General features: G+C 47.7%; 49 protein-coding genes and 2 riboswitches (1 of these 51 running past the window's edge). Of the genes, 31 read left to right on the top strand and 18 right to left on the bottom strand.

All coding sequences use genetic code 11. The annotated features are described in order from the left end of the window. On the top strand, positions 1 to 718 hold a 718-nt coding region (gene alr, locus HCZ42_RS13990), incomplete at its 5' end, for an alanine racemase (protein WP_167421272.1). Between the two features lie 83 nt (positions 719 to 801). On the opposite strand, the gene HCZ42_RS13985 is transcribed toward alr, so the two are convergent. Further along, positions 802 to 1,320: a YgjV family protein gene (locus HCZ42_RS13985; protein ID WP_167421271.1), complete on the bottom strand. Its 519-nt coding sequence runs from the start codon at positions 1,318 to 1,320 to the stop codon at positions 802 to 804. A gap of 164 nt (positions 1,321 to 1,484) precedes the next feature. Further along, positions 1,485 to 1,907 (bottom strand): secondary thiamine-phosphate synthase enzyme YjbQ, encoded by a 423-nt coding sequence (locus HCZ42_RS13980; protein WP_167421270.1) that lies wholly within the window; start codon positions 1,905 to 1,907, stop codon positions 1,485 to 1,487. Positions 1,908 to 2,208: 301 nt separating this feature from the next. Here HCZ42_RS13980 and pgi point away from each other — a divergent pair, with 301 nt between their 5' ends. Beyond that, on the top strand, positions 2,209 to 3,861 hold the full coding sequence (gene pgi, locus HCZ42_RS13975; RefSeq protein WP_167421269.1) for a glucose-6-phosphate isomerase: 1,653 nt from the start codon (positions 2,209 to 2,211) through the stop codon (positions 3,859 to 3,861). Between the two features lie 72 nt (positions 3,862 to 3,933). Here pgi and HCZ42_RS13970 read toward each other — a convergent pair whose 3' ends face one another. The 7 genes from HCZ42_RS13970 to HCZ42_RS13940 all read right to left on the bottom strand — a co-directional run bounded on the left by HCZ42_RS13970 (position 3,934) and on the right by HCZ42_RS13940 (position 9,291). Continuing rightward, on the bottom strand, positions 3,934 to 4,830 hold the full coding sequence (locus tag HCZ42_RS13970) for a TIGR03899 family protein (RefSeq protein ID WP_053411123.1): 897 nt from the start codon (positions 4,828 to 4,830) through the stop codon (positions 3,934 to 3,936). A gap of 293 nt (positions 4,831 to 5,123) precedes the next feature. Next, a complete protein-coding gene (locus HCZ42_RS13965) occupies positions 5,124 to 5,618 on the bottom strand; it encodes a DUF3299 domain-containing protein (protein WP_167421274.1) in 495 nt (164 codons plus the stop codon). Positions 5,619 to 5,624: 6 nt separating this feature from the next. After that, positions 5,625 to 6,884: an ABC transporter permease gene (locus HCZ42_RS13960; RefSeq protein WP_167421268.1), complete on the bottom strand. Its 1,260-nt coding sequence runs from the start codon at positions 6,882 to 6,884 to the stop codon at positions 5,625 to 5,627. Then, positions 6,881 to 7,588 carry an ABC transporter ATP-binding protein gene (locus tag HCZ42_RS13955; protein ID WP_167421267.1) on the bottom strand — a complete coding sequence of 236 codons (708 nt, stop codon included), beginning with the start codon at positions 7,586 to 7,588 and terminating at the stop codon, positions 6,881 to 6,883. Before HCZ42_RS13955 ends, HCZ42_RS13960 begins: the two co-directional genes overlap by 4 nt. Positions 7,589 to 7,643: 55 nt before the next feature. After that, positions 7,644 to 8,303, bottom strand: coding sequence for a zinc uptake protein ZrgA (gene zrgA / locus HCZ42_RS13950; RefSeq protein WP_167421266.1), 660 nt, complete (start codon positions 8,301 to 8,303; stop codon positions 7,644 to 7,646). A gap of 64 nt (positions 8,304 to 8,367) precedes the next feature. Continuing rightward, positions 8,368 to 8,667 (bottom strand): DUF2607 family protein, encoded by a 300-nt coding sequence (locus tag HCZ42_RS13945; protein WP_167421265.1) that lies wholly within the window; start codon positions 8,665 to 8,667, stop codon positions 8,368 to 8,370. Between the two features lie 72 nt (positions 8,668 to 8,739). After that, positions 8,740 to 9,291: a YtfJ family protein gene (locus tag HCZ42_RS13940; RefSeq protein ID WP_167421264.1), complete on the bottom strand. Its 552-nt coding sequence runs from the start codon at positions 9,289 to 9,291 to the stop codon at positions 8,740 to 8,742. 203 nt (positions 9,292 to 9,494) lie between these two features. On the opposite strand from HCZ42_RS13940, the gene HCZ42_RS13935 reads away from it, so the two are divergent. Then, positions 9,495 to 9,695, top strand: a complete 201-nt coding sequence (locus HCZ42_RS13935; RefSeq protein ID WP_167421263.1) for a DUF1107 family protein — start codon at positions 9,495 to 9,497, stop codon at positions 9,693 to 9,695. A gap of 87 nt (positions 9,696 to 9,782) precedes the next feature. Here HCZ42_RS13935 and msrA read toward each other — a convergent pair whose 3' ends face one another. Further along, positions 9,783 to 10,412: a peptide-methionine (S)-S-oxide reductase MsrA gene (gene msrA, locus HCZ42_RS13930; RefSeq protein WP_167421262.1), complete on the bottom strand. Its 630-nt coding sequence runs from the start codon at positions 10,410 to 10,412 to the stop codon at positions 9,783 to 9,785. A 117-nt stretch (positions 10,413 to 10,529) separates the two neighbouring features. Here msrA and tamA point away from each other — a divergent pair, with 117 nt between their 5' ends. Genes tamA through HCZ42_RS13915 form a run of 3 tightly spaced genes read left to right on the top strand, consistent with a single transcriptional unit; the run spans position 10,530 to position 16,387 of the window. Then, positions 10,530 to 12,242 (top strand): autotransporter assembly complex protein TamA, encoded by a 1,713-nt coding sequence (gene tamA, locus HCZ42_RS13925; RefSeq protein ID WP_167421261.1) that lies wholly within the window; start codon positions 10,530 to 10,532, stop codon positions 12,240 to 12,242. Next, complete coding sequence (tamB, locus tag HCZ42_RS13920; protein WP_167421260.1) at positions 12,239 to 15,997, top strand: autotransporter assembly complex protein TamB; 3,759 nt, start codon at positions 12,239 to 12,241, stop codon at positions 15,995 to 15,997. Before tamA ends, tamB begins: the two co-directional genes overlap by 4 nt. Before the next feature lie 42 nt (positions 15,998 to 16,039). After that, positions 16,040 to 16,387, top strand: coding sequence for a gamma-glutamylcyclotransferase family protein (locus tag HCZ42_RS13915; RefSeq protein WP_167421259.1), 348 nt, complete (start codon positions 16,040 to 16,042; stop codon positions 16,385 to 16,387). Positions 16,388 to 16,448: 61 nt separating this feature from the next. Here HCZ42_RS13915 and ppa read toward each other — a convergent pair whose 3' ends face one another. Together ppa and fbp are read right to left on the bottom strand one after the other, a co-directional pair. After that, positions 16,449 to 16,976, bottom strand: coding sequence for an inorganic diphosphatase (ppa, locus tag HCZ42_RS13910; protein ID WP_167421258.1), 528 nt, complete (start codon positions 16,974 to 16,976; stop codon positions 16,449 to 16,451). 185 nt (positions 16,977 to 17,161) lie between these two features. Further along, positions 17,162 to 18,178: a class 1 fructose-bisphosphatase gene (gene fbp / locus HCZ42_RS13905; protein WP_167421257.1), complete on the bottom strand. Its 1,017-nt coding sequence runs from the start codon at positions 18,176 to 18,178 to the stop codon at positions 17,162 to 17,164. Between the two features lie 311 nt (positions 18,179 to 18,489). On the opposite strand from fbp, the gene mpl reads away from it, so the two are divergent. From mpl to thiQ, 5 genes are all read left to right on the top strand, one after another. After that, complete coding sequence (gene mpl, locus HCZ42_RS13900; protein WP_167421256.1) at positions 18,490 to 19,842, top strand: UDP-N-acetylmuramate:L-alanyl-gamma-D-glutamyl-meso-diaminopimelate ligase; 1,353 nt, start codon at positions 18,490 to 18,492, stop codon at positions 19,840 to 19,842. Positions 19,843 to 19,856: 14 nt separating this feature from the next. Next, a complete protein-coding gene (locus HCZ42_RS13895) occupies positions 19,857 to 20,480 on the top strand; it encodes a flavin prenyltransferase UbiX (RefSeq protein WP_167421255.1) in 624 nt (207 codons plus the stop codon). A gap of 49 nt (positions 20,481 to 20,529) precedes the next feature. Further along, positions 20,530 to 20,651, top strand: a riboswitch (TPP riboswitch). Positions 20,652 to 20,703: 52 nt separating this feature from the next. Next, positions 20,704 to 21,711 (top strand): thiamine ABC transporter substrate binding subunit, encoded by a 1,008-nt coding sequence (thiB, locus tag HCZ42_RS13890; protein WP_167421254.1) that lies wholly within the window; start codon positions 20,704 to 20,706, stop codon positions 21,709 to 21,711. A 9-nt stretch (positions 21,712 to 21,720) separates the two neighbouring features. Then, positions 21,721 to 23,325, top strand: coding sequence for a thiamine/thiamine pyrophosphate ABC transporter permease ThiP (gene thiP, locus HCZ42_RS13885; RefSeq protein WP_167421253.1), 1,605 nt, complete (start codon positions 21,721 to 21,723; stop codon positions 23,323 to 23,325). Next, positions 23,309 to 24,022, top strand: coding sequence for a thiamine ABC transporter ATP-binding protein (gene thiQ, locus HCZ42_RS13880; RefSeq protein WP_167421252.1), 714 nt, complete (start codon positions 23,309 to 23,311; stop codon positions 24,020 to 24,022). Before thiP ends, thiQ begins: the two co-directional genes overlap by 17 nt. A gap of 68 nt (positions 24,023 to 24,090) precedes the next feature. Here the strand turns inward: thiQ and yjgA are convergent, their stop codons facing one another. Continuing rightward, positions 24,091 to 24,618: a ribosome biogenesis factor YjgA gene (gene yjgA / locus HCZ42_RS13875; protein ID WP_167421251.1), complete on the bottom strand. Its 528-nt coding sequence runs from the start codon at positions 24,616 to 24,618 to the stop codon at positions 24,091 to 24,093. Positions 24,619 to 24,728: 110 nt separating this feature from the next. Here yjgA and pmbA point away from each other — a divergent pair, with 110 nt between their 5' ends. Further along, the gene (gene pmbA, locus HCZ42_RS13870; protein WP_167421250.1) at positions 24,729 to 26,072 is read left to right on the top strand and encodes a metalloprotease PmbA; all 1,344 of its coding nucleotides are present in this window, start codon (positions 24,729 to 24,731) and stop codon (positions 26,070 to 26,072) included. 76 nt (positions 26,073 to 26,148) lie between these two features. Here the strand turns inward: pmbA and lysC are convergent, their stop codons facing one another. Further along, a complete protein-coding gene (gene lysC / locus HCZ42_RS13865) occupies positions 26,149 to 27,501 on the bottom strand; it encodes a lysine-sensitive aspartokinase 3 (protein WP_167421249.1) in 1,353 nt (450 codons plus the stop codon). 163 nt (positions 27,502 to 27,664) lie between these two features. Then, positions 27,665 to 27,842, bottom strand: a riboswitch (Lysine riboswitch). A gap of 265 nt (positions 27,843 to 28,107) precedes the next feature. On the opposite strand from lysC, the gene HCZ42_RS13860 reads away from it, so the two are divergent. Then, positions 28,108 to 29,229, top strand: a complete 1,122-nt coding sequence (locus HCZ42_RS13860; RefSeq protein WP_167421248.1) for a pyridoxal-phosphate-dependent aminotransferase family protein — start codon at positions 28,108 to 28,110, stop codon at positions 29,227 to 29,229. A gap of 71 nt (positions 29,230 to 29,300) precedes the next feature. Here the strand turns inward: HCZ42_RS13860 and HCZ42_RS13855 are convergent, their stop codons facing one another. The 4 genes from HCZ42_RS13855 to HCZ42_RS13840 form a co-directional block, all read right to left on the bottom strand. Next, positions 29,301 to 31,070 carry a PglL family O-oligosaccharyltransferase gene (locus tag HCZ42_RS13855; RefSeq protein WP_167421247.1) on the bottom strand — a complete coding sequence of 590 codons (1,770 nt, stop codon included), beginning with the start codon at positions 31,068 to 31,070 and terminating at the stop codon, positions 29,301 to 29,303. Between the two features lie 67 nt (positions 31,071 to 31,137). Beyond that, positions 31,138 to 33,960 (bottom strand): excinuclease ABC subunit UvrA, encoded by a 2,823-nt coding sequence (gene uvrA / locus HCZ42_RS13850; RefSeq protein WP_167421246.1) that lies wholly within the window; start codon positions 33,958 to 33,960, stop codon positions 31,138 to 31,140. Between the two features lie 135 nt (positions 33,961 to 34,095). Next, positions 34,096 to 34,968 carry a UTP--glucose-1-phosphate uridylyltransferase GalU gene (galU, locus tag HCZ42_RS13845; RefSeq protein ID WP_053410629.1) on the bottom strand — a complete coding sequence of 291 codons (873 nt, stop codon included), beginning with the start codon at positions 34,966 to 34,968 and terminating at the stop codon, positions 34,096 to 34,098. A gap of 119 nt (positions 34,969 to 35,087) precedes the next feature. After that, on the bottom strand, positions 35,088 to 35,732 hold the full coding sequence (locus HCZ42_RS13840; RefSeq protein ID WP_167421245.1) for a LuxR C-terminal-related transcriptional regulator: 645 nt from the start codon (positions 35,730 to 35,732) through the stop codon (positions 35,088 to 35,090). Positions 35,733 to 36,010: 278 nt separating this feature from the next. Here HCZ42_RS13840 and HCZ42_RS13835 point away from each other — a divergent pair, with 278 nt between their 5' ends. The 18 genes from HCZ42_RS13835 to HCZ42_RS13750 form a co-directional block, all read left to right on the top strand. Next, positions 36,011 to 36,556, top strand: coding sequence for a single-stranded DNA-binding protein (locus HCZ42_RS13835; protein WP_167421244.1), 546 nt, complete (start codon positions 36,011 to 36,013; stop codon positions 36,554 to 36,556). 173 nt (positions 36,557 to 36,729) lie between these two features. Then, positions 36,730 to 38,736, top strand: a complete 2,007-nt coding sequence (csrD, locus tag HCZ42_RS13830; protein ID WP_167421243.1) for an RNase E specificity factor CsrD — start codon at positions 36,730 to 36,732, stop codon at positions 38,734 to 38,736. 7 nt (positions 38,737 to 38,743) lie between these two features. Then, on the top strand, positions 38,744 to 40,189 hold the full coding sequence (locus HCZ42_RS13825) for an MSHA biogenesis protein MshI (RefSeq protein WP_167421242.1): 1,446 nt from the start codon (positions 38,744 to 38,746) through the stop codon (positions 40,187 to 40,189). Beyond that, a complete protein-coding gene (gene gspM, locus HCZ42_RS13820) occupies positions 40,189 to 40,836 on the top strand; it encodes a type II secretion system protein GspM (RefSeq protein ID WP_167421241.1) in 648 nt (215 codons plus the stop codon). Before HCZ42_RS13825 ends, gspM begins: the two co-directional genes overlap by 1 nt. Then, positions 40,829 to 41,152, top strand: coding sequence for an MSHA biogenesis protein MshK (locus tag HCZ42_RS13815; RefSeq protein ID WP_167421240.1), 324 nt, complete (start codon positions 40,829 to 40,831; stop codon positions 41,150 to 41,152). The genes gspM and HCZ42_RS13815 overlap by 8 nt, the downstream gene beginning before the upstream one ends. A 13-nt stretch (positions 41,153 to 41,165) precedes the next feature. After that, entirely contained in the window at positions 41,166 to 42,818 is a 1,653-nt protein-coding gene (mshL, locus tag HCZ42_RS13810; protein ID WP_167421239.1) for a pilus (MSHA type) biogenesis protein MshL, read from the top strand. Between the two features lie 7 nt (positions 42,819 to 42,825). After that, complete coding sequence (locus HCZ42_RS13805) at positions 42,826 to 43,665, top strand: ExeA family protein (protein ID WP_167421238.1); 840 nt, start codon at positions 42,826 to 42,828, stop codon at positions 43,663 to 43,665. Positions 43,666 to 43,668: 3 nt separating this feature from the next. After that, entirely contained in the window at positions 43,669 to 44,721 is a 1,053-nt protein-coding gene (locus tag HCZ42_RS13800; RefSeq protein ID WP_167421237.1) for a tetratricopeptide repeat protein, read from the top strand. Continuing rightward, a complete protein-coding gene (locus tag HCZ42_RS13795; protein WP_167421236.1) occupies positions 44,711 to 46,435 on the top strand; it encodes a GspE/PulE family protein in 1,725 nt (574 codons plus the stop codon). Before HCZ42_RS13800 ends, HCZ42_RS13795 begins: the two co-directional genes overlap by 11 nt. 8 nt (positions 46,436 to 46,443) lie before the next feature. Beyond that, positions 46,444 to 47,664 (top strand): type II secretion system F family protein, encoded by a 1,221-nt coding sequence (locus HCZ42_RS13790; protein ID WP_167421235.1) that lies wholly within the window; start codon positions 46,444 to 46,446, stop codon positions 47,662 to 47,664. Continuing rightward, positions 47,648 to 48,127, top strand: coding sequence for an MSHA biogenesis protein MshF (locus tag HCZ42_RS13785; RefSeq protein WP_175579500.1), 480 nt, complete (start codon positions 47,648 to 47,650; stop codon positions 48,125 to 48,127). The genes HCZ42_RS13790 and HCZ42_RS13785 overlap by 17 nt, the downstream gene beginning before the upstream one ends. A 78-nt stretch (positions 48,128 to 48,205) precedes the next feature. Then, positions 48,206 to 48,781: a prepilin-type N-terminal cleavage/methylation domain-containing protein gene (locus HCZ42_RS13780; RefSeq protein ID WP_167421234.1), complete on the top strand. Its 576-nt coding sequence runs from the start codon at positions 48,206 to 48,208 to the stop codon at positions 48,779 to 48,781. A gap of 31 nt (positions 48,782 to 48,812) precedes the next feature. Beyond that, complete coding sequence (locus HCZ42_RS13775) at positions 48,813 to 49,274, top strand: type II secretion system protein (protein WP_167421233.1); 462 nt, start codon at positions 48,813 to 48,815, stop codon at positions 49,272 to 49,274. Positions 49,275 to 49,433: 159 nt separating this feature from the next. Further along, positions 49,434 to 49,910 carry a type II secretion system protein gene (locus tag HCZ42_RS13770; RefSeq protein ID WP_167421232.1) on the top strand — a complete coding sequence of 159 codons (477 nt, stop codon included), beginning with the start codon at positions 49,434 to 49,436 and terminating at the stop codon, positions 49,908 to 49,910. Further along, the gene (locus HCZ42_RS13765) at positions 49,907 to 50,428 is read left to right on the top strand and encodes a type IV pilus modification PilV family protein (protein ID WP_167421231.1); all 522 of its coding nucleotides are present in this window, start codon (positions 49,907 to 49,909) and stop codon (positions 50,426 to 50,428) included. The genes HCZ42_RS13770 and HCZ42_RS13765 overlap by 4 nt, the downstream gene beginning before the upstream one ends. Further along, positions 50,428 to 51,153: a PilW family protein gene (locus HCZ42_RS13760; protein ID WP_167421230.1), complete on the top strand. Its 726-nt coding sequence runs from the start codon at positions 50,428 to 50,430 to the stop codon at positions 51,151 to 51,153. The genes HCZ42_RS13765 and HCZ42_RS13760 overlap by 1 nt, the downstream gene beginning before the upstream one ends. Next, positions 51,143 to 51,574, top strand: a complete 432-nt coding sequence (locus tag HCZ42_RS13755; protein ID WP_167421229.1) for an MSHA biogenesis protein MshP — start codon at positions 51,143 to 51,145, stop codon at positions 51,572 to 51,574. The genes HCZ42_RS13760 and HCZ42_RS13755 overlap by 11 nt, the downstream gene beginning before the upstream one ends. A 2-nt stretch (positions 51,575 to 51,576) precedes the next feature. Next, positions 51,577 to 53,314 carry the 5' portion of a DUF6701 domain-containing protein gene (locus HCZ42_RS13750; protein ID WP_167421228.1) on the top strand. Its footprint extends 1,667 nt past the window's final position, so only the first 1,738 of its 3,405 coding nucleotides appear in the window; it begins with the start codon at positions 51,577 to 51,579; the stop codon falls past the right edge of the window.

Below are 53,314 nucleotides of genomic sequence, written 5' to 3'. Positions count from 1 at the left end.
GCTTAAGCTCGACAGTGGCATGCACCGCCTGGGTGTAAGCCCTGAACAATATGACGAGTTTGTTCAACGTTTAGACGCCTGCCCTAACGTCGCGAAACCACTACGTTTTATGAGCCACTTTGGTTACGCTGATGAGCTGGAAAAACCCAATACCAATCAGCAAACTGAACTGTTCCTCGAAGTGACCAAAAACTGCCAAGGCGAACGCTCACTCGCGGCTTCGTCAGGGATTTTGGCATGGCCAGATAGCCATTTAGACTGGGTACGCTCAGGCATCATCATGTACGGCATCTCTCCAATCGGCGATAAGCCGGCACATAAATTTGGTTTTAAACCTCTGATGACACTAAAAGCTCCGATCATCGCTGTGCGCGAGGTTAAAAAAGGTGAAAGTGTCGGCTACAGTGGCATTTGGACGGCGGAACGAGACACGAAAGTTGGCGTGATTGCTATTGGCTACGGTGACGGATACCCGAGAACCGCACCATTCGGCACACCGGTACTGGTGAATGGCCGCCGCGTACCGCTCTCTGGTCGTGTATCTATGGATATGCTGACGGTCGACTTAGGCCCTGATGCGAGCGATAACGTTGCTGACGACGCCATCTTATGGGGTGCCGACTTACCGGCGGAAGAAATTGCCGCGCATGTTGGCACAATCGCTTATGAGTTGGTGACGAATCTTACTTCCAGAGTCATCGTTGAATATCGGGAGTGAATCCAAGGCGGTCAGTCCACTCTTGTCTCTTGAGTCACTCTACAGAACTCACCACCACTTTGGGGTGGATCCTTAATCTAAAACTAGATTGAGCTCTGATTCACTAGCTGACGCTCATCGACTTTGAGTCGATAGATTGTCATGGAGTTGGTGGCGATCATTGCTATCTCTAACAGGCTTCCACCTATAGAGCCAACCCAGAGGTTGTTGGCCAACCATAAACAGGCACCGACTAGCAGAAAGTAGCGCATCATTACACCACGTAAATTGAACAGCGCGTAAGTGCCTATACTGCTGGCAATAATGGGCAGTAAGCCATAAATACTTTCAAGTGCCGTTAGGCCCATTAAGGTGGTTAGCCCAATCAAAGGCCACGTAAACAGCCGTGCATTAGCGTGCAAGGATATGAGTGAACGGCCTACGCCAATGGAGGCGCTAATGCAGGCAGTAGCCGCTCCCATCAAGGCGAAATGGAGAGCATGATTGCAGTTAAGCAACAACATCATCCACTTTAAGCGACGATCATCTTTTTGATAAACTGTAGCCAACCCCAGAAACAAACTAATAAAGCCAAATGCCTGAGCAATGATGTCTCGATCCATTCAATCTCTCACCCTGTTCTTTCATTATGGTGAGAGAATAACATTATTGAAATGGTGTTTTAATTATATTTTGTGTTTTTCATCCACATAACGTCAGAGAGAATTCAGAGCAGACGAAGCGGGCATTGTTAAGTTGCTTTTGGTCAACGAAACAAAACGCTTTATCAGGACTCCCCTTGGAGTGTGACAACAATTCTACGACTGCCACCGTGGTCTCGGTGCTCTCCTAAATAAATACCTTGCCAAGTGCCTAGTGCTAGTCGTCCCTGACTGATAGGAATCGACACACTGCAACCAAGCAATGATGCTTTGATATGAGCTGGCATATCATCATCGCCCTCGTAAGTATGCTGGTAATATGGCGCGCGCTCAGGAACAAATTTGTTAAAGTGCGCTTCCATATCCGTGCGTACGGTTGGGTCTGCGTTCTCATTGATGGTCAAACTGGCAGACGTATGTTGGATAAATAACTGTAATATTCCGACGGAATAACGCTGTATTTCTGGAATTTGTTGTTCAATTTCGTCGGTAATCAAGTGAAAGCCACGTTTCCTCGCCTTTAATTGAATCGTCTTTTGAGACCACATAGTCACTCCACAATAAGTTGATAACGTTCGATTTTGCTATAAGGGATGAAGCATAACCGATGTTGATGGTATTATTTTACTCGCCGTCGCAGAGTTTGTTCATGTTTCAACCGGGGAACGTGACCTAACTCAATGTGAGGGAGAATACCCTAGGCGATAATGCGGCTTGAAAAAAAATTACAAAATGCTTGTTTTGTGGCAATTTGCCCAAACATCTACTTATATTCTGCTTAATCGGGGATTCCACAGTTTTCGCTAGACTGTAAGGAATGAAACCTACTGTAACATCGGGATAAAGACCATGTTGAAAAATATCAATCCAACGCAAACACAAGCTTGGAAAGCGCTGACGGCGCACTTTGAATCTGCACAAGATATGGATCTGAAAGATCTGTTCGCTCAAGACGCGGCTCGTTTTGACAAGTTTTCTGCGCGCTTTGGTAGCGACATTCTGGTTGATTACTCAAAGAACTTAATCAACGAAGAAACCTTGCAGCACCTATTTGCACTAGCAAATGAAACTGAGCTGAAAGCGGCGATTGAAGCGATGTTCAGTGGTGACGCGATTAACCAGACTGAAGGCCGTGCGGTGCTACACACTGCGCTACGTAATCGTAGCAACAAAGCCGTAAACGTGAACGGCGAAGACGTCATGCCAGCGGTTAACGCGGTACTAGAGAAAATTAAATCATTTACTGATCGTGTGATCGGTGGTGAATGGAAAGGCTACACAGGCAAGGCAATTACTGATGTTGTGAACATTGGTATCGGTGGTTCTGACCTTGGCCCTTACATGGTGACAGAAGCATTAGCACCATACAAAAATCACCTCAATCTGCATTTCGTATCAAACGTTGATGGTACGCACATCGTTGAAACACTAAAGAAAGTTGACCCTGAAACGACTCTGTTCCTGATCGCGTCTAAGACTTTCACCACTCAAGAAACCATGACTAACGCGCACACTGCACGTGACTGGTTCCTAGCGTCTGCAATCGATGAAGCGCACGTGGCAAAACACTTTGCGGCGCTATCGACGAATGCAAGCGCAGTTGCTGAGTTCGGTATCGATACTGACAACATGTTTGAGTTCTGGGACTGGGTTGGCGGTCGTTACTCTCTTTGGTCTGCGATTGGTCTATCAATTGCACTCGGTGTTGGCTACGACAACTTTATTGAACTGCTTGAAGGTGCACACGAGATGGATAACCATTTCGCTAGCACTGAACTAGAAAATAACATTCCAGTTATCCTGGCGTTAATTGGTATCTGGTATAACAACTTCCACGGCGCAGAGTCAGAAGCTATCCTACCTTACGACCAGTACATGCACCGTTTTGCAGCGTACTTCCAGCAAGGTAATATGGAATCAAACGGTAAGTACGTTGACCGTGACGGCAACGCAGTGACTTACCAAACTGGCCCGATCATCTGGGGTGAACCTGGCACAAACGGTCAGCACGCATTTTACCAGTTGATCCACCAAGGCACTAAACTGATCCCATGTGATTTCATCGCGCCAGCAATCAGCCACAACCCAGCCGGTGACCACCACCAGAAACTGATGTCGAACTTCTTTGCGCAAACAGAAGCGTTGGCGTTTGGTAAAGACGAAGCGACAGTAAAAGCAGAGTTGGCTCAGGCAGGTAAGAACGCAGAAGAAGTAGCGGCAATCGCGCCATTCAAAGTGTTTGAAGGCAACCGCCCAACCAACTCAATCCTAGTGAAGCAAATTACCCCACGCACTTTGGGTAACTTGATCGCGATGTACGAGCACAAGATTTTTGTTCAAGGCGTTATCTGGAACATCTTCAGCTTTGACCAGTGGGGTGTTGAGCTAGGTAAACAACTGGCGAACCAAATCCTACCAGAGCTTGCGGATGCGTCTGAAATCAGCTCTCACGACAGCTCAACTAACGGTCTAATCAACGCGTTTAAAGCGTATCAAGCGTAAGTTTAACGTGGTTTAGATAAGCAAGCGCCAGCCTCAAGGCTGGCGTTTTTGTATCTATCCATTGGCCGCTAATTAGACCGTGTGATGAATATTACTCTGCACATCGGTTTGCGTCGTGAACTTCTGCCCCAACAATGCCACTAACTGGTCGTAATACTGCATATTCGGCTTATTACCCAGAAGCTTACACAGTTCATTTCCCGTTGGGCTAAAGCGATAGTAAAGCAATCTGACGCCGCGACTATGGGCTTGCAGCGAGAGCTGCTTACCTTGATAGGTGAGTGGTAATGGGGATTCTAGCTCGATCTCACCCGATTCCAATTCGGTGTTGTACATCAGGCCAAGTTCAAACAACACCAGCAGGCTAGAGTAGGGCAGTTGGTAGTTGCCAACATTGATATTGCTGGTGACATTGCGTTTGCCAAAGCTGAAAATACCACCGTGAGAGCGGTAGCCAATCAACAGTTTACGGCTGCTGTCGCCACCAAAACTGCAGGCAAGAGAAGCGGCACGTTGTAGTGTTTGCGCTTCTTTTGGCGTCATATCTTGTAAGATGTTTAACGCCTTCATTGACGTGGAGCCAGGGTTGGTGACTTCGCGTTTCAGTACCTGAGCCCAAAGGCGCTGCATCGCGGGATTGTGGACTTCTTGTGCCATATCGAAAAAGCGATACAACCAGTCTGGGTCAGGCTCACCAGCGGTTTCGTCTTTACACGATTGGTGCGCCAACTTAAGGATCTGCTCTAAGTTCTTCTGACGCTTTTCTCGGCGCTTTCTCTCTCGCACCAAAGCGCGTTCAAGTGCAGGTTTTTCGGGTGATTCACTGCTTAATAGCGCGTCAAGGCCATGAATTTCGGCGATGCTAAGGATACGGCTAGAGCTGTCTTTGATGTAGTGCTTTTTCTTTTCATTTCGAGCTTGCGGCTCGGGTTCATGGTCGATGATGACGGGTTTGTTGCTCTCAGACATTCTATTTCCTTAGACATCATAAAGTTATTACTAATGTACTCTTTCGGTGCAGATCGCGCCACACCCAGAGTGTGAGGCGCATGTCAAAAAATAGTGCTACCACACATGCTAACAAATTGTTAAAATCATGAGTGCAATAATTGAGAGGGCTTATGAAGTATATCAATGAGAATAAACTGAAAAAGCACCTGTCAATCGCCTTATTGTTGTTGGTTTACCTCGGTGTACTAGGGTATTTATCCAGATATTTTTCTTAAACTAGGCGATTAACAGGTTACGCTTTTGTTAATCTTTTAATAGTCGTCGTATTCGGTGATAGCCGTGCCTTCGATCACGTAGCCTGTTTCGGCCAATTCATGTGAAATGGTTTCAGTTTTAAGCGTACCTATCACATAAATCACATCCCATAGCTCTTGCACTGGTGCACCTTTAGGAAACTTCACGTAAATGATCTGATTGGGTGGTGGTGGTGGTACATGTATACAGGCGCCAAAGTACGGTACGAGTAGAAACTCGGTCACCATATTCTCATCACCTTCTAACGGAATCACAAAGCCCGGCACCTTAACCGTACTGCCGTTCAGCTCTTGTCTGACGCTGCCAAGCTTGGACTGTTGCATTACGTCACCCGAGTGGTCAATCGCTGGCATGCCTTGTTTATCAAACATGTTTCTTTCGCTCTCAGGGATCAGGTCGATCCAGTCGAGTTGCAGTACATCTTGGTTGTTTGCATAACTGGGGATGCTAGCACTCAGCAATACCACCACAAGTAAAAGTAGTTTTTTCATCATAGATTAAATCCGAATCGTCATGCCGTCGCTGAGAGATTGTTTATAAGCTCTCAAGGCGGGTATAAATCCAATCACGGTTCCGGCGAGCTGCACTAAGGCCAGTAGCGAGAGTTCATAATTGGATAGGGTTATTACCGAAAGGTTAATGCCATAAGTTTGCTGAATAAATGGTGCAGCAACGAAGAGTAACAAATAGAGCGAAAACGTACCGAGTAGGATACCGATAAACGTCAGGCTACTCGCTTCTAAGATCAGCAATGAGAAGACGTGTCGAGGTCGCGCTCCCATCGCGCGTAGGATCGCCATTTCTCTGCGGCGTTCTTGCAAACTGGTCAATAGGCTAGAGAGCATGCCAAGCAATCCGGCAATCACCACAAACGCCGAGACTGCCATCAGAGCTTGCTCCGCCACCGACATCATGCCCCATAATTCGTGTAGCGCAACACCGGGTAAAATCGCACTCAGCGGCTCTTTGGTGTAGGTGTTAATCTGACGCTGCAACGCAAAGGTTTGAATTTTTGACTTTAAACCCAGCATCATCGCGGTGATCTGCTTGGGTTGAAAGTCTCTACTCTGCAACTGCTGCGCGCCTGGCGTATTACCAAGGTTTGCCCCCGATTCCCAGCCGACGTGGATCGCTTCAATCGCTTCTAGCGAAACGTGTACCGTTTTATCAACCGGAGTGCCGGTTGGTGCGAGGATACCCACCACTTTGAACGGCAGATTATCGTGGCGGCTGAACCCAACATCGCTGATACCGTGAGCGATGATGATTTCGCTGCCAATCTGATAACCAAGTTTCTTCGCTACATCAGCACCGATCACGGTTTCAAATAACTGCTGAAACTCATGTCCCTTGGTAAATGCAAGGTTTTGTTTTTGACCGTAGCGGTAATACTCAAAGTAGCTGTGGTTGGTGCCCATGACACGAAAACCTTTATGCGAGTCGCCGAGTGAAATCGGAATTGCCCATTTTACTGAGCGGTGTTGGCTGAACTCTTGGTAGCTCTTCCAGTCGATGTTGTTGGTCGCGTTACCGATTCGAAACACCGAATAGAGCAATAAATTAACCTGTCCGGAGCGACCGCCAACGATCAAGTCGGTACCAGAAATGGTATTGGCGAAACTGCTTTTGGCTTGGGTGCGGATACGTTCCACCCCGAGCAATAAAATCACCGAAATAGCGACCGTCAGAATAGATAATATCGCGGTGACTTTGCGGTTACGGGCGCTTTTCCAGGCGAGAGACAACGTTGCGCTCATGCGTTTTCTCCTGCTTGATTGAGTTGTCGTAAATCTAGACTGCGGTCAAACAGCGGCTCCAGAGTGGGGTCGTGGCTCACAAACAGCAGTGTCGAGTTGGCTTGATTAGCCTGTTCTAGCAGTAGTTCGATAAAGGCGCTGCGGTTGTCGTGGTCGAGGGCGGAAGTGGGCTCATCGGCAATCACCAGTTCCGGTTTGCCGATCAATGCGCGAGCCGCGGCAACGCGTTGTTGTTGACCTATACTCAGCTCGGCGACGGGTTTATTCATTAAAGCTGACGAGAGGTGCAACCGCTCAAGCAGTTGAATTGCGTGCTTGTGTAAATCGCCACTCACTTGAGAGCGTCTGCGCTTGGAAAATTGGCAGGGTAAAACCACATTTTCCAGCACGCTCAAATAAGGCAACAGATTGAACTGCTGGAAGATGTAGCCAATGTGGTTGGCGCGAAACTTATCCCGTTGGCTACCGGACAATGCTGAGAGCTGCTTGTCCAAAACTTTGAGAGAACCCTCTGATGGTGTATTTATTCCAGTGAGAAGACTGAGCAAGGTGGATTTTCCACAGCCACTCGGCCCTTTAATAAACAGATGCTCACCTTGATTTACCTTGAGTTCAGGGATGTTGAGCGTTGGTGTGTCATTACCAGGCCAAACGAAACGTACTTGTTGTAGCTCAATGACCACGGCCGAGTTATTGCTATTCATAATGCGTTCCAATCACGAAAAGGCGGCTTAGGCCAAGCGTAAGCCGCCACTATAACTACAGAGAAATTTCGCTATTGTTTTTATCTAGGCGTACCGCAGACTGTTTGGTGTCAGTGAGCACATTCGCTTTGATCGCTTGTGTCGACGGGAACAGTTCAAACCAAGACGTGTTGATCGATTCTAGCTGAGAGAACTGTTCACACTGGTAGTGGTATTCAATCGTAAATTCACCGTGGCTAGATTCATGCTCATGATGTTCTTCATGGTCATGGTGTTCATCATGCTTGTGTTCGCCATCGGCGTCATTATGATGGTCGTGGTCGTGGTCGTGGTCGTGGTCGTGGTCGTGGTCGTGGTCGTGGTCGTGGTCGTGGTCGTGGTCGTCATCCGCGCCCAGAGTATGTGAAACACGCTGGTGGGTCAGTGTACAATTGGCACTCTTACTTAAGCTAAACACACGGCTTGTGTCCGTCAATTTAGACTCGGCATCTTTTAACTTGTGCAGTTGCTCTTCCGTTTGCGCTACATGCTCAAAACCAACCACATCCGCTCCTGGCGCGGTGATTTCAATCAATAGTTCTTTACCGTCTTGGGCAATATTTAGCTCGACTTCGCCGTGGACATGCGCGTCATGTTGGCGGTGTTCATCTTCAGCGTAAACCGTGTGGCTCAAAGTCAGCGCGACCAGTGCCGCGAGTGGTGAATACTTGTACATACTAAATCCTAACTACATTCTTAAGTTGTGAAAAATCGCCTGCGTATTGGCAGGAAAAAACAGATTAAGCGTTAGGATTGCGTGGCGGTGAGCGCGCTAAATAGTCAAACGTGGCTGGCGCGAGGTAGTAATAGCTATCCGCTAGGATAAACACATCGGGTAACGATGTATCGTTAAAGGTGATGATTGCCGCGCTGGCACCGTGTTGCGCACAGGCAAACAGTTGGCAATGATGTTCCTGATGGTGGGTGGGAGCAAGATCGTATTGGTGCTGGATAAACGCCACGTTCATCCACAGCGTCAACAAGACACTGCACAGCGCAACGATAGCAAATCGGACGGAATGTGAATAACGTCGTGACACAAGCAAACAACCAAACAAAAAGGAACTGTTATATTATAACAATTCCTTTTTAAACGCGAAGTGCAATTGTGATCAGATATTGTCTTTAATCAGACCAATAACCTGTTTTACTTCGTCCTCTGACAGTGCGCCTTCTTTTACGAATAGCACCTTGCCTTGTTTATCCTGCACAATGATCGCAGAAGATTCCGGTTTCAGATCCCAGGTTTTCGCCACTTTTCCGTCTTCATCCAGCACCATTGAAGACCAAGGAAACTCTTGTTTGCTGTCTTCAGCAGATGATTTTACGAAGGAGCTTGTTCCCCAAATCGCATCGTCTTGGTTGATGATGGTTGTGGTTTGGTAATTTGCTTCAGGCAGTTTTGCTGCGGTTAGTGCAGTCATCAACGGCGCGTTCATCTCTTTCGAGCTACTGCGGCCAGCGATCGCTTGGATGACACGCACTTTGCCGAGCATGTCTTGGCTCGCCCAGTTTTGGTATCCAGTGTCATCGCCGTTAAGTACGATTTCGCCGTATTTATCGACCGCAACCGCAGGGACTTGGCCACCGATAGTCAGGTTATGAGCAGCAGCAAGCATTGGAGAGCACGCTATCGCAACCGCGAGGAGAGTTTTACTTTTCATTGTTATGTTCCTTTTTAGTAAGCGGAAAAAGTATATAACGAATTCACTCGGAGTGTGTTTACCTCGATGGTCAGAAAGTGCTCAAACTCTATTTTTAACAAAAAATATACATTTCATGAGATTGCGGTATAATGTGCTGAAGCTCAAGGAATAGAGCACATCAATAAGAACAATAATTTTCGTAAATGGAATTTGGAGTCGTTATGCTGCGTGAATTTTCTGCACATCGCCCACTACAGGTGGCGCGTTTTGTTAAGACCCTTTTCAAAGGGCAGTTTGTTATCGCTGGTGTTGGGGAGTTTTCGTTTGATAACGGCAAAGTGTTAGTGCCAGACGTCAATAACCGCGAGAAACTGAATGTTTATCGCCAAATCAATCAAGCGATTGAAACGCTCTCAGCGTGATTACACATAGATTCTCTTGAGCCTTCTAGTAAAAAGTCGCCTAGTGGCGACTTTTTTTGTTTCTTAACCTGAGTCCAGGTTGCTTTATTATTTCTCTGGCGGGAAGCACACACCTGTCCCACCGATACCACAGTATCCATCGGGATTTTTAGCGAGATATTGCTGGTGGTAGTTTTCCGCATAGTAATAATGATTCGCTGGTAGAACTTCGGTTGTGATTTCGTCGTGCTGTGCGCTTAGCAACGCCTGATAATCACGCTTAGATTGCAACGCGACCTGCATTTGCTGATCGTCAAAAACATAGATTGCTGAACGGTACTGGGTGCCGCGGTCGTTTCCTTGGCGCATGCCTTGCGTCGGGTCGTGTTTTTCCCAAAACGTTTTGAGTAGCTCTTGCAGACTGAGTTTGTCGCTATCAAACACCACTCGCACAACTTCAGTGTGGCCAGTGTGACCAGTACATACTTCTTCATAGGTTGGGTTTGGTGTGTATCCGCCAGCATAACCAACCGATGTGCTCACTACGCCATCCAGTTGCCAAAATACGCGTTCAGCGCCCCAGAAGCAGCCCATACCAAGTAAGACTTGTTGCTGATTTCCGCTGGGTGCTGCGGTGAGGCTAGAGTGATTAACGAAGTGAGTGTCGTCAATCGCCATCGGGACATCGCGACCAGGTAATGCGTTTTCAGGGGCGATCATTTGTTGTTTGTCGAGCATCGTAACTTTCCTTGCTGATTTATAGTAATGTGGTTTATCTAATTCACAGTTTTCATACAGACTTATCTATTCGCAGGCGTTATTATTCCGGTATCTGATTAACAAAGATAATTAAGCATGTTACGAAACCCTTTACCACTTTTGTTTGCCGTTGTTCTCTCCCCGATGCTGGTTCAAGCTCAGGAAGTAGAATTAACAATTGAAGGGTTGAAAGGTTTTCGTAAAGACAACGTCGATGCTTACTTATCGGCTATTCCCAAAGAAGAATACAGCACCAGTATCCGCTTTCAAGCGCGTTTGCAGCGCACAATTACCGAAGCGTTGAACGCGGTGGGCTACTATCAGCCAAGCTTTGAATTTGAAGTCTCTGAAGATAAGACCGAACTAATCGTTAAAGTGTCTCAAGGCAGTTCGGTTCGCTATAAAGAAGTCGAGATTGTCATTACTGGCGAAGCCAAAGATGACCCAGACTTTATCGCCGCGATTAAAGCGAGCGGACTTAAAAAAGGCGAACGGCTCAATCACGGTGATTACGACTCTCTCAAGTCCAAGCTGCGCAACCTAGGTCTGCAAAAAGGCTACTTTGATGCCAAGTTTACCACCAGTCGCTTAGAGATCGCTCCCGATCTTTACCAAGCGTTTGTCAGGTTGCATTTCGATAGTGGTATCCGTTACCACTTCGGTGCGACTGAGATTACTGGCAGCCAGATTAAGATTGAGCGTGTCCGGTCTTTGTCACCGTTTCAAGAGGGTGACCCTTATCTAGTATCCCAAGTGGGTGAATACAACCAGAATCTCTCCAATACCGATTGGTTCTCATCGGTATTGGTTGAGCCTGATTTATCGCTGCTGGGTGAGGGGCGCGAGTTACCGATGAAGGTGTCTCTGGCGCCACAAGCTCGTCACCAGTTAGAAACAGGCCTGGGTTACTCAACCGATGTTGACGTGCGAGCTTCATTAAAGTGGAAACGCCCGTGGGTAAATAGCCGAGGCCACAGTTTCGACAGTAGCTTATCGGTCTCGAGCCCCGAGCAGACTTTGACGGCCAGCTATCGTATTCCGCTGGAAGACGTACTCAACGACTACTACCGTATTCACTATGGTATGAAGCGGGTGGATAGCCGAGATACCAAAAGTATTGAATCAAACCTTGCTTTAGAAAGGCACTGGAAACTCGACAATGATTGGAATCGGACGATTTTCATTCGTTATTTGCTTGAAAACTACGAACAAGGTTTACAAGACGACAACGCTCAGTTCTTGCTGCCCGGTATTACATTCTCTCGTATTCGTGCCCGCGGTGGGTCGATGCCAACGTGGGGCGATAGTCAGTACATTACCTTGGAGTACGGTAGTGAAAATGCGCTGTCGGAAACCGACGTGGTTCGCGTCCTTGGCGGGATGAAGTGGATACGCAGCGCGGGAGAAAATCATCGGGGTTTGTTCCGTATTGACGGTGGCGCCAACTTCGCTGACGATTTTGATAAGCTTTCGCCATCGCTGCGTTTCTTTGCCGGTGGCGACAATAATTTGCGTGGTTACGGTTACGAATCAATTTCTCCGAAGGACGAAAGTGGCGCGTTAACCGGTGCAAAATACATCGCGACGACCTCACTTGAGTACCAGTACCGACTCTATGGTGACTGGTGGGGGGCGCTGTTCTACGATTATGGTGATGCGTTTAACGACACGCCGGAATTTAAGCGTGGTACGGGTGTTGGTGTGCGCTGGGCGTCACCTGTCGGCCCAATCCGTTTAGACTTTGCATGGGGCTTAGATAAAGAGCCTGACGATTTTAAGATTCACTTTTCTTTGGGGCCTGAGCTATGACCGGAATGGTATTAAAGTGGTCAAAGTGGTTGTCGCTGTCGTTTGGTGGCATCCTGTTAGCGCTGCTACTAGCGGTCGGCTTTTTGTTGTTTACCAAGCCGGGTCTAGGCGTGATTTTGTGGAGTGGCGAAAAGTTTGTTCCTCAGCTTAAAGTCGCGTCTTACAGTGGTGCTTTGCTTCCCCGCTTTACGCTCAATCAGGTCGAGTTTGTCGACCCGGATCTTGGCGTTGATACTAAAATAAACGCGGTGACGTTAGGCATTAACCCGACCTGTTTTACCGAAGCCAGTGTCTGCATCGATGAACTGGCGATCGACGGCTTGGCATTCTCACTGCCTGAACTACCACCTCAGCCAGAGCCTGCACCAGAGCAAGAATCAGCGCCAATGGGGAATATCACTACGCCTATTCCGCTCAAGGTCGGTCGTATTGCGCTGAGCAATATCGATCTCAACGTGCTGGGCAACCAAATCCGTTGGGAGCGTTTTACCACCGCACTATCATTCCAGGGGAACCGTCTTCAAGTCAGTAAAACCGAGCTAAATAAGATCCATATTGCTCTGGCTGAGAACGCGCCGAGTGACGCTGAACCAGAGTCAGAGAAAGCCAGTGAACCGAGTGCGATCGTATTACCAGATGTCGTCTTGCCACTGCAAGTTGATTTAGCGCGTCTCGATATCCGCGACTTTAAGCTGCAGCAAGCGACGCCGATTATTGTTCATCACTTAGGTTTACAAGCTAGCGCGGCGGGGGCGAATGTGTCGGTACCGATGCTAGAGCTGGACATGCCGCAAGTTCAGGGTAAGTTGAACGCCAAGGTCACACTCAAACAAGACTATCCACTCTCTCTACAACTCGACGCGACGGTCAAAGACCCGATGGCTAAAGGTCAGAAGTTGTCATTAAATGCAACAGGCAGCGTTGCCCAACTGGATTTACAAGCCAAATTACGCGCATTGGCCGAAGCTGATCTGCAAGCGAAACTGGCATTGCTTGACCCTGACATACCGTTTGACATTGTGCTCGATAAAACCAAGGCGCAATGGCCGTTAGTCGGTGAAGGGGATTACTTTGTTAACGTCGACAACTTGTCGGGTAAAGGCTCACTCAAAGGTTATAGCCTCAACCTTGTTACGCAATTGTCGGGTAAAGAGTTGCCGGATTTAGACCTAACGTTGGAAGGTAAAGGTAATCTTGAGCAAGTTGAGCTCAGCGCTTTGACACTAGATACCTTGGGCGGCTTGGTCATTGGCGACGCGATGGTGAATTGGAAGCAACCGCTCAATTGGTTGGCGAACTTGTCACTTGAGCATATCCAACCCGGTTTACAGTGGCCGGAAGCGGAAGGGGACATCAGCGGCATTATCTCAACTACGGGTTCATTGACCCAACAGGGCGGCTGGCAAGTTGCGGTAAGTCAGCTCGATATTGACGGCATCCTACGTGAGTATCCGTTAAATATTGAAGGAGAACTGACGGCATCTGACGTGGCAGGGAAAGGCCAGTTTGAGTTAGATACGCCAGGACTGGTACTGTCTCATGGCCCGAACAATGTTGAAGCGAAAGGCAGCTTGAGTGAAGAGTGGCGTATGTCGCTGTCATTGGATTTACCTGAATTAGCCAAGTCGGTACCTGAACTGTCAGGCAAGGCGATTGGTGATGTTCATCTGCGCGGCCCGATGAAAGAGCCAAAGGTAAAACTTGCGCTCGACGTGGATGCAATTGATTTCCAGCAGCAGTACAAAGTCAAACACATTACTTTGAGCGGTGATGTGACACCTTTACCAGAGCCAAAAGGCGATCTTACTCTTGAGCTTGAAGGTGGCCAGTACCAAGATTACCGGCTTAAAGACCTATTACTGACCTTCAGCGGTGACCAAAGTCAGCACAACCTAATGCTGGACGTGGATTCCAATCTTGTATCGACCAGTTTAGCGCTGTCTGGTTCTTTGACCGATAAGCCATCGATCAAATGGGCTGGGCAATTGGAGCGGATGCTGCTCTCGTCTCAACAAGGTGAGTGGGAACTGAACCAAGCGACCAAGCTGGGTTTTGATATGAAGAGCCAGCAAGCGTCCGTCGCAGCACATTGCTGGTTGCAAGCAGATTCATCGCTGTGCCTTGATGAAGACATCAAGGTGGGAGAATCCGGTGAAGCTAAGTTGTCGATCAACCAGTTTAACTTTTCACAAATTGCCCAATTCTTACCGCCGGAAACCGAATTGTTCGGTGAAGCCGACGCGCACGTTTGGGCGAAGTGGTCGGCCAATCAATCACCGGAAGTCAAACTGGACTTAGAACTGCCTCAAGGTGGTGTCTTGCAAAAACTCAACCAGCCGCTTGAACTCGGATGGGACAAAGTGATGTTGAACGCCACGCTGGTAAAAGACCGTTTACAAGCCAAGTGGGAGCTGGATATCACCGACAACGGAGATTTGACTGGTCAGGTAACGATTCCGAATGTGCTGAGCGAGAATAAGTTGATTGATGGTCAGCTCAAGCTCTCGACCTTTCATCTAGACTTCCTTAGCCCGCTACTGGGCGAGCACAGCGAACTGAAATCAAACATCTCGACTGACCTCGCCTTTAGTGGTCCCATTATGCACCCGAAAGTGAACGGTCAGTTCCTGATCGACAGTGTGAAACTGCAAGGTTCAGTATCACCCGTGCAGATTGATTCGGGTGAGTTAGCGATTGACTTTGCTGGCTATCAAGCAGACCTCAATGCCGCGCTTAATACCCCAGACGGCACTTTACAGCTGCAAGGTGACGCCGATTGGCAAAGCATGCAGGATTGGCGCAGTAAGTTGCGTGTATTTGCCGATGAATTGAAAGTCGAAGTGCCACCAATGGCGACGATCAAAGTTGTACCGGACATGACGATTAACGCCTCGCCGAATTACGCCAAGATCCAAGGCGATATTTCATTGCCTTGGGGACGAGTTGTCGTTGAACAGCTTCCGCCGAGCGCAACGGGTATATCGAAAGACCAAGTGATCTTGAACGAAAATCTAGAGCCAGTCAGTGAAGAGTCTGTAATGCCGTTTGCGGTAGAAACCGACATCAATATCAATATCGGTGATGACTTTAAGTTGTCGGCATTTGGTCTAGAAGGTGATTTACGCGGTCGCTTGAACGTCGCACAAAAAGACAAAGGCCCGTTTGTTACTGGTGAAGTGAACATCATTGACGGTTCATACCGCTCATTCGGCCAAGACTTGATCATCGAAGAAGGTAAGATCTTGATGAACGGTCCGGTTGACCAGCCTTACGTGCAAATCACCGCGATCCGAAATCCAGACAATACCCAAGACGATGTGATTGCTGGTGTGCGAGTGTCGGGGCCAGCCAGCGAGCCGACGGTCGCGATTTTCTCTGAGCCGTCAATGCCGCAAGCGAATGCGTTATCCTACTTATTACGCGGTCAGGATATCGATGGTGAGTCAGGCGGTAACGCAATGACCACGACGCTGATTGGTTTGAGTTTGGCAAAGAGTGGTCGTGTGGTCGGTGAACTGGGCGAAGCGTTCGGTGTACAGGATTTGCAGTTGGACACCGCAGGTTCTGGTGACGATTCGCAGGTAACAGTGAGTGGCTACATCATGCCAGGGCTGCAGGTTAAGTACGGTATCGGTATTTTTGATTCGGTCGGCGAGTTTACCGTGCGTTACCGCTTGATGAAGGATCTTTACGTCGAAGCGGTAACCGGTGTGAGCAGTGCAGTTGACATTTTGTACCAGTTTGAATTTAACTAAGGCGACTTAACAACTTCAACTGAGGTAGGTTCAAGGAAGACTATGCAGCATTTGTTATTTGTTTATGGCACTTTGCGAAAAGGTGAGAGCAACCAAGAATTCTTAATCAATTCAGAATTCTTGGGCAGGCATGAAACCTTACCTCAGTATTCGCTTTACGATTTAGGTTCTCACCCAGCGGTGATTGAAGGGCATAGCTCGATCCAAGGGGAAGTGTACTTAATCGACGATGAGACTTTAGCACGCATCGATGTGTTGGAAGACGTCCCGGTGGAATATCGCCGTGAGCGTATTGATACCCCGTTTGGCGAAGCGTGGATCTATATGTACCAAGATAGTAGTCAGCTAGATGTCTTGGTCTCATCCGGAGATTGGTGTCAACGTATCTAGTGCCAGTTCAATGAAAAAGAGCCAGCAATGCTGGCTCTTTTTTCGTCTTTGTTAAAAGCGATTATTGTTGAGCGCGTTCGTAAGACTCAAGGATTTCTTTACGTGCTGACTCGGCATCTTCCCAACCATCGACCTTAACCCATTTACCCGCTTCTAGCTCTTTGTAGCGCTCGAAGAAGTGGGTGATTTGTGCTTTAAGCAGCTCTGGTAGGTCATCGACGTCATTGATGTGGTCGTATTCTTTGCTCAGCTTGGTGTGTGGTACTGCGACCACTTTCGCGTCTTCACCTGATTCGTCGGTCATCTTCAGTACGCCAACGGGACGACAACGAATTACTGAACCTGGCATTAGAGGGTGAGGCGTTGGAACCAGTACGTCGACCGGGTCACCATCGAGTGACAACGTGTGGTTTACATAGCCGTAGTTACAAGGGTAGAACATGGGTGCAGACATAAAACGGTCTACAAATACCGCACCGGAATCTTTGTCGACTTCGTATTTGATTGGGTCCGCATTCGCAGGGATCTCGATAACCACGTAGATATCATCAGGAAGTGATTTGCCTGCTGGTACGTTGTTTAAGCTCATTTTAAAGTTCCTTTTTGTTTTATACCCCAATACCAATTTTACACAGCAGTTGGAGTTATATGGGCTGAAATTTTAACCAAAATACCTTACTGCTAAACTCGGTTTTATGTAAACGAGAAAGGCACGATATAGCTCAAGAAAATACGAAAAAGGCGCTCAATGAGCGCCTTTTAAGGTCGAGTGAATTATTGTTCTTCGCGATTCTGCTCGAGGAACTGTTCCACTTTCTTAACCATGTTCTTCGAACCGACAAAGAATGGCACACGTTGGTGAAGTTCTTGTGGCTCTAAGTCCATAATGCGAGTTTCACCGTCAGACGCTAGACCACCAGCTTGTTCAATCAAGAATGCCATTGGGTTGCATTCGTAAAGTAGGCGCAGTTTACCATTCGGGTTGCTTTCGGTGCTTGGGTAAAGGTAAATACCGCCTTTCAAAAGGTTGCGGTGGAAGTCCGCCACCAGTGAACCGATGTAGCGAGAGGTGTAGGGACGACCTTCTTCAGGCGCACTCTCCTGGCAGTACTTGATGTACTTTTTCACACCCAGAGGGAAGCGGATGTAGTTACCTTCGTTGATCGAGTAAATATGTCCGTCTTCAGGAATCATCATATTTTCGTGAGAGAGGCAGAACGTACCCAAAGATGGATCGTAAGTGAAACCGTTCACGCCGTTACCCGTGGTGTAAACCAGCATGGTCGATGAGCCGTAAATCACGTAACCCGCAGCCACTTGTTTGTGACCAGGCTGAAGGAAGTCTTCTTCAGTCGGAGGAGTACCAATCGGAGACACACGGCGATAGATAGAGAAAATCGTACCGACTGATACGTTTACGTCGATGTTTGAAGAACCGTCCAGTGGGTCCATCAATACCACGTATTTTGCGTTTTTGTTGAGCTCTTTATTAAACGCGACTGCTTCGTCTTCTTCTTCACTTGCTACACCACACACTTGGTCACGTGCTTCGAGTGCTGCTTTGAACTTGTCGTTGGCGTAGACATCAAGTTTTTGTTGAGCTTCACCTTGAACGTTTTGCGTGCCGACAGCGCCAGTAATGTCACCAAGGCCAGCCGCGTTGATTTCGCGGTTTACAATTTTTGCAGCAAGGCGAATAGAAGAGAGTAGGGATGATAAATCACCGCTTGCGTGGGGAAAGTCCGCTTGTTTTTCTACAATGAACTCGCCAAGGGTGCGCATACCAGACATGAGTTTTCCTTAAAAAATCGCTTCAAATATTGGAGGAGTGGGCGGTTAGGATTTCTGTCGAATCTTATGTTGCTCGCCTGCGTATATTGTAAGAGTCGAATCTTTTTATTGGTAATGAACTAACTGATTGAGATCTCAATTTATTTGTCGACTTTGCAACGGATTACATTGTTTATAGAGACACCCATTCATTGTATGTTGCGTAATCAATTAATTGGCCTCAAGGTCACACAGTGATCAAAGTAGTTCGCTTTTCAGTACTTTATCGCCATAATGACCGATAGATTTTTTGCCTGCGATAAGGTCAGTTTATGCATATTCATATCTTAGGGATTTGCGGCACATTTATGGGTGGTGCCGCAGTTTTGGCTCGTCAGCTTGGACACAAAGTGACGGGCAGTGACGCCAATGTTTATCCACCGATGAGCACGTTGCTCGAATCTCAAGGTATTGAAATTATAGAAGGTTTTGACCCGTCACAGCTTGACCCTGCCCCAGATCTTGTCGTGATTGGTAACGCAATGAGTCGTGGCAACCCGTGTGTTGAGCACGTGCTGAATTCCAACCTGCGTTACACTTCCGGCCCGCAGTGGCTGCAAGAGTTTTTGCTACACGACCGCTGGGTTATCGCGGTATCGGGAACGCATGGTAAAACAACCACATCAAGCATGCTGGCTTGGGTGTTGGAGAAGTGCGGTTACCAACCGGGATTCCTCGTTGGTGGAGTGCTGGGGAACTTTGGTGTGTCGGCGCGTTTGGGCGAAAGCATGTTTTTCGTCGTTGAAGCGGACGAATACGACAGTGCTTTTTTCGATAAGCGTTCTAAGTTCGTCCATTATCATCCACGCACCCTAGTGATGAACAATCTTGAGTTCGATCATGCGGATATCTTTGACGATCTAGAAGCGATCAAGCGCCAATTTCATCATTTAGTGCGTACTGTACCGGGCAATGGTCGTATCTTGGCGCCTAAGCAAGATAAAGCGCTGCAAGATGTACTCGAGCGTGGTTGTTGGAGTGAAACTGAGTTCAGCGGTGAACAAGGCGACTGGCAGGCAGAAAAACTGGTGCTGGATGGTTCACAGTTTAAAGTGCTATTCCAAGGCGAAGAAGTCGGTACGGTCAAGTGGGATTTGGTCGGTGACCATAACGTTGATAACGCGTTGATGGCGATTGCCGCTGCTCGTCACGTGGGTGTGACTCCTGATCTTGCGTGTGAAGCGTTGGCTTCATTCATTAACACCAAACGTCGCCTAGAGTTAAAAGGCGAAGTAAATGGTGTCACCGTGTATGACGATTTTGCTCATCACCCGACGGCAATTGAACTGACACTGGGTGGTTTGCGTAACAAAGTTGGCGAGCAACGGATTCTGGCGGTCCTTGAGCCTCGCAGCGCGACGATGAAACGTGGCGTACACAAAGACACTTTGGCGGCCTCGCTAAATGCGGCAGACCAAGTATTTCTTTATCAACCAGAAACTATTGATTGGTCCGTCGAAGCGGTAGCAGAGCAATGCTCGCAACCAGCTAAATTCTCCGCTAACGTCGATAAGTTGGTTGAAATGATCGTGGATGAAGCCAAAGCGGGCGACCAAATACTGGTAATGAGTAACGGCGGTTTTGAAGGTATTCACGGCAAATTACTGGCGAAACTGGCCGAATAATTTAGTGTAGAACTATGAGTAGTAAACAAAAAGCGATCACATTAGCGTTTACCGGAGCGTCTGGAGCACCTTACGGCTTGCGGTTGTTAGAGTGCTTATTGGCGGCTGACTATCATGTGTATCTGTTGATTTCATCGGCGGCGCGTGTGGTACTGGCGACAGAACACGGTTTAAAACTCCCGGGGAATCCTGACGCGGCAAAGCAAGCACTGATTGAGCATCTTAACTGTGAGCCAGAAAAGCTCACGGTGTGTGGCAAAGACGACTGGTTTTCTCCGGTCGCTTCTGGCTCTGCGGCGCCAAAACAAATGGTAGTTTGCCCATGTTCAGCGGGGAGCGTAGCAGCAATCGCCCATGGCATGTCAGACAACCTGATTGAGCGCGCCGCCGATGTGGTGATGAAAGAGCGTGGTCAGTTATTGCTGGTGGTGCGTGAAACCCCGTTTTCTACCCTGCATTTAGAGAACATGCATAAGTTATCGCAAATGGGCGTCACCATTATGCCTGCCGCACCGGGTTTTTATCATCAGCCACAATCGATCGAAGATCTCGTCGATTTTATGGTCGCACGTATTTTGGATCATCTGGGTATCGAGCAAGCTTTGGTGCCAAGGTGGGGGTATGATCAGCGTGGTTAACACTGTGGTTAACACTAGCTATCAACTGATTTAAAGATTACAATTTCCGCGATACTCATCGGGGAGCTATTGATCCTATCAATGATAGGCGAAGCTGAGATCGAGCCGACGCTCGGGACCCGTGTACCTGAACCAGATAATGCTGGCGTAGGAATTGAGTTTGGACAATCCATTTCCACCCTGTCCCTCAAGCCTGTGCCGCTCAATACGGAGAGAGCGAGCAGTGAAACCCACTCTAAGTACAATTTCAATCAGCGCGATTGCCCTAGCAACATTAACATCATTCTCTGCGTTGGCCGCAGACAAAACCCTAACGGTTTACACTTACGATTCGTTTGCCGCAGATTGGGGACCAGGTCCTGCCGTCGAAAAAGCATTTGAAGCAAAATGTGGCTGTGATGTGAATTTTGTCGCGCTGGACGATGGTGTATCTATCCTCAACCGCTTACGCCTAGAAGGCGACAACAGCAAAGCAGATATCGTTTTAGGTTTAGATAACAACCTGATGGCGGAAGCGAAGCAAACCGGATTGCTTGCCGAGCACAGCGTTGATACTCAAGCGATTACGCTACCAAACGGTTGGGACGACAAGACTTTTGTACCTTACGATTTTGGTTACTTTGCGTTTGTTTATAACAAAGAGAAGCTTGCTAACCCGCCAAAGAGCCTAAAAGAATTGGTTGAATCTCGTGATGACCTAAAAGTGATCTACCAAGATCCGCGTACTTCAACACCGGGTCAAGGTCTGATGCTGTGGATGAAATCGGTATACGGCGATGATGTGACTCAAGCGTGGAAACAACTGGCGACTAAAACTGTCACAGTCACCAAAGGTTGGTCAGAAGCGTACTCAATGTTCCTTGAAGGCGAATCGGATCTTGTTCTGTCTTACACCACCTCTCCGGCTTACCATCTGATTGCGGAAAACGACGCTAAGTTTGCAGCGGCGGATTTTGCTGAAGGTCATTACACCCAAGTAGAAGTTGCGGCAAAAGTGAAAGGCTCGCAAAACGAAGCACTGGCGGATGAGTTCATGGCGTTTATTTTGAGTGACGAGTTCCAGTCTGTGATGCCAACTGGCAACTGGATGTACCCAGTGACTGAGGTCAAATTACCACAAGGTTTTGATACTTTGACTCTACCAAGTAAATCATTGAGTTTCAGCGCAGAGGAAGTGGCTGAAAAACGTAAAGCATGGATCCGCGAATGGCAAAATGCGCTTACTTTCTAAAGGTTAACCTTGCGTAGTACTCCTAAAATAGGCTTATGGGTCGCGATGATTATCGCGACCTTTGTTGTTTCAGCCTTAGGCGCTTTGCTGCTCGAAGCGCCATCTCTGAACATCATGCAGGTCTGGCAAGACCCTTATTATCGTCATGTCACTAAGTTCAGTTTCTATCAGTCGTTTCTCTCGACGTTGCTGAGTGTGGGTTTAGCGATCCCGGTTGCCCATGCGCTCTCTCGTCGTGAATTTCCCGGTAAACGTTTGCTACTGAAACTGTTCGCGACCACTTTGGTGCTACCGGTTTTGGTTGGTGTGTTTGGTTTGTTGGCGATTTACGGCAACAGCGGCTTACTCTCTTCACTAGCAAAGCAGTTTGGCGGTGAACTGCCGTTTTCGATCTACGGATTAAACGGCATCTTACTGGCACACGTGTTCTTCAACTTGCCTTACGCCGCACGTCTGCTTTACCAGTCGCTAGAAGCAATTCCACAAGAGCAACATAAGCTTTGCGCCCATTTAGGGATGGGGCACTGGCAGAAATTCAAATGGGTTGAGTGGCCGAGGCTCAAGCAGCAACTTGCCCATGTGTGTGGTTTGGTGTTCATGCTCTGCTTCACTAGTTTTGCCACCGTGATGGCGCTGGGTGGCGGGCCAAAATCGACCACGATTGAGCTGGCTATTTATCAAGCGATAAAGTTTGATTTTGATTTGCAAGCAGGTGCCTTACTGGCGATTTGGCAAATGTTATTGTGCGGTTTGATGGCCTTGGCAATTCAACGCTTAGCCAAACCGATTTCGGTAGGTGTAGGCAGCATGTCGCACCACTCCTATCTGGTCAAAGATAGCTCGGTTTCAAGGCTTTGGGATTGGGGCTGGATTGCGTTCAGTGCGTTATTAGTCCTGCCTCCGCTGCTCATGGTTATACTCAGCGGCATTAATAGCCAAGCGTTTGACGTGTTCAGTGACGGCAAATTTTGGTCGGCGTTGTGGGCGTCACTGAAAGTTGCCACGCTGGCGAGTTTGTTTGCTTTGTTGGCGGGTATCGCAATCTTAGTCACCAGCCGTAGACTCCGATTAACCTATCGGGAAAAGCGCGCTGACCAAATTGAATTGATCGGCACTATCATCCTCGTGACTCCGGGGTTGGTTGTTTCTACTGGGTTGTTTTTGTTGCTAAGAAGTATGACCGATGTGTTCAGCCTAGCGTTTTTCGTCGTGATCGCGGTGAATGGTCTGATGGGGTTGCCGTACGTGATCAAAACCCTTTCCCAGCCGATGCTGCATATCGAGCAGCAGTACCAATATGTTTGTGCCAGCTTAGGAATCAGAGGTTGGCAGCGTTTTCGGGTGGTGGAATGGCGCGCGTTGAAAAAGCCAATGGCGCACGCATTCGCGATCAGTTTTATGTTTGCTATCGGTGACTTAAGCGCGATTGCCTTGTTTGGTAGTCAAGAGTTCAGAACATTACCGCTGTATTTGTTCCAACTGCTGGGCAGTTATCAAATGGAAGCCGCAGCAGTGGTGTCGGTAACTCTATTGGCGCTTAGCGTGGCATGTTTTACGCTGATCGAAACTCTATTTAAAGTGAATTCAAAGGTGACTTATGCTGACGCTAAGTGATGTGCATTACTACTACCATAATGACCTGTTTCACTTTGATGCTCACGTGGCGCAGGGTGAAATTGTCGCGCTAATGGGCCCAAGTGGAGCGGGTAAGTCGACTTTATTGGCGTTGGTGGCTGGGTTTATCGAACCTGAAAAAGGCAGTATTTCGGCGAATGGCATCGAAGTAGTGGGTAAAGAGCCTTATCAACGTCCGTTTGCGATGTTGTTTCAGGAGCACAACTTATTTGCCCATCTTACGGTGCGAGAAAACATCGGTTTGGGATTGGAACCCGGATTGAAGCTAAGTCGTGAGCAGCAACGACAAGTTGAAGATGCAGCAAAGCAGGTAGGTGTTAGCGAGTATCTTGACCGTTTGCCCGAACACTTGTCTGGCGGACAGCGTCAGCGTGTCGCGTTGGCAAGGTGTTTTGTCCAGTCGCATCCGGTATGGTTATTGGATGAGCCGTTCTCGGCACTTGACCCAATATTGCGTGAAGAGATGCTGTCTCTGGTCAAGCAACTCGCCAAAGAGCGTAATATTACCGTAGTGATGGTGACTCACCATATCAGTGATGCAAAAGCGATTGCTTCAAATTTTATCTTTGTTGCAGGTGGTCGAGTGGAAGTCGCGGGTCGTATTGAGCAGTTGACGGTTAACCATCCAAATCCTGCACTGAGTGAATTTGTCCGTGCGGGTGAATTTTCGGTTTAGGATTAATTTGTTGATAAACAAAAGGCTGGTAGAGATACCAGCCTTTTTCGTTTTAGCGATCGAGAAAACTAGTATTCTTCGTCGTTCAACTCTTTGAGTATCTGGAAAATTTCACGGTACGCTTTCGCTGGTTTACCAGACGACTTCTCTTTTGCTGCCTGACGTGCAAGCTGACGCAGTCGTTGACGGTCTGCTGCCGGATAAAGCTCCATTACGTCTGCGATTGCTGCGTCGCCTTCTTCAACTACACGGTCGCGCAGTTGTTCCAGTTTGTGTAGCACGGCAGTGTTCTGTGAGTGTTTATTACGTACTTTATCCAGTGCTGCTTGGATTGGCTCTGGATCTTCATGACGCATTAGTTTACCGATGAACTGCAACTGACGACGACGGGCTTCGTTTTTAAAACGCTGCGCATCTTTGATTGCGTCTGCAAGTTCTTCGCTCAATGGAAACTTTTCCAGTACCGAAGGTTTTAGGTTTACTAACTCTTCGCCTAGCTTTTGTAGCTCTTCCATGTCGCGTTTCATCTCGGATTTACTTACCCAGATGATCTCTTCTTCTGGTTCCCATGGCGCTTTTTGGTTTTTGCGTGCCATTTCTCTGCCTTAATTTGAACAATCTATTTCTCTATTTTAACAAGAATCGTGGGGAGAAAGCGAAATTCTTGTTATCCTAGAGAACATAGACCTCATAGAACAAGTTAGATATGGACGTAAGACAGCAAGTTGCTCAACAACGTGTTGAGTTAGAAGCCGCCGTAGCCAAAGCGCTTGAAATGGCCGCAGAGAAATCCGATGGTGCAGAAGTCGCGATTTCGAAAACCACCGGACTGAGTGTTTCAACTCGCATGTGCGAAGTCGAAAACGTGGAGTTTAACAGCGATGGTGCGTTGGGTATTACTGTATACCGTGGTCAGCGTAAAGGCAGCGCGTCTACGTCTGACTTGAGTGAGAAAGCAATTCAACAAACCGTATTAGCGGCATTGGATATCGCCCAGTACACCTCAGAAGACCCGTTTGCAGGTCCTGCGCCTAAAGAGCTGATGGTTAAAGAGATTCCTGATTTGGACCTTTTCCATCCAGACACGCCAGATCCCGACTATGCTGCACAGATTGCCATTGCTGCTGAGCAGAAAGCCCTCTCTTTCAGCGATAAGATCAAACAGAGCGATGGAGCCAGTTACGATAGCCATTATGGCGTAAAAGTTTACGGTAACAGCCACGGCCTATTAGCCAGTTATGCGTCGAGCCGACACAGCACCAGTTGTTGCGTGATTGGTCAAGGGGCTAACGGCGAAATGGAACGCGACTACAGCTATACCGTTGCACGCCATAAAGATGATTTGTGGACACCTGAAACGGTAGGCTTAAAAGCGGCAGAAAAAACGGTCAGCCGCCTTGATGCGCGAAAACTGAGTACGGGCAAATATCCAGTGATGTTTGCTGCTGATGTGGCAACGGGCCTGATTGGCCACCTTGTGATGGCGATCAGTGGCGGTAACCTTTACCGTAAATCGTCATTTTTGCTCGACCAGCTCGGTGAGCAAGTCCTGCCACAGTGGTTTAATATCTCTGAGCGTCCACACGTGTTGCGTGGTTTGGCATCAAGTCCGTTTGATAGTGAAGGCGTATTTACCCAAGACCGCGAAATCATTACTGACGGCGTATTGGCGACCTATCTGTTAACCAGTTACGCAGCGCGTAAAATGGACATGACTCCTACAGGTCACGCGGGTGGTATCCACAACTGGTATATTCAATCGACAGGACAAGACTTTGAGCAGATGCTGAAAGAACTTGGCACCGGTCTTCTAGTAACGGAAGTGATGGGCCAAGGCGTGAATATCGTGACGGGTGATTACTCTCGCGGCGCGGCGGGCTTCTGGGTTGAAAACGGTCAAATCCAGTTCCCAGTGTCTGAAATCACCATCGCCAGTAATCTCAAAGAGATGTTTAAGCAGATCGTCGCGGTTGGCAACGACGTAGAAACTCGCTCACAAATTCAGACGGGCTCTATTCTAATGGAATCGATGAAAGTGGCGGGTGAATAACATTCACAGTGCTGGTTAAGTATCATTAAAAGAAAAGGTTGGCTAAGCGCCAACCTTTTTTGTTTTGAGGCCGAAATTAGCCTTCAAACAGCTCGGTATGCAGTTTCTGAATTGCCAGTTTCGATACCGACTCATGCACTAGGAAACACAAGTTGTGTGGGCTCGCGCCGTAACAGATCATTCGCAGGTTAAAGTCTTCCAACGTGCCGAACACTTGCTTAGCGTAACCTTTGCTCTCACTCATGTTGTTACCGATTAGCGCCACCAGACACAAGTTATGCTCAACTTCTACCGTACATAACTCTTCTAACTCAAGACGAGCGGCTTCTGGGAGTTGCGGTGCGCCGCCCGAGGTATCAGTTTGGTCCAAGGTTAACGAGACGCTGATTTCCGACGTGGTGATCAAATCGACTGAGACTTTGTGTTTCGCCAAGATCTCAAACACTTTGGCCAAGAAGCCGTAAGCGTGGAACATTTTTGCACTGCGTAGAGTCACCATGGTTTGGTTGCAACGTAGCGCTAACGCGCGGAACAGTGGTGAACTTTCAACTTTATGGCGTATCCATGTACCGCCTTTCTCTGGCTCTTTCGATGAGCCGACAAATACGGGAATATCGTGGCGTAGTGCCGGGACCAGCGTTGAAGGGTGGAGAATTTTCGCGCCGAAGTTCGCCATTTCTGATGCTTCACTGAAGCTGATCTCTGGAATAGGCGATGCTTTCGCTGCGATACGTGGGTCTGTGGTGTAGATACCTGGTACGTCAGTCCAGATCTCTAAGCCTGCCGCTTTTACCGCTTCCGCGATGAGTGCTGCGCTGTAGTCACTGCCGCCTCGACCAAGAGTGGTGGTATTGCCTTCTTCGTCTGAGCCAATAAAGCCTTGAGTCACCACAACGTGTTCGTGACACAAAGGTACAAGCGATTGCTGCGCCAGTTGCGCGATGGTTTCTACTTCAGGCTCGCCTTTACCAAAATTGTTGTCGGTACGCAGTACATCGCGGATATCAAAACGAACCGCATTGATGCCGCGCTCTTTCATCAATTGAGTGAGGATGAAAGTCGACATTAACTCACCACAAGCCACAAGGTGGTCGGTCAGTTTGTTACTCGCTTGAATGGACGCTGCTTCCGCTAAGCTAGTGACGGTATCGATAATACTGTAGACATCACTCGCGGTCTGAGTTGGATCGTTGAGCTGATTTAAAATCGAGTCATGGATCTCGGCGAGTTGTTTTAAAATTTCACTGCGATGTTCTTGATCCTGAACGCCATTAGCCAACTCGACTAATAGGTTGGTGACACCTGAACACGCGCTGCTTACGACAAGTTTTGTGTTTGGATTTGATTCAATGATCGCTGCACAGCGGCTCATTGCTTCAAAGTTAGCGACACTCGTTCCACCAAATTTAGCAACATTAAAATTGCTCACGGCATTTCTCCCACGACTTCCTGAAAATGACTAGTTAGGAATACCAATTCAAATATGAAGATATTTAGTAATTGGCTGAATCCAACATCCGATGTTTTGCGGTAATACAAATCTGTATTTGAAGAGAAAATGAGCGTATAGCGAGGTTTATATTTGTAAGGTATACCTCAGAAGCTCATCATCAGTCAGCGCTGATGACAGTTGATGGGACTCAACCCAAGTCAACCGACAGATCAAAACCACAATCTTGACCTACCTCGGCACTACTCCCCCTTAGCAAACTGTCTCGGAGTTGCGGCTCCACAATTTACCTACCTGGGTAGTGCTCCTCTTCTGCAAAAAGCATTGCAACCAACTCTGGATATCTATCCCGTTAAGCTGGTCTCGGTGGCATAAAAATTCACCACCTGCTTGCATTGAACGTTTTTATACTTCGCTTGTCAACGATAATTTGTAACTGAATTACATTTTTAAATAACAAACTGGTGACACCCAGTTCTCGCCCTATACCTAGGAATAATTGCTGCTTTTGGATATTTCGATTAAGGTGGGATATGAAATCGATATAACTACAAGAAAGACAGCCTACATTTCAAGGAGAAGCCAATGACGATTCAAAGTTTCATCCCCCCTCATCGTACTCTTATGGGGCCTGGACCTTCGGATATTTCCCCTCAAGTTCTACAAGCTTTAAGTCGCCCAACTGTCGGTCACCTAGACCCGTTGTTTATCCAGATGATGGATGAGTTGAAGCAACTGCTGAAGTATGCGTTCCAAACCGAAAACGAGTTTACTATTGCGGTATCTGCACCGGGGAGTGCGGGTATGGAAACCTGTTTTGTTAACCTGATTGAGCCGGGCGAAAAAGTTATCGTCTGCCGTAACGGTGTATTTGGCGAACGTATGCGTGAAAACGTAGTGCGTGCTGGTGGCGTTGCTGTTTTAGTTGACGATGAATGGGGTAAACCTGTCTCTGTCGATAAGGTAGATCAAGCACTTAAAGAAAACCCAGATGCGAAGATCTTGGCGTTTGTTCACGCTGAGACCTCAACCGGTGCGTGCAGTGACGCAGAAGCGCTAGGAAAACTGGCAAAACAACACGGTGTATTGACGATTGTCGATGCAGTGACATCTCTTGGTGGCGTTCCGCTTAAAGTCGACGAATGGCAACTTGATGCAGTGTACTCTGGTAGCCAGAAATGTCTCTCTTGCGTGCCAGGCCTATCACCTGTAACTCTATCTCCAGCGGCGATTGAAAAAATTCAGTCACGCAGCACACCAGTGCAAAGTTGGTTCTTAGACCAAAGTTTAGTATTAGGCTACTGGAGCGGCGAAGGTAAGCGTAGTTACCACCATACTGCACCAGTGAATAGCCTGTATGCTTTGCATGAAGCGTTACTGATCCTGAAAAACGAAGGCTTGGAAAATGCGTGGCAACGTCATCGTGAAATGCACAATAAACTGAAAGCGGGTTTGGATAAACTAGGCTTTAAGTTTGTCGTAGATGAGGAGTCTCGTTTACCACAGTTGAACGCGATTTATGTTCCCGAAGGTATCGATGAAGCTAAGGTACGTAACCACTTGTTGAATACCTACAACTTAGAAATCGGAGCTGGTTTAGGTGCCTTGGCTGGTAAAGCTTGGCGTATTGGTTTGATGGGCTACGCGGCGCGTCCGGAAAATGTAGCGCTGTGCTTACGTGCGCTCGAAGAGTCTCTGACACAATAATTGTTCAGTAAAACAACGAAAAAGGCGACTCATGGAGTCGCCTTTTTGTTTAAGTGCTAAAGCGGAAAAAACTACTGCTTTTCGTTTTCCGCTTTCAACGCATCGGTTGTTGGTGGGATGTATTGTACTTGGGTGAAGTCTTGTTTCGGGAACAAGAACTGTGCTTCGCTGCGGATTTGCTCTGCTTTCTCTGTTTCACCAAGTCCTTGGTACGCCAAGATCAGGTTGCTGTAAAAGGCTGGGCGAGGCTTGTCCTTGATGATTTCTAGCGACCAGTCAATGTAGGGCTGAATGTATTGTTCATCCTGACTATAGAGACCAATATTAAGGAAAGTGCTGTAGATATCCCAATTGTAGCGGTCTTGCCAAACTACAGGATTACTGACCTGATCGAGCAACTCAGGATTTTTTGGATTCGAGCGCTCAAACTGTGTCAGTACGTAGTTGGTGTGTAGCGTACTGAGCATGTAAAAGCTGGTTAAAATTGGGATAACTAAACTCAGCACCCGCAAAGCGGTTTGAGAAATAAAACTAATCTCGAATGATTTATTGCGGTTAGCGCGTTGGTCGACCCAATAAAGCAGCACAATAAATGTAATCCAGTGAATCGCCGAATGGTAGAATGGGTATTCCAACTGAGAGTGCAGCACGATAGGGATGAATAACGCAAACAGCGCAAGACGCGTCCCTTTCTTAGTTTGATAGATGCGATATAAAACCAATATTGCCGCGATAAGAATACCAAGTAACGGTAGCAAGCCACCTTCTACCCCCCAATAAAGCAACTCATTATGTGGGTGGTCCATCGACGCTAAGCCCGGTTGATAATTCGGATTAAGCTGATGTTGTCGCGCAGTATAGACAATGTATTCAGGCTCAAACTTGCCATAGCCGTAACCGGTAAAAGGCTTCTCGATCAACATATCGAGTGCTTGTGGGAAGGTATACTGCCTTGGGCTATCAAGGTGCACTTTCTGCTCGGCCAATGTGTTTGCGGAATTGTTAGTAAGTAAAGGAGCGAAGCCGAGCGCCAAGCCGATCAATACGGACGCTAACCAGCCCCAAAAACGCTTTTTGCTGGCAAAGCGGAACAAATAAGGCAGCGTAAATGTAACTACTAATACTGCACTGAGCCAACCCGTGCGTGATGCTAACACGACCAACAGTGGCACAGTGGCTAATGGCACGAGGTACAACAACGCAACGTCGCTGATCTTAGAGTCGTATTTGATCGGTTGACGAGTCAACAAGTAACCCGAGATCGCCAGCCCAGTAGCTAAGAAACTTGCCATGACGTTGGGTTGTTGGAAGATGCCGTAAGGTCTGTTCTTAATGGTGTCGTAGCCAAATGGGTTGCCTGGTTCGAGCCACAGGTATTGCAACCAACCAATCACGGCTTCGATAAATACCGCGATAACGATAAACCAAAGTAGGCGTTGCTTCTGTTTATTGCTGAATCTGAATTGTTGCAAAACGACAAACAAGAAATAACCCGCCCACAAACCTACGAGCTTTCCTAAAGTGAGCGTGATATCGGATTTAGGATAAAGCACCGGTATGGTGATGATAATACAACTGAGGAAAAAGCCGATCGTCAGTTTGTTGTAGCGTAGTTGGCCGTGAGTGCCGATCTGATACAAACCAATAGCAACGGAAATGCTTACTACTAGCCAAGTCGTTGGGTTGAACGATAGCGCCAGTCCAGAGCCGCCCGGGTTTGGCATAAAGAAATGCATCGCAAGGACAAATACTGCGCCCAATGAAATCAAAAAGGGTTTGATTAAGGGCAGTTTGGGAGCCTGAAGTGCGAGTCTGGTGCCTGCAACATGCGTGGTAGCCATAGTTCAACAATCCTAAAAAACAGACCAGTGGGAAATCGCACTGGTCTGGATACTTTACAACTATTTGCTATTTTAACATAGGCTTAAGGAAACGGGCGGTATGCGAACCTTCGACCAATGACACATCTTCTGGTGTACCCTCCGCGATGATCTCACCTCCGCCTTGACCGCCTTCCGGTCCCAAATCGACAATCCAGTCCGCGGTTTTAATCACATCAAGGTTGTGTTCGATCACCACAACGGTATTACCGTGGTCGCGTAATCGGTGCAGTACCGTCAGTAGTTGTTGGATATCGTGGAAGTGCAGTCCCGTGGTTGGTTCATCTAAGATGTACAGCGTTTTACCGGTATCGCGTTTCGACAGTTCACGAGCCAGTTTCACCCGCTGTGCTTCACCACCTGAAAGCGTCGTTGCTGCTTGGCCGAGACGAATATAAGACAACCCCACATCCATTAAGGTTTGCAGTTTTCGCGCGATTACCGGAACAGGATCAAAGAACTGACGTGCGTCTTCAACCGTCATTTCCAGTACTTCATCAATGGTTTTACCTTTATAACGGACTTCTAAGGTCTCGCGGTTGTAGCGCTTACCTTTACACACATCACAAGGAACATACACATCTGGTAAGAAGTGCATCTCGACTTTGATCACCCCGTCACCCTGACACGCTTCACAGCGACCACCACGCACGTTAAAGCTGAAACGACCTGGTTTATAACCACGTGAACGAGATTCCTGGGTACCCGCAAACAGTTCACGGATCGGTGTAAAAATTCCGGTATAGGTTGCTGGGTTGGAGCGAGGTGTACGTCCAATCGGGCTTTGGTCGATATCGATCACTTTATCGAAGTGCTCTAATCCTTTGATCTTTTTGTACGGCGACGGTGTGGCCGTGGTCGCACCGTTAAGCTGAGTATGGGCGATCTTAAAGAACGTATCGTTGATCAGCGTTGATTTGCCTGAACCAGATACGCCAGTAATACAGCTAAATAGTCCAACGGGCAGTTTTAGGTGTACATCTTTAAGGTTGTTGCCCGACGCACCAATCAATTCGACCACTTTTTTCGGGTCCATTGGTGTACGTTCAACCGGTACGGAAATTTCTTTCTTGCCGCTCAGGTATTGCCCCGTCAACGAATCTGGATTGGCGACGATTTCTTCCATCGTCCCTTCAGCCACAACACTACCGCCGTGTACCCCTGCGCCCGGACCAATATCGATCACGTGGTCTGCGATGCGAATCGCGTCTTCGTCGTGCTCTACCACCAAGACGGTATTGCCTAAGTCACGCAGGTGGGTAAGCGTTTTCAGCAAACGTTCGTTGTCACGTTGGTGAAGGCCAATCGACGGCTCATCGAGAACGTACATTACGCCTACTAAACCAGCACCGATTTGGCTGGCAAGACGAATACGCTGCGCTTCACCACCAGAAAGGGTCTCAGCACTGCGCGACAAATTGAGGTAGTTAAGACCTACGTTGACCAAAAACTGCAAACGGTCGTTGATCTCTTTCATCACTTTTTCAGCGATCTGGGCGCGTTGTCCTTCAAGGGAAAGTGAAGCGAAAAAGCCCAGTGCGTCTGCGATACTTAACTCGACGATTTCCGGCAGTGTGGTGTCGCCGATAAATACGTTACGTGCTTCCAAGCGCAAGCGACTGCCATCGCAGCTGCCACAAGTTTTGGTTGAGATGTACTTCGCCAGTTCCTCGCGTACCGAGTTAGATTCGGTATCGCGGTAGCGTCTTTCTAGGGTGTTGAGAATACCTTCAAACGGATGGCGTTTAACACGAATATCACCGCGGTCATTGATGTATTTAAACTCAACTTCGGTACGACCTGAGCCGGTCAGAATGACATCGCGAATTTTCTTTGGTAGTGACTTGAACGGTGCGTGCAGGTCGAAACCGTAATGCTCAGACAATGAAGTGAGCATTTGGAAGTAGTAATAGTTCTTTTGATCCCAGCCTCGGATCGCGCCTTGTGCCAAACTTAATGATTCATCGACGATCACTCGCGCTGGGTCGAAGTACTGCTGCACACCTAAACCATCACAGGTATGACACGCGCCTGCAGGGTTGTTGAATGAGAATAGGCGAGGCTCTAATTCCTGCATGCTGTAACCACAGTGTGGACAAGCGAAGTTTGCCGAAAAGACAACTTCGTCGCCGTCTCCGTCCATTGGCGCGACAACCGCAATCCCGCCTGACAATTCAAGCGTGGTTTCAAACGATTCCGCTAGGCGTTGTTGTAAATCACTGCGCACTTTGAATCGGTCTACCACCACTTCGATGGTGTGTTTTTTATGCAGTTCTAAGGTCGGTGGATCGGATAAGTCACAGGTTTCGCCGTCGATACGCGCGCGAATGAAACCCTGTGCGGCTAAGTTCTCGAGTGTTTTTACGTGCTCGCCTTTACGCTCTTTCACGATCGGAGCCAGTAGCATCATTTTCGATCCTTCCGGCATTTCCAATACTTTGTCTACCATCTGGGAAATGGTTTGCGCTGCCAAAGGAACTTTGTGCTCAGGACAACGTGGTTCACCGACGCGAGCGTAGAGTAGTCGCAAATAATCGTAAACTTCAGTGATGGTGCCGACGGTAGAGCGTGGGTTATGCGATGTGGATTTTTGCTCGATAGAAATCGCGGGCGACAGACCTTCGATATGGTCGACGTCTGGCTTTTCCATTAAAGATAAGAACTGGCGAGCGTAAGCCGATAAGGATTCAACATAACGGCGCTGACCTTCCGCATACAAAGTATCAAATGCTAGAGAAGACTTACCAGAACCCGATAAACCGGTGATAACAATTAGCTTATCTCTAGGGATGGTCAGGTTAATGTTTTTGAGGTTATGTGTGCGGGCACCGCGAACTTCAATCTTATCCATTATTATCGCTCACTGTAAAAACAAGTGGGCTAAGTATTACATAGTGTGAGAAATGTTCAAACAAATACTGGATAAAAAAACAGTAAAAAAAGGCCGCGTTATGAGCGGCCTTTTCTAATCGGGTGGGACAGAAGATTACACTTCTTTGGTGGTTGCCTGCTTGCCCAGTTCTGATGTCTTGCTGTCTTTTAGGTAGACGTTTTCAAAGCAGTAGTTAGTTGCTTCGATGTAACCCTCAACGCTACCGCAGTCAAAGCGTTTACCTTTAAACTTGTACGCAAGAACGCAGCCTGCTTTAGCTTGCTTCAAGAGAGCGTCAGTGATTTGAATCTCACCGCCTTTACCCGGCTCGGTGTTTTCAATCAGCTCAAAGATATCAGGCGTCAGGATGTAGCGACCGATGATCGCTAGGTTGCTTGGCGCAGTCCCTTTTTCTGGTTTCTCTACCATGTCGTCAACGCGGAAGATATCGTCTTTGATCATTTCGCCAGAGATCACACCGTACTTGTGCGTTTCGTCTTCAGGGACTTCTTGTACCGCAACGATTGAACAACGGAACTGCTTAAATAGCGCTACCATTTGTGCCAGAACGCCTTCTTGTTCATTGACACATAAGTCGTCTGCTAGCACGACCGCAAACGGTTCGTCACCGACTAGCTCACGGCCGGTTAAGATCGCATGGCCCAGACCTTTCATTTCGCGCTGACGAATGTAAGTGAAGTTAGCACTTTCGATGATGTCGCGAATATCCACCAACAGTTCTTCTTTATTGGTGCCGCTGATTTGGTGTTCCAGTTCGTAGTTTTTGTCGAAGTGGTCCATGATCGAGTGTTTGCCACGACCCGTCACAATACACATACCGTCCATGCCTGCTTGGATCGCTTCTTCAACGCCGTATTCGATCAATGGTTTGTTGACCACTGGCATCATCTCTTTTGGCATTGATTTGGTAGCAGGTAAGAAACGTGTACCGTAGCCAGCTGCGGGGAAAAGACACTTCTTAATCATGTTGTAAAAGCCCTATATTTTTTATCCATAATTTTACTGCGCCGACCATACCATGCTTTAGATGAATTCGTAATGAATCTGTCCACCTAAAGTTCAATATTTATACGGGCGTAATAAATTTAAGACAATAAGTGCTGTTTCGCCCAAGCGGTTGCTTGAACTCGATTTTTTACACATAACTTCTTGAAGATTTGGTACAAATGTGATTTCACCGTGAACTCGCTGATGAACTGCTCTTCGGCGATTTGGCTATTGGAAGCGCCAGTCATCAAACTACGTAAAATATGAATTTCTCTTGTGGTGAGATTCACCGTGGCTGGCGTCGACTGGCTTTCTACCACGGTGCGGTAGTGGTACAGCAACTGTGCCATGATTTTTCTCGGTAACCAGTTTTCACCATTGATGATTTCACAACACCCTTTGGCAATATCTTCAATCGTGTCTTGTTCATAGAACAATCCTTTTAAATGTCCAAAACTTAGAATTTCGTCGGTCGTCAGTCGGCGTGCAACATTGATAATGATGGTTTCAAACACTTTGTTGGCAAGGGGGAGGTTACGGACTTGGCTATGTAATTGCGAGTAGTTGTGGTGGTCTATCATTAAAATACGATGTTTGTTGCGTTGGAGCGCCAGCATGAGTTCGGCAGGTTCTAAATAAGGAATCTCTATCCCCATTTGTCGTTCGATCTGTTCAACCAAAGGGTGACGCAAAGATTTATCTTCGCATAAGAAATGGATGGTTCTTGTATAGTTACTCTTCATGTTTGACGTCCCTGTTTCAATCATCGCTCAGTTTAGATTGTCGTAATCGACCTTTGAGTGCGAGTTGGAGTTGACGCCTTGCGTTGAGATTCATATCCGGTGGTAATTGAGTTATTACTCATACGATATGATGTTTGATTTTTCTCGTAAAATTGGTGGCATTCTCGGCTGATCAAATTGAAGGTTGGACATTGTCGTTAGAAGATTTGTCCCACGCGCAAACCATGTTATGCTATTGCGCTATTTATTAAACACACAACTTTTAGACGGAGCGAAACATGGCTAGCCGTGGAGTAAACAAAGTTATTTTGGTCGGTAATCTGGGTTCAGATCCGGAAGTACGTTACATGCCGAGTGGTGGCGCTGTAGCAAATATTACAGTCGCGACGTCTGAAACGTGGCGTGATAAAGCGACTGGCGAACAACGCGAGAAAACAGAGTGGCACCGTGTTGCTTTGTTTGGCAAGTTGGCAGAGGTCGCTGGTGAATACCTACGCAAAGGTTCACAAGTTTACATCGAAGGTCAGCTACAGACTCGTAAGTGGCAAGACCAAAGCGGTCAAGACCGTTTCACGACAGAAGTGGTTGTTCAGGGCTTCAACGGTGTGATGCAAATGCTTGGTGGCCGTGCTCAAGGCGGTGCTCCTGGTCAAGGTATGGGTCAGCAGCAACAAGGTTGGGGTCAGCCTCAGCAGCCTGCGATGCAGCAAAGCCAACCGGCTCAGCAGTCTTACTCTCAGCCACAGCAGCAGTCACAACCGCAGCAGTCGCAGCCTCAGTATAATGAGCCACCAATGGATTTTGATGACGATATCCCATTCTAAGCTTCCATTACTGAAAAAAAGCCGCGATTTTCGCGGCTTTTTTATATAGTTACGTCAACAAACTATTCCACCATTGCACCGATTAATTGGCTGAGTGATGTTGTAGCGCATTCTTTATCTATGGACTGGAATCCGAATAGACGTCTTTGTGTACGAAAAGGAACTCGACATATATGAGGTATACCCCTACCTTAAAACTTAGTACCAGACTGGTCGCTTTTGTTACGGTGATCGTCATCAGCGCCATGTTTATCCTGTTTTTAGGTGGCACACTCTCGTTTAAGCGCTTGGGACAAGAGTACCTTGACCATTCACTGCAAGGCATAGTCACTGTGGTGGATAAAGAAATGGAAGACCCTGACGCCGCTTATTCTTTGCAGTACTGGATGCCCAAGATGCTGCAAGCCTCCAATATCGTTGAAATGGAACTCGCCTCAAGTTACGGCACTATCTATCGCTTCAAAGATACCTCATCGAAAGTCGACCCTGCGTTACTGTACCAAACGGAGTACACACTGGAGCGTAACGACGGTTACCTGATTCGTTTTAAAGCCGTTCCACCTTACATCGGTTATGGTTATTCGATGCAGGCGCTGTGGTCGATCACCTTGGCGATCATGCTGATCATTTTCTGTTTGATGCAAGGGTTGAAATGGCTCAAACAACAGTTACTCGGCTCTGAATTGCTCGAAGAACGTGGCCGTATGATCCTTGCAGGAAGAGTAGAAGAGTACGCCAAAGGCAGTGAACAAGAGTGGCCTTACACCGCCAGTGAAGCGCTAGACCGACTGATTGAAGAGTTGCAGGATGCGCGACAAGAGCGCAGTCGCTTTGACACCTTTATCCGAACGCAAACCTTCCTTGACCAACTAACCGGTACCGCCAATCGTGTGCTGTTTGATAGCAAACTGGAATCGGCGCTTTCAGAGAGCGGCTCGCATGGCGGCGTGTTGCTGATTCGTATCGACGATTGGACGATGCTTAAAGAAGAATGCGGAAAGAGTGAGTCCAATGACTTTATTGTTGAAGTCGGTGAAGCTCTGAGCAACGTCATTCAGCGTTTTCCCGATGTGATTCTTTCTCGTTACTACGAATCGGATTTCGCGATCTTTGCGCCGAATTTATCGAGCAAAGAAGTCTCGCATATTGCTGCTCAGTGTCTTAAGCAGTTGACTCGAATTACGCCACCTTTGGTGTTGGATAAGGAAAACTGGATACATATTGGCGTTAGCATGTATCGAGAAGGCGAGCGACAAGGTCGTATTATTGACGAAGCAGAAACCGCACTTAAAAGCGCACAACTTCAAGGCAACAATACCTGGAGCCGTTTCAAAAAACATATTGCGACCGAAGAGGAGCGCGGTAGCGTACGTTGGCGCACCCTATTTGACCAAGTACTCAAGCCGGAAAAACTGCACATTTTTTCGCAGCCTTGTTACCGCTTAGATGATGACCAAGATACTCAACTTGATCACTATGAACTGTTTGCCCGTATAAACGATCCAGAAAAGGGCGTGATAAAAGCCTCTAGGTTTAATTCAGCTGTTGAATCAGTCGGTTACGAGATGGTCTTGGATAAGGCAGTATTTACGAACATTCGAAGATATCTGACAGAATCTGAAGACTCATCATGCTATTCTATCAATCTTCATGTGGTCCCATTTGCTGACAGGAAGTATTTTAAGTGGTTCCGAGATGAGCTGTTGCAATTATCAACTGATCAGAAACGCAGACTGATTTTCGAGTTTGCGGAAGCAAGACTAGTCAAACACTTAGACTATATGCGTCCAGTTGCTAAAATGATTGCAGGCTTAGGATGTAAAGTTGCTGTCGGTCAAGCCGGACGTTCCATCGTCAGTACTCATTATTTAAAAGAACTGCCTATCAGCTATCTCAAGCTTCACCGTAGTTTGATTAAACAAATCGACCAACGACACGAAAACCAATTATTTGTTCGCAGTCTTTTAGGGGCGTGCGAAGGGCTTGCGACGCAAGTTATTGCGGTTGGTGTCGATAACAAACAAGAGAACGAAACCGTTCTACAACTCGGTGTTCAAGGGCTTCAAGGGCGTTATTTAAACCCAGAGCAGCAAATATTGCCTCAGCCATCTAAAACACCGGGGTCATTTGGCCCGATGAAAGTACAGATTGGCCGTAGAAAACGTTGGCGAAAGAACTAATAACTAAATGAAAATAAAGCCGTTAATAGGTAAATTTAAGCATAACAATCAGCGCAAAGCTCTGTTGACTATAGTGGTTCAACCAGACGCGTTGTACTTCTCGTCTAGTGCTGATACTAATCTGCCGCCATCCGTCAAGTTTGATGGCAGAACTTGGCAAGAGACGTTAAAAGCGACCTTAAGTAACGTGAACGCCAGTTCACTTGCGGTTGAACTAGTACTGGACGCGAAGCACTACCATACATACCAAATCGATAAACCGTCCTTGCCTGAAAACGAACTGGTGAGTGCACTGCCGTTTCTTCTCAAAGACCTCATTTCTGAGCGAGTCAGCGATATTGTCGCTGATTCGACGCCGATGCCATCGGCCTCGGCCAATAAGCTGCAAGTATTTGTCGCACCACGCAAACTGGTCGTTTCACTCCGTGAGTTACTGAACGAGTTCAATATCACGCTCGAACGCGTGCTGGTGGAAGACGAAGTGTGGGCGGCATCAGCCGGAGAGCTAAACCGGTTCTTACTCCTGCAACGTAGCAAGCAAGGTCAGTTTAAGGTCAGTGCGTTTGTTGATGGACATTGTACCTTCCAAAGAACTATTCGTGGCGTCACTTCACCATTAACTGGAGTTGCCAGCAGCGCGTTGCAACTGGACGGATTAGCGCTTGAATTGCAGCGCTCGATTGACTATTTGTCTGCGCAATTGAGGTCGACTCCTTTGCATCACATGAAAGTGTGTTGTGATGAAGAAGATCAAGCCGAAGTTGCTCAAGCTTTAAGTGAACGTCTAAACGTCAAAGTGTCACCGTTAAGTGACACTGGTGAAGAGTCGGGCGTATTGCTGGCCCACTTAGCGTCTCAAATGGCCGACGATACGGTTGATCTGTATCTGGATAGCTTAAAGCCGAAGAAAGAGTACTTCTCGCTCAAAAACGTGATGTTTGCTTGGACAGCGATAGCCGTAGTTTTAATGGCGATGTATGGCATTTTCACTTACCAAAATACCCAGCTTAATGATCGACTTACGTTACTTCGCTCGCAAGAAGCGGAGTTTAAACAGCAGGCTGAAACGCTAACTCAACGAGTGGCGAAACACAAACCAAGTCCGGCTAAAGTCGCGGCGGTGGCACGTTTAGAAGCTGAAATTCAGGCGAAGCAACAATCGCTCATCGCGATTAACGAACATGATAGTGCACCACAACTGGGGTATTCGGGAGTGATGCGTTCACTCGCCAAGCTGGGGAGAAATGACATCTCGCTGAGCTCAATCTCGATTAACACACATCGCTTAGATCTTAAAGGATTGGCGAAAGAACCACAGTCGATTCCAAATTGGATTAGCCAATTTAAGAACGAGTTAAACCTAGTTGGTCGTACATTCGAGAAGCTAAAAATTGGCCGCAACGACGATGACATCATTACCTTCGAACTGAAAACCAAAGAGGAAGCCAAGTAATGAAACAATGGCAAGCTTTGAGTGACAAGTTTGAACAGATTTCGCCACGAGAGAAATGGTTGATTTCACTGTGTGGTGCGGTAGCTCTACTACTTGGCGTATCCACCTTGGTGGTGGAACCCACTTACCTTGAAAGCAAGCGTCTGACTCAGCAAATAAATGCGACTCAGCTTAACAATCAGCGTTTGGAAGCGGACATTTTGCTGATGACCGCTAAGCTGAATAAAGACCCTGACCAAGAAATTAATCAAAAATACAAAAGCTTAGTGGCAGAGAGTCAAATGCTGTCTCAGCAATTGGCCGATATTGTCGAGAATTTAATCTCACCAAGCGAGATGGCTAAGTTACTGGAAAGCGTCTTGGCAGGCTCGAATAAGTTGCGTTTGGTGTCGTTAGAGTCAAAGAAAGCCGAACCGATTGTGTCAAGCTCAGACGATTCACAATACTCCGGTTATTACATCCACCCAGTCAGGCTCGAACTGGTCGGCAGTTACTTTGATATCGTGAATTACTTGGAAGACTTAGAAGCGTTACCGGTGAAGTATTACTGGCGTAATTTTCATTACCAAGTGGAAAAATACCCGAACGCCCGTTTGGTGTTGGAAGTGTATACATTAGGCAGCAGAGAGGAGTTTATCGGTGGGTAGATTTATCTTGATAGCGGCTCTGTTAGCAAGCTCGCAGTATGTTTCAGCTTCTCAAGACCCGACCGCGCCATTGGGTTGGCAAAACGCTAAGCAGAGCAAGCAAAATAAAGCGGCTCAACCTCGTCCTCCAAAGTTACAGAGTATTGTGTGTAACGGCGAATCAGCGTGTAAAGCAACCCTAAGTGATCAGGTTGTTGTTGCTGGGGAAAGCGTACGAGGCTATCGCGTTAAGAACATTAAACCAGAGAGTGTCGTGTTATCCCGTGGGGGGAAGCAGTGGACGTTAGAACTCTTCTCTCTCGATATTAAACAGTAAGGTTAGAGATTATATGCGTAAACTCGCAGTAGCTATTATGATTGCTTCGTTAGTCGGTTGTTCGATGGGACACCGCGACCCTGTTGAGGCGAAAAATGCCTTGAACGAGGCCGTGAATGAAGCCAATAGCCGCAGTCTTGCACAGTTACCTGCTTCGGTGGAAGCTGACCTCATGCCTGACCTAGACAGTGAGGCCGTGGCGTCTATCAGTACTGTTAAACGTTTTAGAATCAAAGCCAATGGTGTGGGCGCAAAAGCTTTCTTTGCTAGCCTAGTACAGGGTACGCAATATAGTGCGGCGGTACACCCAGGTGTTGAAGGTTCGATTACGGTCAACCTGACCGATGTGACGCTCGATGAAGTACTGAATGTGGTGCGTGATATTTATGGTTACGATATCACTAAAACGGGTAACGTTATTCAGGTCTATCCTGCAGGGATTCGTACCGTCACGATTCCGGTCGATTACCTGCAATTCAAGCGTTCAGGCCGTTCTTTAACGTCGATCTCGACGGGCACGATTACCAACACGGACACCGACTCGTCCAACTCGGATTCGGATTCTAACTCCAGTTCAAACTCGTCTTCGCGTTCACGCTCAACCAATACCGCTAAAGGTGGGACTGAGATTGAAACCATCAGTGAAAGCGATTTCTGGCCTCAGTTAGAAGTGGCGGTGTCTAAACTGATTGGGCAGGGTAAAGGGCAAAGCGTCGTGGTGACTCCTCAAGCGAGTGTGATTACGGTACGCGGCTATCCTGATGAACTGCGTGAAGTGCGCGAGTTCTTGGGTGTGTCCCAGCAACGTATGCAACGTCAGGTGATTCTAGAAGCGAAGATTCTGGAAGTAACCCTCAGCGACGGTTACCAACAAGGCATCAACTGGTCAAAAGCGTTCAGTTCTAACGGCACCAACTACACCATTGGTCAGGGCTCTATCGTTAAAGATACCAGCGGCAATATCATTACGTCAGTGCTGCCTGGGTTAGATTCGATTGGTGCGCTGTTGGGCGGTCAATCGAATGTGGTGATTTCCAGTGGCAGCTTCGATGCAGTGCTGAATTTTATGTCGACTCAAGGGGATTTGAATGTACTGTCTAGCCCAAGAGTGACTGCATCCAATAACCAAAAAGCGGTGATCAAAGTCGGTACTGACGAATACTACGTGACGGATCTTTCCAGCGTAGTGGGCAGCGGTGACAACTCTGAGCCATCACCAGAAGTTGAGCTAACGCCATTCTTCTCGGGCATTTCGCTCGATGTGACGCCACAAATCGACGATCAAGGCAATGTACTGTTGCACGTTCACCCTGCGGTTATCGATGTAGACGAGCAGATCAAAGAGATCGGCTATGGCGATACTAAGATCAGCTTACCGCTTGCACGTAGCTCGATTCGTGAGTCGGATTCCGTCATTCGTGCCCAAGACGGCGACGTTGTGGTGATCGGTGGTTTGATGAAGTCGAACACCGTTGACCAAGTATCGAAAGTACCATTCTTTGGTGATATCCCAGCGTTAGGTCATTTATTCCGCAACACCAGCAAAATGACACAAAAGACGGAACTTGTGATCCTGTTGAAGCCAACAGTGGTTGGTGTGAATACTTGGCAGAAAGAGCTGGAGCGCTCGCGCGACTTGTTGCAAGAGTGGTTCCCAGAAGAGTAGGTGCCTGATGTACCTAGAACATTTTGGCTTTGAACAACTGCCTTTTACTTTGACACCGAAAACTGAGTTGTTTCTCGGTTTAGGGCCGCATTATGAGGCGATCCAAACGGTGAACACCGCGTTGGAACTCGGTGAAGGCTTGATCAAAGTGACTGGCGAGGTCGGTACCGGAAAAACCATGGTTTGCCGGATGATGGTCAGACATTTTCCGCCGCATGTTCAACTGGTGTATTTACCCAATCCGGCTTTGAATGGTGATGAACTGAGAGTCGCGATTGCCGCGGAACTCGGTATTGTCGACCAGCCAATCAGTAGCTTGGTCGAGCAGATCCAAAGGCGTTTGATCGCGCTGGCGAAAGAAGGCAAACAGGTTGTGGTGTTTGTCGATGAAGCTCAAGCTCTGCCGGATGACGCGCTCGAAGCGTTGCGCTTATTCGGTAACATAGAAACTGAAGACAACAAACTGCTGCATATCGTATTGATAGGGCAGCCAGAGTTAGACGAGCGATTGCAGCAACACCATCTGCGTCAGCTTCGTCAACGCATTACTTTTAGCGCTAGCTTACGCCCACTGAATTTGGATGAAGCGGTGGCGTACATTGACAACCGACTCGAGAAAGCGGGTGGTCAGGCAACGCTGTTTTCGCTAACGCAAAAAAAATCAATTTGGCTGGCGAGCCAAGGGATACCAAGACTGATCAATCAAATCTGCCATAAGGCAATGGTGCTCGCGTACAGCAAAGGCAGTCAACAGATAACCAATACGTTTCTGTTTGATGCCGTGCACGACACCTATGACAGTCGTAAACCAAAGTTTAAAACGCCCATGCTGTGGGGATGGAATTAAATCATGAGTGCAATTAACCAAGCATTATCCGATCTGGCGAAGAAAAACGGCAGTCCGCTTACCGCGATTGAACAAGCTCAGGTTATGCCCGTTAAACAGAGACCAGTATTACCTTGGGTTGTGGGTACGCTTGGCTTGAGTTTAGCGTTAGGTGGCTGGGCAATCTCATATCAAGCACCAGTAGAGTCGCTCGAATACGCGCCGATTACCACGCGCAGCGAGTCTAATCCAGCGAATAATGTGCCATCGCCAACCGCGAAGATCGCTACGCAAAGTGAGTCGATTTATCGCTCTAGCGTTCGTACAGAAGCGGATCTTCAACCGCGTAACCAAGATCGCGAGGTACAAGCAGTACAGTCAGCGCCTATTTCTCAGCCAGCAGAATTTAGTCCGCTAATCGCCAAGGCGGCCACCATTCAACCAGAACCTGTGGGCGAAGTGGTGATTGAGCAAGTCGAGCTGACCTCGGCAGAGCTATCTGCCAAAGCGCAAGTGTTAGCGAAAAAGGCACTCGACAGCAATGACCTAAAAAGCGCGCTGGCTCATTACAACGAAGCGTTGAAATATACACCGCAGAATACCAAGGTACGCAAGAAGCTTTCTGCACTGTATTACGGCAAAGGCGACGCACGCAAAGCGGTTGATCTATTGCAAAAAGGCATCAGTTTAGAAAACGACAACATCTCGCTACGCTTGGCGTTAGCGAAGCTATTGATCAAAGAGAAACAGCAAGCTGCGGCTCTATCTGCGGTCGCGGCGATGTTGGACAACGCCAGTGTGGAGTACTTATCGCTGCGTGGTGCGTTGGCACAGAAAAACAGCCAAGACGCGATGGCGATGGAGAGCTATCAAAAGCTGGTTGAAATGGAGCCGGACAGCGGTCGCTGGTGGTTAGGTTTAGGCATTCAGCAAGAGCGAATGCTTGAGTTTGATAATGCCAAAGCTTCTTACCACAAAGCGTTGGAAGGCATGGGATTATCTGGCCAATCACACCAATTTATCATCGACCGCCTCAATCTGATTCAACAGTTAGAAGGTTCAAAAGGTGAAAGTTAAACTCCGCAAACGCCTCGGTGACTTGCTGGTTGAAGAAGGCATTGTTACTGATCTACAGGTAGATCAGGCTTTAAGCGTACAGAAAAACAGTGGCCGAAAACTCGGTGCGACGTTGATCGATCTAGGCTTTTTGTCTGAGCACCAAATGCTGACGTTTTTGTCGCAGCAGTTGGATATCCCATTGATCGACCTTAACCGTGCCAACGTTGATATTGACGCTGTGCAAGTCTTGCCGGAAGTGCATGCGCGTCGATTACGGGCGCTGGTGATTGCGAACAATAACGATACGTTACGCGTTGCGATGAGCGATCCTGCGGATCTGTTCGCGCAAGAAGCTCTGCTTGGTCAGCTTTCACAGTACAAAGTCGATTTTGTTATCGCGGCTGAAAATCAGTTGGTTGATGGTTTTAACCGTTATTACCGACGCACGAAAGAGATCGCTTCGTTTGCCGAGCAACTGCAAGCGGAGCACCAGGTGACCGAAGCCTTCGACTTTAACGTTGAAGACGACGATAGCCAGGAAGTCACCGTTGTAAAACTGATCAACTCATTGTTTGAAGATGCGATTCAGGTCGGTGCCTCGGATATCCACATAGAACCCGACGCCGACGTACTGCGTCTTCGTCAGCGTATTGATGGTGTGTTGCATGAAACCTTGCTGAATGAAGTGAATGTCGCGCCCGCGTTAGTGTTGCGCCTCAAACTGATGGCAAACCTTGATATTTCTGAAAAGCGCCTACCGCAAGACGGGCGATTCAACATCAAAGCCAAAGGTCAGTCTGTCGATATTCGTATGTCGACCATGCCGGTTCAGCATGGTGAGTCTGTGGTGATGCGTTTACTAAACCAATCTTCTGGCGTGCGTAAACTCGAAGAGTCGGGGATTCCTGACCACCTGTTGGTGCGGTTACGTAAGCAGTTGAAACGCCCGCATGGGATGATTTTGGTCACTGGGCCTACCGGCTCAGGTAAAACTACCACTTTGTACGGCGCGTTAAGTGAATTGAATGTGCCGGGGAAAAAGATCATTACCGCGGAAGACCCAGTGGAATACCGTCTACCGCGTGTGAACCAAGTGCAAGTGAACCCGAAGATCGACCTCGATTTTTCAACGGTACTCAGAACCTTTTTACGTCAGGATCCAGACATCATCCTGATTGGTGAAATGCGAGACCAAGAAACGGTCGAAATAGGTCTTAGAGCCGCATTAACGGGTCACTTAGTATTGACGACTTTGCACACTAACGATGCGGTCGATAGTGCATTACGTATGATTGATATGGGTGCGCCAGGGTATCTGGTGGCGAGCGCAGTGCGCGCTGTGGTTGCGCAGCGACTGGTACGTAAAGTGTGCCCTGACTGTAAGACTGAAGACATTCTGGATGCTGGTCGTCAGCAGTGGTTAGCACAACGTTTCCCTAACCAGATTGCAGCCAAGTTTTATCGCGGTCATGGATGCCAGAATTGCAACTTGACTGGTTACCGTGGACGAATCGGTGTGTTTGAAATGCTCGAATTAGAGCAAAAAATGATGGATATGTTGCGAGCCAACGATGCGGTAGGTTTCGCAAGAGAAGCGCGTCAAAGCCCAACCTATAAACCTCTGCTTGCTTCTGCGATGGAGCTAGCACTGGAAGGTATCGTCAGTCTCGACGAAGTGATGGGATTGGGTGAAGGCGATGCATCTGGCTCAGAACACGCGATCTATATTTAAGGTTAGCTATGCCAATATATCGATACAAAGGGCGTGACATCGAAGGCACCGCGGTTTCGGGCGAGATTGACGCGTCTAACCAAGATGCGGTGGCCGAGCAGTTGATGAACCAAGGCATCATTCCAGTGCAGATCCAGCAGGGAGCGGGAAGCAGTGAGCTTGGCGCCGAGATAAAAAAACTCTTCACGCCAGCCGTGCCGTTAGAAGCTTTGGTGATGTACTGTCGTCAGTTGTATAGCCTCACCAAAGCGGGCGTGCCTTTGCTGCGTTCGATGAAAGGGTTGACCGCCAACTGCTCGAATAAGCAGTTACGAGATGCGTTGGAAGAGGTAACGCTTGAGTTGACTAACGGACGCAGTTTGGCGGCGTCTTTACAAATGCATCCACGGGTGTTTAGTCCATTGTTTGTTTCGATGATTAACGTTGGCGAAAACACAGGTCGACTGGATTTGGCGTTGCTGCAGCTCTCCAGTTACTACGAGCAAGAGCTCGAAACGCGTAAACGAATCAAAACCGCGATGCGTTATCCGACTTTTGTTATCTCGTTTATCGTCATTGCGATGTTTATTCTTAACGTCAAAGTGATACCGCAGTTTGCCAGCATGTTTAGCCGCTTTGGCGTCGATTTGCCATTACCAACGCGTATCTTGATCGGCATGTCGGATTTTTTTGTCAGTTATTGGCATGTGATGGTTGCGGTGATGGTCAGTGCGCTGTTCGGTTTTAACGCGTGGCTAAAAACCGCGGCTGGAAGAGAAAAGTGGGATAAATTTCGCTTACGTATGCCGATCGTCGGCAAATTGGTGAATCGAGCACAGCTATCGCGTTTTTCGCGCACCTTTGCGCTGATGCTTAAAGCCGGTGTACCACTCAACCGTTCATTGGCACTGGCGGCGGAATCCCTCGGGAACAAGTTTCTCGAAAACCGATTGATGGAAATGAAGTTGGCGATAGAGTCGGGTAGCACCATCTCATCGACGGCAACCAGCAGCGGCGTATTTACCCCGCTGGTCATTCAGATGATTTCGGTTGGTGAAGAAACGGGTCGTATTGATGAGTTACTGGCGGAAGTCTCTGACTTCTATGACCGCGAAGTGGACTATGACTTGAAAACCTTAACTGCACGTATTGAACCAATCTTGTTGGTGATTGTGGCGGGTATGGTTTTGGTGCTCGCGTTGGGTATCTTCTTGCCAATGTGGGGAATGCTCGATGCCATCAAAGGGTGACCTGTTCTCTAATGTCGAGCGATCCCGTTTTGTGATTTGGTTGTTGGTCGTCGTGATTGTATTGCTGAGCTTTATTATCGCGTGGCAACGGGTCGAGGAAGAAGCAAGAGACAGTGCTTATCTGGTGGCGAGTAAGCGCATTATCGAACGTGCGAGTTACTACAAAGAACAATGGTTATTGGCTAAACAGCCAAACCGTTTGACGATTGAGTCTCGTCAGCTACAGTTTTCGGACAATGGTTGGCTGATGCCACTTACTTTTGATGGCAAGGTAAGCTGCGAGTTTTGGTTAAATACGTTGTATCCGACAGCACGAATTTTAGAAAGTCGTCCGATAGAAATTGTGAATAATTCTAGCGGCGATCATTATCAGTGTGATTACGACTACGGACAAAATCGACACATTGTTATAGAGTTGATAAATAAGCAGTTTTCAACACGCGTTGTCTTTGTGGCGCTGTAGTTTTTTTGACATTTTACTCATAGATCTATCGTAGAATGCCCGTATAATACGGCGTTCATAACAGCGAGTTACATCTTTATGCTTAGAAAACAAACTGGTTTCTCCCTTGTGGAGCTTGTGGTGGTCATTGTTGTGGTTGGCCTACTAGCCGTAGCGGCTCTTCCACGATTTTTAGATGTCACCGATGAAGCGAAAAAAGCCAGTATTGAAGGCGTGGCTGGTGGCTTTGCGACTGGCGTATTGTCTGCCAGAGCGCAATGGGAAGCGGAAGCTCGACCATCAGTAACGCTAAACGGTGAGAAATACAATACTGTCGATTACGACGGTGTCGATTTTTGGTTGACGCGCTCTAAAGACAGCAGCGGTAGTGATACTGGTTTTAGAGATGGCTATCCATACGCGTTGAATGAAGACAACACAAGTTACCCAACAAGTCTGACGGACCAAGCTTGTATCGATCTTATGGACAACTTACTGCAAAACCCACCCAGTGTAGATACGGTGGCAAACGCAGAAAATAATAAAAATGTTAAATATTCAGCTCAAGCGAATACTGGTGCGTCGACTTGTACTTATGTGCAACAAGAAGGTGGCAGCAAACATCAGTTTGTGTATGAAATTGAAACTGGTCGTGTGACCGTAACGCTGCAGTAATCCTGCGCAACAACATAGAGAGATATAAACTATGAAACGACAAGGCGGTTTCACCCTAATCGAACTAGTGGTGGTAATTGTTATTCTAGGTATTCTTGCAGTAACAGCTGCGCCTCGCTTCCTTAATCTGCAATCAGATGCAAGAGAAGCTTCTCTGCAAGGTCTGAAAGGTGCAATGCAAGGAGCTGCAGGCATTGTTTACGGTAAAGCTGCGATAGAAGGTAGTGAAACAGCAGTGTCTGGTTCAATTGAAAATATTGACGTAGTGTATGGCTACCCGGCTGCTTCAACTACTGGCATCGGCGCTGCCGTTGTTGGATTGTCAGATACTAGCGAGTGGAAAGTATCAGGTGGTGCGAATACTGCAGGAGCTTCAATTCAATACACATTTGTTGGTGAAAATCCAAACTGGAACTGTGCAGTGACATACACTGCACCGAGTACTTCTGGTGCGGCGCCAACAGTAACAACTGCTACAGCAGACGACTGTTAATCTGTATAATAAAGGCCAGCGACGCTGGCCTTTTCTAACTCTATCTATCCGAACACTCTGCTTCGAACGTAAATCCTTCTCAAAAATAGTATTAAGCTGTCACGCTTAAGCCATTCTAATTTATAATCAAATTAGCAAATTTAACTACTTAGGTTGTCTATGAAAGCTAAGTCAGCACGAGGCTTCACCTTGGTTGAACTTATTGTCGTGATTTTGTTACTAGCGATCGTCTCTGCGTACGCCGCGAGCCGGATGTTTGGCCGCGACAGTGTGGCTGCGATGGTGATCCAAGAGCAAGTAATCTCGGTGGTGCGCCAAGTGCAAGTCAACCGTATGCAATCTAACTTACCAATCAGCGGTGCGAGCAACACCAACTTTACCCTAAGTGTTCAACCGAGTTGTGTCGGCTCACAACGAGCGTGCAGCCTGTTATCTGATGCGCGCAGTGATTGGGTTAGCTCGAAAGGTGGTGTGGCTTTTTCAGTCAATACTGGTTCAACGATCAATTTTGATTTATTGGGCAACCCAATAGGCAGTGCTGCGTCGGGTGCCGTGATTACTATTGCTGCTCAAGAGCAAAGTTGCCAAGTGAAAATCAATTCGCAAGGTTATGTGTTCTCAGGAGAGTGCTCGTGACAAAGCAGCGTGGTTTTACTCTAATTGAGAGCATTATCGTCATCGTGTTAATGGCGTTTGCGATGGTCACCATTTCCAGCTTTCTTGTGCCGCAAATTACTCGCTCGGCCAACCCGCATCATCAAGCTCGCGCAGCAGCGTTGGGCCAAAGCGTAATGTCGACAATCTTGGCTCAAGGCTTCGACCAACACAGTGACTTTACCAGTGGTGATATTCGCTGTGGAGAAGGCGTGCCAAGCGCGGCTTCTTGTACCACGAATTTAGGTAATGAAGAATCGGATATTGCGCTGTACAACGATGTTGATGACTACCTTGGTTGCTGGGAGCCTAACGGGGTCAACGGCTGCAAAGACCTAAACTATTTAGTCGGTGACGGCTCTGAAACCCGATACAAAAACTTTCGTTTAGATATCCAAGTGTCGTACCAAGAGGTCGACAAAGTAAAGCATATTGCTTTGACGATTTCGGCGCCCAATCAAACGCCCGTTGAGCTGCACGCCTACAAAGGAAATTACTGATGAAGATGAAAGGTTTTACCCTAGTCGAAATGGTAATTACGCTGCTGGTTGGCAGTATTTTAGTATTAGGTATTGCAGGGTTTGTCGAGTTAGGTGCTCGTGGTTACAGCGATACGATAGAAAGACAACGTTTACAAACTCAAGCGAAGTTTGTTTTGGAAAAAATGAGCCGCGAAATTCGTCATGCGGTACCGAACATGTTTTCTGATGATTTGATTTTAGCGGGTGCGCAGAGCTGTATCTCTTTTTATCCGATAGAGACCTCTGGCTTTTATGCTGTCTCTGGCGCGGATTTGCAATTTGTCGTTGGCAGTGAGAATACCACTCAGGCGAGTTTGCAAAACAAGTCGTTGGTGATTAACCCGACCCAAGCGAATCCAAGCAATAACGTGTTCCCGTTAAATGGCGTTAAGAGTGTGAATGATACTTACGTACTGGAGAACATCGCCTCGAGCTTGGTCGGTGAATCGGTATCCAATCGCCACTATATTTACGACCCCAATGGTGAAGTCAGCTATTGCATTGTCGGTCAGCGGATTCAGCGAATCGAAGACAGAAGTCGCGTGACACCGATTTCGGATACCGGTGTGGAAGGCGATTTAACTTACCAACCTGCCAGCGTGCAACGTAGTGGTGTGGTGCATATGCAATTGTCGTTTATTAATGAGCGTGATGACGAAACCACGCATTTCCAACAAGATGTGCAGGTGCTCAATGTCCCTTAAACAAAAACAAACAGGCAGTCTGTATATTGTAGTTGTCTTTGTGCTGGTGGTGATGGGGTTTCTCGCAGCCAGTTTGAGCCGAATTGAGTGGTCGAACAACGACGCGCACACCAAGGATATTATTGGTCTACAAGCTGCGCTTGCGGCGCATTCAGCGAATGAGTTGGCTTTGGTTGAGTTGTATCCTCTGCGTGCTTCTTTATCTGCCGGTTACAACATTGCTGCGAGTTGCAACGCGATCAGTAATGCGGTGACGACACTGCCTTCAAAAATTAACTGTCAAAGTGTTCGCACGTCTTGTCAAACAAGAGGTGGAGCACTGGCTGACGGAAAACAACTCTACGTGGTTCGTTCTGAAGCGGTATGCGGCACCGAAGCCAATCAAATGCAACGTAGCCAAGAAGTGTGGGTTAGGGAGTAATCATGAGACAAGCTATTCAAATCGCGTTTGCCTTATTTGGCTTACTGTACTCGCATCTAATCTGGGCAGCAGATTCTTGCCCTGTCGACCCGAGATACGATTTTCAAATCCTATTTACGATAGAAAACTCTCAGCGGCAAGAGACATTGTATGGGGTCAAAGCCGTCGGAAACAAAAACGTTCCCGTACCAATTTGGACCAATGATTCAAGTGTACCGGCTCCCGGCAAACCTAGCCCGTTTGTTCGCGACCCAGGAGCGATGCAAGTAGGCAATGACTACACGATCAGTTTGTACTTTGATGCGTCCAGTTCAACGTTGGATTATTACCTTTACGCAGGTACGAACACTAAGTCGCCTTATATTTATAAAGAGGAAAATATCCCGGCCAATATGAAAGGGATTCACCCGAATAAAGTCAAAATCTCTGGTAGTGGTACAGCAACGGTTGATTGTTTGGAAGGGACAGAACCACCGCCACCTCTACCGGATATTTGTCCGTTTTTCCCCGAAGAGCTGCAGTCGAACCGCTACTACCAATCCAGTGGCAATTGGATTATGCATGACGGCGCGTTAAACATTACGCAAGGTTTAGTGCCAGCGAGCCGAATTTTTCTCGAACGTTCTAAATCCAGCGTTGGACTTGGTTTTGCCTATTCCACGGTTTCAGGTATCCCCGATAGCGGCTGTGTATATCCAACATCGGGAAGTGCTGCGGAATCCTGTAAAGTAGACTCGAGCAGAGTACTGTTCCCCGATGGTCCGCCAGACTTTGCGCGCTTCGTTGATTCAGGCTCGAACGTCTACGCGCCAGCGAGCCTGACTTCGGGCTTTTATTCTGCGGTGACGTTTTTTGATAACACCACGATCCGATTAGCATCAGGGGAATATTGGTTTAACGAGTTGAACCTCACGGCCAACAACATCCGCCTTCTGGTGGATGGCCCGGTCGTGGTTAATTACAACAAGATCAATTTTGGTAGCCAGAGTGGAACGCAATCTGGTGTGTACCTCAATGCAAGTAGTAACCCCGCAGAGGATGTTAACTACAATAGTTCGGATCTAACCTTGATTGGTGCGGGCGGCGAGTCGTTTTTCTGGCCTCAGTCGAGCAAAGATATTCGCGTTAACGCCAATATTTATGTGCCGTCTCAAGTACCTGCTGGTTTTGATATCAATGACGTTGAAGACTTTCAGATGAACGGCGCAATCACGGCGCCAGTGGTGAACTTTCGCGCGAAAGGTAACAGTTACATCCGCGCGGTGAGCCCTGATGGCTGTGGCACACTACCACCAGATCCACAAGTGGCGCGAATTGAGATCAAACCGTTTAACTACCACCTAACGTGTGAAAGTTCGCCAGACAATATTGTCGAAGTACATGTTTTTGATAGCAATAACAACTACGTGTCTGGTTATCAGCCCGCGTTACAGCAGTCATCTGGTTCAAATTTGTCGATAAGCTTTCTGTCAGAAGCCAATGGTATCGCCCGTTATCGAGTCATCAAAAACGATCCGTCGAGTGTGGGTGAGTACCCGCTAACGGCAAGCCTGTCGGTCGGTGGCGCTAACCTGATCGACAACGATGTCATCAAGTACGTACCCTACAAGTTTGAAGTGGCTGACCAATACATCACGGCGGGTGAGAAGGTAAGTTTCCCTGTTGAAGTAAAAGCGTGCAGCAACTCAGGACAACAGATTTCACTCGGTTATACCGGTGAGCCGAAAGCGTCATTTAGTT

The organism is Vibrio hepatarius (genome assembly GCF_011806575.1).
In the GTDB taxonomy this organism is placed as follows: Bacteria; Pseudomonadota; Gammaproteobacteria; order Enterobacterales; family Vibrionaceae; genus Vibrio; species Vibrio hepatarius_A.
This window is presented reverse-complemented; position numbering and strand designations above follow the sequence as displayed.

What these genes read in the sequence shown, in the direction of transcription:
- HCZ42_RS13800 (WP_167421237.1), top strand. Translation starts at nt 43,669, where the DNA reads ATGAGTGCAATTAACCAAGCATTATCCGATCTGGCGAAGAAAAACGGC.
- HCZ42_RS13835 (WP_167421244.1), top strand. Translation starts at nt 36,011, where the DNA reads ATGGCTAGCCGTGGAGTAAACAAAGTTATTTTGGTCGGTAATCTGGGT.
- HCZ42_RS13840 (WP_167421245.1), bottom strand. Translation starts at nt 35,732, where the DNA reads ATGAAGAGTAACTATACAAGAACCATCCATTTCTTATGCGAAGATAAA.
- HCZ42_RS13860 (WP_167421248.1), top strand. Translation starts at nt 28,108, where the DNA reads ATGACGATTCAAAGTTTCATCCCCCCTCATCGTACTCTTATGGGGCCT.
- tamB (WP_167421260.1), top strand. Translation starts at nt 12,239, where the DNA reads ATGACCGGAATGGTATTAAAGTGGTCAAAGTGGTTGTCGCTGTCGTTT.
- galU (WP_053410629.1), bottom strand. Translation starts at nt 34,968, where the DNA reads ATGATTAAGAAGTGTCTTTTCCCCGCAGCTGGCTACGGTACACGTTTC.
- uvrA (WP_167421246.1), bottom strand. Translation starts at nt 33,960, where the DNA reads ATGGATAAGATTGAAGTTCGCGGTGCCCGCACACATAACCTCAAAAAC.
- HCZ42_RS13955 (WP_167421267.1), bottom strand. Translation starts at nt 7,588, where the DNA reads ATGAATAGCAATAACTCGGCCGTGGTCATTGAGCTACAACAAGTACGT.
- HCZ42_RS13770 (WP_167421232.1), top strand. Translation starts at nt 49,434, where the DNA reads ATGAAAGCTAAGTCAGCACGAGGCTTCACCTTGGTTGAACTTATTGTC.
- yjgA (WP_167421251.1), bottom strand. Translation starts at nt 24,618, where the DNA reads ATGGCACGCAAAAACCAAAAAGCGCCATGGGAACCAGAAGAAGAGATC.
- mpl (WP_167421256.1), top strand. Translation starts at nt 18,490, where the DNA reads ATGCATATTCATATCTTAGGGATTTGCGGCACATTTATGGGTGGTGCC.
- HCZ42_RS13915 (WP_167421259.1), top strand. Translation starts at nt 16,040, where the DNA reads ATGCAGCATTTGTTATTTGTTTATGGCACTTTGCGAAAAGGTGAGAGC.
- fbp (WP_167421257.1), bottom strand. Translation starts at nt 18,178, where the DNA reads ATGTCTGGTATGCGCACCCTTGGCGAGTTCATTGTAGAAAAACAAGCG.
- pmbA (WP_167421250.1), top strand. Translation starts at nt 24,729, where the DNA reads ATGGACGTAAGACAGCAAGTTGCTCAACAACGTGTTGAGTTAGAAGCC.
- mshL (WP_167421239.1), top strand. Translation starts at nt 41,166, where the DNA reads ATGCGTAAACTCGCAGTAGCTATTATGATTGCTTCGTTAGTCGGTTGT.
- HCZ42_RS13895 (WP_167421255.1), top strand. Translation starts at nt 19,857, where the DNA reads ATGAGTAGTAAACAAAAAGCGATCACATTAGCGTTTACCGGAGCGTCT.
- thiQ (WP_167421252.1), top strand. Translation starts at nt 23,309, where the DNA reads ATGCTGACGCTAAGTGATGTGCATTACTACTACCATAATGACCTGTTT.
- gspM (WP_167421241.1), top strand. Translation starts at nt 40,189, where the DNA reads ATGAAACAATGGCAAGCTTTGAGTGACAAGTTTGAACAGATTTCGCCA.
- HCZ42_RS13980 (WP_167421270.1), bottom strand. Translation starts at nt 1,907, where the DNA reads ATGTGGTCTCAAAAGACGATTCAATTAAAGGCGAGGAAACGTGGCTTT.
- HCZ42_RS13825 (WP_167421242.1), top strand. Translation starts at nt 38,744, where the DNA reads ATGAAAATAAAGCCGTTAATAGGTAAATTTAAGCATAACAATCAGCGC.
- HCZ42_RS13970 (WP_053411123.1), bottom strand. Translation starts at nt 4,830, where the DNA reads ATGTCTGAGAGCAACAAACCCGTCATCATCGACCATGAACCCGAGCCG.
- msrA (WP_167421262.1), bottom strand. Translation starts at nt 10,412, where the DNA reads ATGCTCGACAAACAACAAATGATCGCCCCTGAAAACGCATTACCTGGT.
- tamA (WP_167421261.1), top strand. Translation starts at nt 10,530, where the DNA reads ATGTTACGAAACCCTTTACCACTTTTGTTTGCCGTTGTTCTCTCCCCG.
- pgi (WP_167421269.1), top strand. Translation starts at nt 2,209, where the DNA reads ATGTTGAAAAATATCAATCCAACGCAAACACAAGCTTGGAAAGCGCTG.
- HCZ42_RS13940 (WP_167421264.1), bottom strand. Translation starts at nt 9,291, where the DNA reads ATGAAAAGTAAAACTCTCCTCGCGGTTGCGATAGCGTGCTCTCCAATG.
- HCZ42_RS13805 (WP_167421238.1), top strand. Translation starts at nt 42,826, where the DNA reads ATGTACCTAGAACATTTTGGCTTTGAACAACTGCCTTTTACTTTGACA.
- HCZ42_RS13780 (WP_167421234.1), top strand. Translation starts at nt 48,206, where the DNA reads ATGCTTAGAAAACAAACTGGTTTCTCCCTTGTGGAGCTTGTGGTGGTC.
- HCZ42_RS13985 (WP_167421271.1), bottom strand. Translation starts at nt 1,320, where the DNA reads ATGGATCGAGACATCATTGCTCAGGCATTTGGCTTTATTAGTTTGTTT.
- ppa (WP_167421258.1), bottom strand. Translation starts at nt 16,976, where the DNA reads ATGAGCTTAAACAACGTACCAGCAGGCAAATCACTTCCTGATGATATC.
- csrD (WP_167421243.1), top strand. Translation starts at nt 36,730, where the DNA reads ATGAGGTATACCCCTACCTTAAAACTTAGTACCAGACTGGTCGCTTTT.
- HCZ42_RS13755 (WP_167421229.1), top strand. Translation starts at nt 51,143, where the DNA reads ATGTCCCTTAAACAAAAACAAACAGGCAGTCTGTATATTGTAGTTGTC.
- HCZ42_RS13965 (WP_167421274.1), bottom strand. Translation starts at nt 5,618, where the DNA reads ATGAAAAAACTACTTTTACTTGTGGTGGTATTGCTGAGTGCTAGCATC.
- HCZ42_RS13935 (WP_167421263.1), top strand. Translation starts at nt 9,495, where the DNA reads ATGCTGCGTGAATTTTCTGCACATCGCCCACTACAGGTGGCGCGTTTT.
- HCZ42_RS13855 (WP_167421247.1), bottom strand. Translation starts at nt 31,070, where the DNA reads ATGGCTACCACGCATGTTGCAGGCACCAGACTCGCACTTCAGGCTCCC.
- zrgA (WP_167421266.1), bottom strand. Translation starts at nt 8,303, where the DNA reads ATGTACAAGTATTCACCACTCGCGGCACTGGTCGCGCTGACTTTGAGC.
- HCZ42_RS13760 (WP_167421230.1), top strand. Translation starts at nt 50,428, where the DNA reads ATGAAGATGAAAGGTTTTACCCTAGTCGAAATGGTAATTACGCTGCTG.
- HCZ42_RS13775 (WP_167421233.1), top strand. Translation starts at nt 48,813, where the DNA reads ATGAAACGACAAGGCGGTTTCACCCTAATCGAACTAGTGGTGGTAATT.
- HCZ42_RS13785 (WP_175579500.1), top strand. Translation starts at nt 47,648, where the DNA reads ATGCCATCAAAGGGTGACCTGTTCTCTAATGTCGAGCGATCCCGTTTT.
- HCZ42_RS13960 (WP_167421268.1), bottom strand. Translation starts at nt 6,884, where the DNA reads ATGAGCGCAACGTTGTCTCTCGCCTGGAAAAGCGCCCGTAACCGCAAA.
- HCZ42_RS13790 (WP_167421235.1), top strand. Translation starts at nt 46,444, where the DNA reads ATGCCAATATATCGATACAAAGGGCGTGACATCGAAGGCACCGCGGTT.